Annotated in this window: 56 protein-coding genes and 1 riboswitch (1 of these 57 only partly in view); of the genes, 37 read left to right on the plus strand and 19 right to left on the minus strand. The window is 72.3% G+C overall.

Going from position 1 to position 55,713, the window contains the following annotated elements; genetic code table 11:
- Nucleotides 1-417: 417 nt before the first annotated feature.
- Nucleotides 418-888 carry a rhodanese-like domain-containing protein gene (locus QQX13_RS03540; RefSeq protein WP_301119380.1) on the plus strand — a complete coding sequence of 157 codons (471 nt, stop codon included), beginning with the start codon at nt 418-420 and terminating at the stop codon, nt 886-888.
- Between the two features lie 96 nt (nt 889-984).
- On the opposite strand, the gene QQX13_RS03545 is transcribed toward QQX13_RS03540, so the two are convergent.
- From QQX13_RS03545 to dcd, 5 genes are all read right to left on the minus strand, one after another.
- On the minus strand, nt 985-1,704 hold the full coding sequence (locus QQX13_RS03545) for a GNAT family N-acetyltransferase (RefSeq protein ID WP_301119382.1): 720 nt from the start codon (nt 1,702-1,704) through the stop codon (nt 985-987).
- On the minus strand, nt 1,701-2,375 hold the full coding sequence (locus QQX13_RS03550; RefSeq protein ID WP_367281273.1) for an ABC transporter ATP-binding protein: 675 nt from the start codon (nt 2,373-2,375) through the stop codon (nt 1,701-1,703). Before QQX13_RS03550 ends, QQX13_RS03545 begins: the two co-directional genes overlap by 4 nt.
- Nucleotides 2,372-4,021, minus strand: coding sequence for an ABC transporter permease (locus tag QQX13_RS03555; protein WP_301152555.1), 1,650 nt, complete (start codon nt 4,019-4,021; stop codon nt 2,372-2,374). Before QQX13_RS03555 ends, QQX13_RS03550 begins: the two co-directional genes overlap by 4 nt.
- Nucleotides 4,022-4,033: 12 nt before the next feature.
- Nucleotides 4,034-5,104, minus strand: a complete 1,071-nt coding sequence (locus QQX13_RS03560) for a thiamine ABC transporter substrate-binding protein (RefSeq protein WP_301152557.1) — start codon at nt 5,102-5,104, stop codon at nt 4,034-4,036.
- A 21-nt stretch (nt 5,105-5,125) separates the two neighbouring features.
- A riboswitch (TPP riboswitch) is annotated at nt 5,126-5,242 on the minus strand.
- Between the two features lie 27 nt (nt 5,243-5,269).
- Nucleotides 5,270-5,842, minus strand: a complete 573-nt coding sequence (gene dcd, locus QQX13_RS03565) for a dCTP deaminase (RefSeq protein ID WP_301119390.1) — start codon at nt 5,840-5,842, stop codon at nt 5,270-5,272.
- Nucleotides 5,843-6,101: 259 nt separating this feature from the next.
- Between dcd and QQX13_RS03570 the strand changes: the two genes are divergently transcribed.
- From QQX13_RS03570 to QQX13_RS03595, 6 genes are all read left to right on the plus strand, one after another.
- Nucleotides 6,102-8,525 (plus strand): glycoside hydrolase family 94 protein, encoded by a 2,424-nt coding sequence (locus QQX13_RS03570; protein WP_301152558.1) that lies wholly within the window; start codon nt 6,102-6,104, stop codon nt 8,523-8,525.
- Nucleotides 8,526-8,667: 142 nt separating this feature from the next.
- A complete protein-coding gene (locus QQX13_RS03575; protein WP_301119394.1) occupies nt 8,668-9,858 on the plus strand; it encodes an anti-sigma factor domain-containing protein in 1,191 nt (396 codons plus the stop codon).
- A 272-nt stretch (nt 9,859-10,130) separates the two neighbouring features.
- Nucleotides 10,131-10,943 (plus strand): DUF4397 domain-containing protein, encoded by an 813-nt coding sequence (locus tag QQX13_RS03580; RefSeq protein ID WP_301119396.1) that lies wholly within the window; start codon nt 10,131-10,133, stop codon nt 10,941-10,943.
- 74 nt (nt 10,944-11,017) lie between these two features.
- Nucleotides 11,018-11,674, plus strand: coding sequence for a class F sortase (locus QQX13_RS03585; protein ID WP_301119398.1), 657 nt, complete (start codon nt 11,018-11,020; stop codon nt 11,672-11,674).
- Nucleotides 11,671-12,264, plus strand: a complete 594-nt coding sequence (locus tag QQX13_RS03590; protein ID WP_301119400.1) for an RNA polymerase sigma factor — start codon at nt 11,671-11,673, stop codon at nt 12,262-12,264. The genes QQX13_RS03585 and QQX13_RS03590 overlap by 4 nt, the downstream gene beginning before the upstream one ends.
- On the plus strand, nt 12,251-12,976 hold the full coding sequence (locus QQX13_RS03595; protein ID WP_301119402.1) for an anti-sigma factor domain-containing protein: 726 nt from the start codon (nt 12,251-12,253) through the stop codon (nt 12,974-12,976). The genes QQX13_RS03590 and QQX13_RS03595 overlap by 14 nt, the downstream gene beginning before the upstream one ends.
- 150 nt (nt 12,977-13,126) lie before the next feature.
- On the opposite strand, the gene QQX13_RS03600 is transcribed toward QQX13_RS03595, so the two are convergent.
- Nucleotides 13,127-13,792, minus strand: coding sequence for a potassium channel family protein (locus tag QQX13_RS03600; protein ID WP_301119404.1), 666 nt, complete (start codon nt 13,790-13,792; stop codon nt 13,127-13,129).
- A complete protein-coding gene (locus tag QQX13_RS03605) occupies nt 13,785-15,194 on the minus strand; it encodes a TrkH family potassium uptake protein (protein ID WP_301119406.1) in 1,410 nt (469 codons plus the stop codon). The genes QQX13_RS03600 and QQX13_RS03605 overlap by 8 nt, the downstream gene beginning before the upstream one ends.
- Before the next feature lie 180 nt (nt 15,195-15,374).
- Between QQX13_RS03605 and QQX13_RS03610 the strand changes: the two genes are divergently transcribed.
- Nucleotides 15,375-15,611 (plus strand): helix-turn-helix domain-containing protein, encoded by a 237-nt coding sequence (locus QQX13_RS03610; protein ID WP_301119408.1) that lies wholly within the window; start codon nt 15,375-15,377, stop codon nt 15,609-15,611.
- 87 nt (nt 15,612-15,698) lie between these two features.
- A complete protein-coding gene (locus tag QQX13_RS03615; RefSeq protein ID WP_074789180.1) occupies nt 15,699-15,797 on the plus strand; it encodes a 30S ribosomal protein bS22 in 99 nt (32 codons plus the stop codon).
- A gap of 200 nt (nt 15,798-15,997) precedes the next feature.
- On the opposite strand, the gene QQX13_RS03620 is transcribed toward QQX13_RS03615, so the two are convergent.
- Both QQX13_RS03620 and QQX13_RS03625 read right to left on the minus strand, forming a co-directional pair.
- The gene (locus QQX13_RS03620; protein WP_301119411.1) at nt 15,998-16,231 is read right to left on the minus strand and encodes a hypothetical protein; all 234 of its coding nucleotides are present in this window, start codon (nt 16,229-16,231) and stop codon (nt 15,998-16,000) included.
- Nucleotides 16,232-16,478: 247 nt separating this feature from the next.
- Entirely contained in the window at nt 16,479-17,294 is an 816-nt protein-coding gene (locus tag QQX13_RS03625) for an HAD family hydrolase (RefSeq protein WP_301119413.1), read from the minus strand.
- Between the two features lie 61 nt (nt 17,295-17,355).
- Here QQX13_RS03625 and QQX13_RS03630 point away from each other — a divergent pair, with 61 nt between their 5' ends.
- From QQX13_RS03630 to QQX13_RS03660, 7 genes are read left to right on the plus strand one after another with little or no spacing between them, the layout of a single operon-like run.
- Nucleotides 17,356-17,592 carry a glutaredoxin family protein gene (locus QQX13_RS03630; protein WP_301119415.1) on the plus strand — a complete coding sequence of 79 codons (237 nt, stop codon included), beginning with the start codon at nt 17,356-17,358 and terminating at the stop codon, nt 17,590-17,592.
- A gap of 15 nt (nt 17,593-17,607) precedes the next feature.
- Nucleotides 17,608-18,225: a histidine phosphatase family protein gene (locus QQX13_RS03635; protein WP_301119417.1), complete on the plus strand. Its 618-nt coding sequence runs from the start codon at nt 17,608-17,610 to the stop codon at nt 18,223-18,225.
- Nucleotides 18,222-18,785 (plus strand): TlpA family protein disulfide reductase, encoded by a 564-nt coding sequence (locus QQX13_RS03640; RefSeq protein ID WP_301119419.1) that lies wholly within the window; start codon nt 18,222-18,224, stop codon nt 18,783-18,785. Before QQX13_RS03635 ends, QQX13_RS03640 begins: the two co-directional genes overlap by 4 nt.
- Entirely contained in the window at nt 18,785-19,534 is a 750-nt protein-coding gene (locus QQX13_RS03645; protein WP_301119421.1) for a cytochrome c biogenesis CcdA family protein, read from the plus strand. Before QQX13_RS03640 ends, QQX13_RS03645 begins: the two co-directional genes overlap by 1 nt.
- A gap of 8 nt (nt 19,535-19,542) precedes the next feature.
- Nucleotides 19,543-21,117 (plus strand): cytochrome c biogenesis protein ResB, encoded by a 1,575-nt coding sequence (gene resB / locus QQX13_RS03650; protein WP_301119423.1) that lies wholly within the window; start codon nt 19,543-19,545, stop codon nt 21,115-21,117.
- A complete protein-coding gene (ccsB, locus tag QQX13_RS03655; RefSeq protein WP_301119425.1) occupies nt 21,114-22,082 on the plus strand; it encodes a c-type cytochrome biogenesis protein CcsB in 969 nt (322 codons plus the stop codon). Before resB ends, ccsB begins: the two co-directional genes overlap by 4 nt.
- 4 nt (nt 22,083-22,086) lie before the next feature.
- Complete coding sequence (locus QQX13_RS03660; protein WP_301119427.1) at nt 22,087-23,208, plus strand: glycosyltransferase family 4 protein; 1,122 nt, start codon at nt 22,087-22,089, stop codon at nt 23,206-23,208.
- 20 nt (nt 23,209-23,228) lie between these two features.
- Here the strand turns inward: QQX13_RS03660 and QQX13_RS03665 are convergent, their stop codons facing one another.
- From QQX13_RS03665 to QQX13_RS03675, 3 genes are all read right to left on the minus strand, one after another.
- Complete coding sequence (locus QQX13_RS03665) at nt 23,229-24,224, minus strand: LacI family DNA-binding transcriptional regulator (RefSeq protein WP_301119429.1); 996 nt, start codon at nt 24,222-24,224, stop codon at nt 23,229-23,231.
- A 64-nt stretch (nt 24,225-24,288) separates the two neighbouring features.
- Nucleotides 24,289-24,762: a DUF4190 domain-containing protein gene (locus QQX13_RS03670; protein WP_301119431.1), complete on the minus strand. Its 474-nt coding sequence runs from the start codon at nt 24,760-24,762 to the stop codon at nt 24,289-24,291.
- A 66-nt stretch (nt 24,763-24,828) separates the two neighbouring features.
- Entirely contained in the window at nt 24,829-25,122 is a 294-nt protein-coding gene (locus tag QQX13_RS03675; protein WP_301119433.1) for a PLD nuclease N-terminal domain-containing protein, read from the minus strand.
- 32 nt (nt 25,123-25,154) lie between these two features.
- On the opposite strand from QQX13_RS03675, the gene QQX13_RS03680 reads away from it, so the two are divergent.
- Nucleotides 25,155-25,418, plus strand: coding sequence for a DUF4229 domain-containing protein (locus QQX13_RS03680; RefSeq protein ID WP_301119435.1), 264 nt, complete (start codon nt 25,155-25,157; stop codon nt 25,416-25,418).
- 7 nt (nt 25,419-25,425) lie between these two features.
- Here QQX13_RS03680 and QQX13_RS03685 read toward each other — a convergent pair whose 3' ends face one another.
- The gene (locus tag QQX13_RS03685; protein ID WP_301119437.1) at nt 25,426-26,295 is read right to left on the minus strand and encodes a 1,4-dihydroxy-2-naphthoate polyprenyltransferase; all 870 of its coding nucleotides are present in this window, start codon (nt 26,293-26,295) and stop codon (nt 25,426-25,428) included.
- The gene (locus QQX13_RS03690; RefSeq protein ID WP_301119439.1) at nt 26,292-27,308 is read right to left on the minus strand and encodes an AMP-binding protein; all 1,017 of its coding nucleotides are present in this window, start codon (nt 27,306-27,308) and stop codon (nt 26,292-26,294) included. Before QQX13_RS03690 ends, QQX13_RS03685 begins: the two co-directional genes overlap by 4 nt.
- A gap of 35 nt (nt 27,309-27,343) precedes the next feature.
- Here QQX13_RS03690 and QQX13_RS03695 point away from each other — a divergent pair, with 35 nt between their 5' ends.
- Both QQX13_RS03695 and QQX13_RS03700 read left to right on the plus strand, forming a co-directional pair.
- Nucleotides 27,344-28,432, plus strand: a complete 1,089-nt coding sequence (locus QQX13_RS03695) for a DUF3048 domain-containing protein (protein ID WP_301152561.1) — start codon at nt 27,344-27,346, stop codon at nt 28,430-28,432.
- A gap of 4 nt (nt 28,433-28,436) precedes the next feature.
- Nucleotides 28,437-29,144, plus strand: coding sequence for an SIR2 family NAD-dependent protein deacylase (locus QQX13_RS03700; RefSeq protein WP_301152563.1), 708 nt, complete (start codon nt 28,437-28,439; stop codon nt 29,142-29,144).
- A 13-nt stretch (nt 29,145-29,157) separates the two neighbouring features.
- Here the strand turns inward: QQX13_RS03700 and QQX13_RS03705 are convergent, their stop codons facing one another.
- Nucleotides 29,158-30,087 (minus strand): 1,4-dihydroxy-2-naphthoyl-CoA synthase, encoded by a 930-nt coding sequence (locus QQX13_RS03705; protein ID WP_301152564.1) that lies wholly within the window; start codon nt 30,085-30,087, stop codon nt 29,158-29,160.
- Between the two features lie 55 nt (nt 30,088-30,142).
- On the opposite strand from QQX13_RS03705, the gene QQX13_RS03710 reads away from it, so the two are divergent.
- The gene (locus QQX13_RS03710) at nt 30,143-31,030 is read left to right on the plus strand and encodes an o-succinylbenzoate synthase (RefSeq protein ID WP_301152566.1); all 888 of its coding nucleotides are present in this window, start codon (nt 30,143-30,145) and stop codon (nt 31,028-31,030) included.
- Nucleotides 31,027-32,658 (plus strand): 2-succinyl-5-enolpyruvyl-6-hydroxy-3-cyclohexene-1-carboxylic-acid synthase, encoded by a 1,632-nt coding sequence (gene menD / locus QQX13_RS03715; protein WP_301152567.1) that lies wholly within the window; start codon nt 31,027-31,029, stop codon nt 32,656-32,658. Before QQX13_RS03710 ends, menD begins: the two co-directional genes overlap by 4 nt.
- Nucleotides 32,659-32,669: 11 nt before the next feature.
- Here menD and QQX13_RS13820 read toward each other — a convergent pair whose 3' ends face one another.
- Together QQX13_RS13820 and QQX13_RS03730 are read right to left on the minus strand one after the other, a co-directional pair.
- A complete protein-coding gene (locus QQX13_RS13820; RefSeq protein ID WP_367305453.1) occupies nt 32,670-34,916 on the minus strand; it encodes an isochorismate synthase in 2,247 nt (748 codons plus the stop codon).
- Nucleotides 34,913-36,202, minus strand: coding sequence for a D-arabinono-1,4-lactone oxidase (locus tag QQX13_RS03730; RefSeq protein WP_301119456.1), 1,290 nt, complete (start codon nt 36,200-36,202; stop codon nt 34,913-34,915). The genes QQX13_RS13820 and QQX13_RS03730 overlap by 4 nt, the downstream gene beginning before the upstream one ends.
- A 103-nt stretch (nt 36,203-36,305) precedes the next feature.
- On the opposite strand from QQX13_RS03730, the gene QQX13_RS03735 reads away from it, so the two are divergent.
- The 16 genes from QQX13_RS03735 (at nt 36,306) to QQX13_RS03810 (ending at nt 54,116) form a co-directional block, all read left to right on the plus strand.
- Nucleotides 36,306-37,601, plus strand: coding sequence for a geranylgeranyl reductase family protein (locus tag QQX13_RS03735; protein ID WP_301119458.1), 1,296 nt, complete (start codon nt 36,306-36,308; stop codon nt 37,599-37,601).
- Nucleotides 37,602-37,644: 43 nt separating this feature from the next.
- Nucleotides 37,645-38,004: an NADH-quinone oxidoreductase subunit A gene (locus tag QQX13_RS03740; protein WP_301119459.1), complete on the plus strand. Its 360-nt coding sequence runs from the start codon at nt 37,645-37,647 to the stop codon at nt 38,002-38,004.
- 3 nt (nt 38,005-38,007) lie between these two features.
- The gene (locus QQX13_RS03745; RefSeq protein WP_301119461.1) at nt 38,008-38,559 is read left to right on the plus strand and encodes an NADH-quinone oxidoreductase subunit B; all 552 of its coding nucleotides are present in this window, start codon (nt 38,008-38,010) and stop codon (nt 38,557-38,559) included.
- A 68-nt stretch (nt 38,560-38,627) separates the two neighbouring features.
- Entirely contained in the window at nt 38,628-39,272 is a 645-nt protein-coding gene (locus tag QQX13_RS03750; protein WP_436968560.1) for an NADH-quinone oxidoreductase subunit C, read from the plus strand.
- On the plus strand, nt 39,269-40,618 hold the full coding sequence (locus tag QQX13_RS03755) for an NADH-quinone oxidoreductase subunit D (protein ID WP_301119465.1): 1,350 nt from the start codon (nt 39,269-39,271) through the stop codon (nt 40,616-40,618). Before QQX13_RS03750 ends, QQX13_RS03755 begins: the two co-directional genes overlap by 4 nt.
- Nucleotides 40,615-41,271 carry an NADH-quinone oxidoreductase subunit NuoE gene (nuoE, locus tag QQX13_RS03760; protein WP_301119467.1) on the plus strand — a complete coding sequence of 219 codons (657 nt, stop codon included), beginning with the start codon at nt 40,615-40,617 and terminating at the stop codon, nt 41,269-41,271. The genes QQX13_RS03755 and nuoE overlap by 4 nt, the downstream gene beginning before the upstream one ends.
- A complete protein-coding gene (nuoF, locus tag QQX13_RS03765) occupies nt 41,268-42,587 on the plus strand; it encodes an NADH-quinone oxidoreductase subunit NuoF (protein WP_301119469.1) in 1,320 nt (439 codons plus the stop codon). Before nuoE ends, nuoF begins: the two co-directional genes overlap by 4 nt.
- Nucleotides 42,584-45,070, plus strand: coding sequence for an NADH-quinone oxidoreductase subunit G (locus QQX13_RS03770; RefSeq protein ID WP_301119471.1), 2,487 nt, complete (start codon nt 42,584-42,586; stop codon nt 45,068-45,070). Before nuoF ends, QQX13_RS03770 begins: the two co-directional genes overlap by 4 nt.
- Nucleotides 45,070-46,440: an NADH-quinone oxidoreductase subunit NuoH gene (nuoH, locus tag QQX13_RS03775; RefSeq protein ID WP_301119472.1), complete on the plus strand. Its 1,371-nt coding sequence runs from the start codon at nt 45,070-45,072 to the stop codon at nt 46,438-46,440. Before QQX13_RS03770 ends, nuoH begins: the two co-directional genes overlap by 1 nt.
- A gap of 86 nt (nt 46,441-46,526) precedes the next feature.
- A complete protein-coding gene (gene nuoI, locus QQX13_RS03780; RefSeq protein ID WP_301119971.1) occupies nt 46,527-47,126 on the plus strand; it encodes an NADH-quinone oxidoreductase subunit NuoI in 600 nt (199 codons plus the stop codon).
- Complete coding sequence (locus QQX13_RS03785; RefSeq protein ID WP_301119473.1) at nt 47,119-47,856, plus strand: NADH-quinone oxidoreductase subunit J; 738 nt, start codon at nt 47,119-47,121, stop codon at nt 47,854-47,856. Before nuoI ends, QQX13_RS03785 begins: the two co-directional genes overlap by 8 nt.
- Nucleotides 47,856-48,155, plus strand: a complete 300-nt coding sequence (gene nuoK / locus QQX13_RS03790) for an NADH-quinone oxidoreductase subunit NuoK (protein ID WP_301119474.1) — start codon at nt 47,856-47,858, stop codon at nt 48,153-48,155. The genes QQX13_RS03785 and nuoK overlap by 1 nt, the downstream gene beginning before the upstream one ends.
- Before the next feature lie 4 nt (nt 48,156-48,159).
- Nucleotides 48,160-50,040 carry an NADH-quinone oxidoreductase subunit L gene (gene nuoL, locus QQX13_RS03795; protein WP_301119475.1) on the plus strand — a complete coding sequence of 627 codons (1,881 nt, stop codon included), beginning with the start codon at nt 48,160-48,162 and terminating at the stop codon, nt 50,038-50,040.
- A gap of 3 nt (nt 50,041-50,043) precedes the next feature.
- Nucleotides 50,044-51,537 (plus strand): NADH-quinone oxidoreductase subunit M, encoded by a 1,494-nt coding sequence (locus QQX13_RS03800; RefSeq protein ID WP_301119476.1) that lies wholly within the window; start codon nt 50,044-50,046, stop codon nt 51,535-51,537.
- Complete coding sequence (gene nuoN, locus QQX13_RS03805) at nt 51,534-53,114, plus strand: NADH-quinone oxidoreductase subunit NuoN (protein ID WP_301119478.1); 1,581 nt, start codon at nt 51,534-51,536, stop codon at nt 53,112-53,114. The genes QQX13_RS03800 and nuoN overlap by 4 nt, the downstream gene beginning before the upstream one ends.
- Nucleotides 53,115-53,117: 3 nt before the next feature.
- Complete coding sequence (locus tag QQX13_RS03810) at nt 53,118-54,116, plus strand: polyprenyl synthetase family protein (RefSeq protein WP_301119480.1); 999 nt, start codon at nt 53,118-53,120, stop codon at nt 54,114-54,116.
- Between the two features lie 90 nt (nt 54,117-54,206).
- Here the strand turns inward: QQX13_RS03810 and rarD are convergent, their stop codons facing one another.
- Together rarD and QQX13_RS03820 are read right to left on the minus strand one after the other, a co-directional pair.
- A complete protein-coding gene (rarD, locus tag QQX13_RS03815) occupies nt 54,207-55,151 on the minus strand; it encodes an EamA family transporter RarD (protein WP_301119482.1) in 945 nt (314 codons plus the stop codon).
- An 89-nt stretch (nt 55,152-55,240) separates the two neighbouring features.
- Nucleotides 55,241-55,713, minus strand: partial view of a phosphoadenylyl-sulfate reductase gene (locus QQX13_RS03820; RefSeq protein WP_301119484.1) — the 3' portion only. 262 nt of this gene lie beyond the right edge of the window; 473 of the gene's 735 nt are visible here — the last part of the coding sequence; the start codon falls outside the window, past its right edge — the gene reads right to left on this strand; its stop codon occupies nt 55,241-55,243.

The following is a 55,713-nucleotide window of genomic DNA, read 5'->3' on the forward strand; positions in this document are numbered from 1 at the left end:
GGGCCCCCCGGCGGCGGGCGCCCCCGCGGCGCGGGGGGGCGGGGGCCGGGGCGCGCGCCCCGGGGGGGGGGGGGGCGGGGGGGGGGGGTTGGGGTGGGGGCGCCCGCCGCGGCGGCTGGCGTGTACCCTCCCGGGGGGGGGGGTGTTTGCCTGGTGGGGGGGGGGGGGGGGTCGGCGCCCCCGCCCCCCCCGCCGCTGTGCTGTCCCCACCCACCTCATCCCGTCCCTGGACACTCCGCACGGACCTGATCCCGATGTGCCGCGTGTCGCAACCCGATGACGGCCGACACGCCGCAGAACCGGGACTGGCTCCGTGCGCACTGTCCACGAGGGCGGGGGCGGCCGGCGGGGGGTGCGGACGGTCGCGGTGCCACAGGGGTCTGGACCGGCACCGTCCGGGCCGCCTACGCTCGCCGCATGGACCTCGCCCCGGAGATCGCCGCCGCCCGTGACCACTTCGCCCGTCGTCTGGCGGTCGAGACCGACTGCTCTGACGTGCACGCGGCGCTCGAGTCGGGCGCGCCCGGGTTCGTGCTCATCGACACGCGCAACCAGGAGGCGTGGGACCAGGGCCACGTGCGCGGAGCGATCCACATGCCCAAGCCGGACATGCCAGCGCGCATCCCCGCGGAGTTCGCGCCGGGCACCGCGTTCGTCGTGTACTGCTGGGGCCCGGGCTGCAACGGCGCCACCCGCGCCGGCCTGATCATCTCCGAGCTCGGCTACGCCGTGAAGGAGATGATCGGCGGCTTCGAGTACTGGGCGCGCGAGGGCCTGCCGGTCGACGCCGTCGACGCCTCCGGCGCGCACGTCGACGCGACGCGCGATGTCGACCCGCTCACCGGGCCGCTCCCGAAGGCGGGCGTCCGCATCAGCTGCGCCTGCTGACCGACCCCGCCTCGCGGCCAGGCGCGCTGCGGGAGGCTCAGCGCCCCTCACGAGCGATCCTCGCCCCGTACGGGGAAGCCATGTGCCAGACCACGCTCAATGCAGCGACGCCACCGTGGCGTCCACGCCGGCGCGTCGCACCCGCTGCACCACGTTCGCGGTGTCGCGGATGGTGAACCCGAGGTGCTCGTACAGCCGGATCGCCCCGACGTTGGTGGCGCCCGTGTGCAGGAACGGCTCGCGCCCCGCCTCGCGGATCCCGTGCGCGACCACCTCCATGAGCCGCGTCGCGAGGCCGCGCCCTCGATGCGAGGCACGGGTGGCCACCGCGCTGATCTCGGTCCACGACGGCGTGGTCAGGCGTTCGCCCGCCATCGCGACCAGCCGTCCGTCCTCCTTGATGCCGTAGTAGGCGCCGCAGCGGTACGTCTCCACCGAGAACGGGCCGGGCTGCGCCTCGGCGACCAGCTCGAGCATCGCGGCGACGTCGGCCTCCGTCAGCCGCTCGATGTCCGGGTGCCGGCGCCCGAAGCCGGCCGGCGCGGTCATCTGGACCACGTCGAACTGCCCGAGCAGGTCCCACCCCGCCGGCACCTCGCGCGCGAGCCCGAAGAACGCCAGCTCGTCGTCGCCGGCGACGGCGGTCAGATCCTCCCAGTCCTGCGCCGAGGCGACGGGCGGCAGGGCGGCGAACGGTGCGACCGTCGGGCGGTACCGGGCCGCGCCGCCATGCGAGACGCCGAGCGCACGATGCGGTCCCGACAGCGCGTGCCACACCGGCTGGTCGAGCTCGTGGGTGCGGGCATGGGCGTTCACACCAGCCTCCCGTCGGCCATGCGGAGCACCCGGTCCGCGATCGCCGCGGCCTCCTCCGCGTCGTGGGTCACGAGCAGCCCGGTGGTGCCGGTCGCGCGGAGGATCTGCCTGACCTCCTCGCCGAGACGCGCCCGCAGGTCGGCGTCGAGGGAGGACAGCGGCTCGTCGAGCGCGAGCAGCCGCGGGGAGGGCGCGAGCGAGCGTGCGAGGGCGACCCGCTGGCGTTGTCCGCCCGACAGCTCGCTCACCGCGCGCTCGCCCAGGCCCGCCAGGCCGACCGTCTCGAGCAGCGCCGCGACCCGGGCCTCGCGCGCAGCCCGCGGCGCCCGCGCCATCTCGAGGCCGAAGGCGATGTTGCCGGCGACCGTGCGATGCGGGAACAGCTGTCCGTCCTGGAACACCATCCCGAAGCTTCGGCGGTGCACCGGCACCCGGGTGAGATCCTCGCCGTCCCACCAGATCTCCCCGGCGGACGGCGGCACCACGCCGACCACGGCGGACAGCAGCGACGACTTCCCGCACCCCGAGGGCCCCAGCAGCGCGACGATCTCCCCGCGGGCGATCTCGAGCGAGACGCCGCGCACGGCCTCGACCGGCGGGCGCCCGGGGTAGGTCACGGTCAGGTCCCGCACCTGCAGCCCGGACGATGCGCGGGTCGCCGCCGCGCTCACAGCTCCGCCCCCACGGTGGTGCGCAGGCGCTCGGACAGCAGCATCACGGCGGCGGTGAGGGCGGCCAGCAGGACCGCGGCGGCGAAGGCCATGCCTGCATTGTCCAGCCCCGGGCGGCTCAGGAGCCGGCTGATCGCGGTGGTGAGGGTCGGGCGATCGGGGCGCGCGACGAACACCGTCGCACCGAACTCGCCCATCGAGATCGCGAAGGCGAACGCGATCGAGGCGCCGGCCGGCGCCCTCAGCAAGCGGGCGTCGACCTGCCACCAGGTGCGCCACGGGGAGGCGCCCAGGGTCGCCGCCGCGGCGCGAAGCCGCGGATCGATCGCGCGGGCCGCGGGCACCAGCGCGCGCACCATGAGCGGGAGCGCGACGACCGCCTGCGCGATCGGCACGAGCCACCACGAGCCCCGGAGGTCGACGCCGAGCACCGCGCGGTTGAGCGTCAGCAGCAGACCCAGACCCACCACCACGGCCGAGACTCCGAGGGGGAGCATCACGAGCGACTCGAGCACGCCCGCCCGCCGCGACCGCGCCGCGAGCAGCTGGGCGGTCACCAGGCCGACCACGGTCGCCATCGCCGTCGCGATCAGTGCGGTGACCAGGGAGTTCACCGCCGCCTCCCAGACCGGGACCGGCAGCGCGGTCCGGGCCGGTGGGACGAGCAGCGCCCGATAGTGGTCCAGGCCGTAGCCGCCCACCACCCTCAGCGACCGCTCGACGAGCGCGGCGATCGGGAGGGCGAGCAGCGCCAGGGTCGGCAGCAGCGCCGCCGCCACCGCCCACCGCTCGCGGCCCCGCGGTCCTCGCCGCCGCGCGGTCGCCACGCCGGCGGCGGCCCGCGCATGCGACGCCCGCGAGCTGACCCAGAGCGCGAGGCCCACGAACGCCACCTGGACCAGCGCGAGCACGGCGGCGGCCCTCAGGTCGAGGAACTGGTTCACCTGGATCCAGATCTCCGTCTCGATGGTCCGCACCCGCGTGCCCCCGAGCGTCAGGACCAGGGCGAAGGATGTCGAGCAGAACAGGAACACGACCGCTGCGGAGGAGGCGATCGCCGGACGCAGCGCGGGCAGGGTCGTGTGGACGAAGGCGCGCCACCGCGAGGCCCCGAGGGTGCGGGCGGCGAGCGACCGCCCGGGGGGCAGCGCCTCCCAGGCGCCGCCGACGATCCGCACCACGACCGACACGTTGAAGAACACCAGCGCCAGCACGATCGCCACGGGGCTCTGGTCGAGGCCGAGCCCGCCGAGGATCCCGGAGGCGGCGAAGAGCGCCGAGAACGCGGCGGCGACCACGATGGTCGGCAGCACGAACGGGACCGTCACGAGCGCCCGCACGGTCCGCGACCCGCGCCACGAGAACCGCGACAGCGCCCACGCCGCCGGCAGCCCCAGCACGAGCGACCCGGCGGTGCCCGCGAGGGCCAGCCACGCGGTGGTCGCGATGGCCCGGAGGGTCCGTGAGGACGCGAGCACGGCCCACGCCTCGGCGAGCCCGGCGCCCGGGCCGACCCCCGCATCGTCCCCCACCAGACCGCGCCACAGCAAGGTGGCCGCCGGCCACAGGAAGAACGTGCCGAGGAACAGCAGCGGCACGCCCGCGAGCGCCCACCACAGGCGGGCGCTCGCGGGCGCGGGCGTCATGTCGGGACCCGATCAGTCGAGGACCGTGGCGGTCCAGGCGTCGATCCACTCGTCGCGCATGGCGTCGATGCGGGCCGGGTCCAGCGTGGTCGGGGTGTCCGCGAGCGGCGCGTACTCCGCCCAGTCGGCGGGCACCTCGACGGACGAGGACACCGGGTAGACGTACATGCTCTCGGGCAGGGCCGCCTGGAACTCGTCCGAGAGCATCCACTCGACCACGAGCTCGGCGGCCGCGGGGTTCTCGGCGCCCTCGAGCACGCCCGCGTACTCGACCTGGCGGAAGCAGGTGTCGAGCATCGCCGCGGTGGTGGGCTCGCCGTCGACCACCTCGAACGGCGGCGACGAGGCGTAGGACAGGACGATCGGGAAGTCGCCGCCGTAGTTGGGCGCGGAGAAGTCCGTGTAGTACGTGTCCGACCACGAGGCGGTGACGCGGACGTCGTTCTCGCGCATCGCCTCCCACCAGCTCAGCCAGCCGTCCTCGTCCGTCGCGGCGATCGTCGCGAGCATGAAGGCGAGGCCGGGCGAGGACGTCGCGGGGTTGGTGACCGAGACCATCCCGGCGTACTCCGGGAGGGTCAGGTCGGCGAAGGCAGGCGCACCGTCGGGGAACGCCGCGAGGTCGTAGTTCAGGCACACGTCGGAGAAGTCGATCGCCGTGAGCAGGTCCTCGGCGCCGGGCACCGCGTAGGACGCGGCGTCGGCGGCCGCCGGGGCGGCCGGCGAGTACGCGGCGAGCACGCCCGCCTCCGTCGCGCGGGTCGCGAACGTGTTGTCGATGCCGTAGACCACGTCGCCCAGCGGCGCGTCCTTCGTCAGCACCAGCTGGTTGACGAGCGCGCCCGCGTCGCCGGGCGCGACGAGCTCGACCGTCAGCCCCGTCTCCTCCTCGAACGAGGCGAGCAGCGCATCGTCCACGTAGAAGCTGTCGTGGGTGACCACCGTGACGGTGCCGGTGGGGGCGGCGCTCGCCGACGGCGCGGCGGACGATGCGTCGGGCGCCTCGGAGCCCGAGGAGCAGGCCGCGAGCGTCAGCGTGGAAAGGGCGGCGACGGCGAGCGTCGCGGTGCGCGAGATGCGCATGGATGGTTCCTCCCGGATAGGAGGGGACGAGACTCGACTCCCTACGCCGGTGCGAGCCGGATCAGGTTCGAGGGTCTGCGGCGGTCCGCACTCTCAGCGCTCTGCTCCCTGACGGGAAGCGCTCCCCTGTCGTGTGCCGCCAGGATAGCGCCGTTCTCGCGGTCCTCAGACGTCGATGCGGTGGAAGCTCTTCCAGCTCAGCGACGCCGTCGGGCCGCGCTGACCCTTGTAGCGCGAGCCGTAGCGCTCCGAGCCGTACGGATGCTCGGCGGGGGAGGACAGGCGGAAGAAGCACAGCTGGCCGATCTTCATGCCGGGCCACAGGTTGATCGGCAGCGTCGCGGTGTTCGACAGCTCGAGGGTGACGTTGCCCTCGAAGCCCGGGTCGATGAAGCCGGCCGTGGAGTGGGTCAGCAGGCCCAGCCGGCCCAGCGACGACTTGCCCTCGAGGCGTGCCGCGATGTCGTCGGGCAGGGTCACGGACTCGTAGGTCGCGCCCAGCACGAACTCGCCGGGATGCAGCACGAACGGCCCGTCGGCGATGTCCACCAGCCGCGTGAGCTCGGGCTGCTCGGCGGCCGGGTCGATCGCGGCGTACTTGTGGTTGTCGAACACCCGGAAGTAGCGGTCGAGGCGCACGTCGATCGAGGAGGGCTGGATCATCTCCGGGTCCCAGGGGTCGAGGGCGACCCTGCCCGAAGCGATCTCAGCGCGGATGTCCCTGTCCGAGAGAAGCATGCGCCCAACCTAGTGCGTGCGGCGGGACGATGCGAGGGCCGGGTCGCCGCCGGTTGATCCCGTGAGTGCAGGACGCGACGCCGGGCGCCCGTCTCGTCGCGCCGTGCACTCGCGGGGCGCAGGCGCCGAGGCGCCCGCCGCATCGTCCCGCCGGGACCGCCCGGGAGAGCGCTCTCGCGAAATGCGAAACGTTTCGATAAGGTGTACTCGACATGACGGTCCCGGCGCGGTGTCCGCGCCAGTAGAGAGGCGCTCACCCATGCAGTTCGGCCACTTCGACGACGAAGCGCGCGAGTACGTGATCACCACCCCCCACACGCCGTACCCGTGGATCAACTACCTGGGAAGCCAGGACTTCTTCGGGCTGGTCTCGAACACGGGCGGCGGGTACTGCTTCTACCGCGACGCGAAGCTGCGCCGCCTCACGCGCTACCGCTACAACAACGTGCCGGTCGACGACGGCGGCCGCTACTTCTCGATCAACGACGGCGGCGACGTGTGGAGCCCCGGCTACCGCCCCTACAAGAGCGAGCTCGACTTCTACGAGGCCCGCCACGGCATGGGATACACCCGCATCACCGGCGCGCGCGGCGGGCTCAAGGCCTCGGTGCTGCTGTTCGTGCCGGTCGACGTCAACGCCGAGATCCACCAGGTGACGCTGACCAACGAGTCGGATGCGGCCAAGTCGGTCAACCTGTTCTCCTTCCTCGAGTTCGCCCTGTGGAACGCCGAGGACGACCAGACCAACTACCAGCGCAACCTCTCGATCGGCGAGGTCGAGGTCGAGGACGGCGCGATCTACCACGTCACCGAGTACCGCGAGCGGCGCGACCACTACGCGGTCTACGGCGTCAACGCCCCGATCGCGGGCTTCGACACGGACCGCGACGCGTTCCTCGGCTTCGGCAACGGCTTCGACGAGGCCGCGGTGCCGCACGCGGGCCAGGCCACCGGCTCGATGGCGTCGGGCTGGTACCCGATCGCATCGCACCAGCTGGACGTCGACCTCGCGCCGGGCGAGTCGACGAGCTTCACCTTCACGCTCGGCTACCTGGAGAACCCCCGCGACGCCAAGTGGGAGGCGCCCGGCGTGGTGCGCAAGGACGGCGCCAAGGAGCTGCTGGCCCGCTTCGCGACCGAGGAGCAGACGGCCGCGGAGTTCGCGCGCCTCAACGACCACTGGTCCACCCTGCTCGGCTCCTACACGGTCGAGTCGGGCCACGAGAAGCTCGACCGGATGGTCAACATCTGGAACCAGTACCAGTGCATGGTGACGTACAACATGTCGCGCTCGGCGTCCTACTTCGAGACCGGCATGGGCCGCGGCATGGGCTTCCGCGACTCCTCGCAGGACCTCCTCGGCTTCGTCCACCTGGTGCCCGAGCGTGCCCGCGAGCGCATCATCGACATCGCGTCGACGCAGTTCGAGGACGGCAGCGCGTACCACCAGTACCAGCCGCTCACCAAGCGCGGGAACCACACCCTGGGCTCGGGCTTCAACGACGACCCGCTGTGGCTGATCCTGGGCGTCTCCGCCTACATCAAGGAGACCGGCGACTTCGGCATCCTCGATGAGATGGTGCCGTTCGACAACGACGAGTCGAAGGCCGCCACCCTGATGGAGCACCTCAAGCGCTCCTTCGACCACCCGCTCCTCAAGGCGGGGCCGCACGGCCTGCCGCTCATCGGACGCGCGGACTGGAACGACTGCCTCAACCTCAACTGCTTCTCCACCGAGCCGGGCGAGTCCTTCCAGACCACGGGGAACAAGACCGGCGGCGTGGCCGAGTCGGTGTTCATCGCCGGGATGTTCTGCGCGATCGGCCCCGACTACGCGGCGCTCGCGCGCCGTCGAGGGGACGATGCGGAGGCCGACCGGGCGGAGAAGGCGATCGCCGACATGCGGGACGCCGTCGTCGAGCACGGCTGGGACGGTGCCTGGTTCAAGCGCGCCTACGACTACTACGGCAACCCGGTCGGCTCCGACGCGAACGCGGAGGGCAAGATCTGGATCGAGCCCCAGGGCTTCTGCATCATGGGCGGGATCGGCGTCGAGGACGGCAAGGCCGTCCAGGCGCTCGACTCGGTGAGGGAGCGGCTCAACACGCCCCACGGCATCGTCCTGCTCAACCCTGCCTTCACCGAGTACAAGGTGGAGCTCGGGGAGGTCTCCACGTACCCGCCGGGCTACAAGGAGAACGCGGGCATCTTCTGCCACAACAACCCGTGGATCATCATCGCGGAGACCGTGGTGGGCCGCGCCGAGCTCGCGTGGGAGTACTGGAAGCAGATCGCCCCGGCCTACCGCGAGGAGCAGTCCGAGGTGCACCGCCTCGAGCCGTACGTCTACGCGCAGATGATCGCCGGCAAGGACGCGGTGCGTCACGGCGAGGCCAAGAACTCGTGGCTCACCGGCACGGCCTCGTGGAACTTCGTCACGGTGTCCCAGTACCTCCTGGGCGTGCGCGCCGACTACGACGGCCTGGTGGTCGACCCGTGCATCGGCGCGGAGGTGTCCGAGTACACCGTCCGCCGTCAGATCCGGGGTGCGACCTACGTGATCCACGTGACCAACACCGGCGGCAAGGGCGCGTCGCTCACCGTCGACGGCACGCCGATCGACGGCACGCTCGTGCCGTACGCGGCCCCGGGTGCGGTGGTCGAGGTCACCGCCACGGTCTAGCGGCTCGCCTGCCGCGCGCGAGGGCCGCCACCCGCCGGGGTGGCGGCCCTCGGCTCTGTGCAGGGACGATGCGGGGGTGACCGAGGTCTTGCGGGGCCGGGGACGGTGCGTGAGAGACTGCCGAGGAACGGGGGAGGGCTCGATGACGCAGGCCGCGTGGGAGGAGGCGTACCGGGAGACCGGTCCGCTGGTCCACACGCTCGCCCTGCGCGCGCTCGGCTCCGTCGAGGAGGCGGAGGACGTCGTGCGACGCGTGTTCGCGGCGGCGGCGGCCTCGGAGTCCCCGCTCGAGGCGCGGCTGCTGCTGCACGACGCGGCCGATCGCATCACGGGCGACCTGGAGCGTCGGGTGCGCGCCAAGCTTGCCGCGCTCGACGACGGTGATGTCGGAGCGGAGCCGGTGACCGACTCCCGCGCGGTGGTCGCCGAGGCCGATCGGATCCTCCTGCGGTGCTCGATGGAGACGCTGTCGGAGGACGACCGTGCGCTGCTCGAACGGGCCTTCGTGCACGGCGACCCGCGCTACGAGCTCGCGATGATGACCGGGATCTCCGAGCAGGAGCTGGACGAGCGGCTGCGCGACGCGGTGCTCGCCCTGTGGACCGGTCCCCGGCTGGAAGGCGAGCACGCGCCGGTGGAGACGCTTGCCATGCGGGCGGTGCGTGGGCGCGTCGCGGACGGCCACGGGGCGCACCTGGCGGGATGCAAGGAGTGCAAGGACGTCTGGCGGGGGCTCAACGACCTGGTCGGCGCGATCACCCGCATGCCGGCCTCGGCCCCTGTCCTCGCGCCGCGCGCGGGCCTGTGGGACGAGCTGGTCGCGGGGATCGAGGCGGGCGAGGGGGCGGAGCCGGAGCCCGACTGGCGCGAGGAGGCCCGCCTGGCGGCCGCGCGGGCCGCGCGACGCCGGACCATGCTCATGACCGTCGCGGTGGTGCTCTCCGGCCTGGTCGCCGGCCTCGCGGTGGTGGTCTCGCAGCTGCTGATCGAGCCCGACCGCGAGATGGGGGTGTCGGCGTCGCTCACCGATCCCCGTGAGCGCGGCGTGGACGCGGGACGGGCGTGGGTCGAGGTGCAGGACGACGGTGCGCAGGTGCTCGTGGTCGAGGGTCGGTACTCGGAGTATCCCGACGGTTACCTCGAGATCTGGGTCACGGTCGACGGTGTCGACGGCCCGGTCTCGCTGGGCACGCTGACGAGCGCGCACTACTCGGTGCTGGTGCCGGTCTCGCTCGGCGACCTCGACGGGGCGCTCGTGCAGATCTCGAAGGAGCCGTGGGACGGGGACGCCACCCGGACCGGGGAGATCGTCGCCCGCGGCGTGCTCGGCTGATCCCGCGCATCGTCCCCACCCACCGCTCCCCGCCCCCCCCGGACACTCCGCACCGACCTGGTCCCGGGTCTGCGGCGTGTCGCTGCCGTCCACCCGCTCTCGCCCGCGTGTCGCCACGGATTCGGTGCGGGTGTCCAGGGTGGGGAGGCGACGCGAGCCTTGTTCGCTGTGAGCATAATCTCGCGAGGGTGCATCCGAACCGGGCCCCCGGCCGGAAGTACGGGGTGAAGGCACGTCGCACCCCGGCGGCGGCCCGAGAGAGGAGCACCATCATGCGCACTTCGATCTTCGCCGGCGCCGCTGCCGGCACCCTGCTCGCGGCGGGCGTGGCCGCCCCCGCCTTCGCGGTGGAGGACGGGATGGCCGAGCTGTCGGTCCTCCACGGCGTCCCCGACCTGACCGTCGACGTCTACGTCGACGGCGCCCTCACGCTCGACGACTTCGCCCCGGGCGACCTGGCCGGCCCGCTCGAGCTCGCGCCCGGCACGTACTCCGTGGCGATCACCGCCTCGGACGCGGCCGACGACTCGTCGCCCGTGCTCGGCCCGATCGACCTCCCCCTCGAGGAGGGGATGAGCTACACCGCCGTGGCCCACCTCGACGCGGACGGCAACCCGACCGCGAACCTCTTCACCAACGACATCTCCGAGACCGCCTCCGGCGAGGGCCGCCTCACGGTCCGCCACGTGGCCGCCGCGCCGGCCGTCGACGTGTGGGCGAACGGCGAGGTCGCCTTCGAGAACCTCGCCAACCCCGACGAGGTCATGGCGGACCTGCCCGCCGCCACCTACGAGGCCGCGGTCTCGCTGACCGGCGAGACCGACCCGGTGCTCGGGCCCACGGACGTGCCCGTGACCGAGGCGACCAACACCATCGTCTACGCCTGGGGCTCCGCCGCGGACGGCAACCTCGCCGTCGCCGTCCAGACCGTCGCCACGCACGCCGCGATGCCCACCTCGGTGAGCGCCGGCACGCAGGGCCTCGCCGCCGACTCGTCGGGCGCACCGCTCGCGCTGATCGTCGTCGGCGCCGGCATGGTGGTCGCGGCCGGCCTCGCCACCCGCGCGGTGCTCGTCCGCCGCTGACCGTCACCGACAGGCGGGGCGCACCCATCCCCCGGGGTGCGCCCCGCACGGGCCGTCCCGAGAGGAGGAGGACGATGCGAACGCTCGCCGTGGTCCTCGCCGCGACGCTGGCGCTGTCCGCCTGTGCCGCCGCACCGTCGTCCGCTCCGCCGTCCCCGGCGGGCGCTCCCGACGCGCCCCTCCTCGCGGAGGTCCAGGCTCCGGTCAACGCACGCGTGGTCACGGGCGAGATCCCCGTCGCGTCGGCGGCCGCCGAGGACCTCGCGGTCGCGCCGACGCCGTCGGGCCTGCGGGTCCCCCGGCTCGAGATCGACATGGCGGTCCTCGGCGTGGGACTCGACGCCGACGGCGGCATGGAGCTCCGGGAGAGCGCCGCGGAGGCGGGCTGGTTCCGTGCCGGAGGAAACCCCGGCGGCGGCCTTCGTGAGGGCCAGAACGCGGTGATCGCCGCGCACGTCGACGACGGGGTGATCGGCCGTGGTCCCTTCGCCTCGCTGCGGGAGGCGCGGCCGGGCGATCGGGTCGAGGTCGAGCTCACGGACGGCTCGGTCGTGGTCTACCAGGTCGATCGTGTCCAGCAGACGTCCAAGCGCGAGGTCGACTTCTCGGTGGTGTTCGGGGCCGCCGAGGGGGCGCTCGTGCTGGTGACGTGTGGTGGACGTTGGGACGCCGATGTGCGACATTACGAGGACAACGTCCTGGTCTGGGCCTTCCCGGAGGACGGTCGATGACGATCGCGAGGGTGGAGATGGTGGCGGACACCGCAGTCGGGGCCGACCGCCCCGACGACCGTGCCCTCGACCACGAGTTCGCCGCCGGCGCCGAGGGCTCGCTCGAACGGCTCTACCGGTCCGTCTCGCCGCTCGTCCACACGCTGGCGCTCCGCGCGCTCGGCGACGCGACGGAGGCGGAGGATGTCACCCAGCAGACCTTCGTCTCCGCCTGGCGGACACGTGAGGGCTACGATCCGGACCGTGGCTCCGCGCGCGGGTGGGTGGTCGGCATCGCTCGCCGCCGCATCGCGGATGCGCTCGAGGCGCGGACGCGCGAGCGCCGTCGGCTCGAGGCGGTGCGGGACGAGTCGCCACCCGCGATCGCCGACCCGCTCGCGGCGGAGACCGAGCGGATACTGGTGCGGGGCGAGGTCGAGAGGCTCGGGCCGCCACGCGACCAGATCGTGTCCCTCGCGTTCTTCGAGGGACGCACCCACGAGCAGATCGCCGAACGGCTCCAGATGCCGCTCGGCACCGTGAAGAGCCACCTGCGCCGGTCGCTGCTGGCGCTCAGACGAGGATTGGAGGCCGCCGATGCGTCACTGTGACGACGAGACTCTCGCCGCGCTCGCGCTCGGCGAGCCGGTCGATGCGGCGGACGCGACGCACGTCGAGTCCTGCGACACGTGCGCGCGCGAGCTGTCGGCGCTGCGCGCGACCGCGGCGAGCCTGGTCGACGCCGGGACGTCCGGCCCGCTGGTCGCGCCGCCGACGTCGGTGTGGGCCGGGATCGCGGCCGAGGTGGCGTCGGAGGCGGAGCCGCGTCCGGCCCCCGTGGTGCCGCTGACCGCCGCTCGCGGCGCGCGTCGACGCCGCGAGCCTGGCCACATGTTCCGCCCGTGGGTGGTCGGGGCGGCCGCAGCCGCCGGGGTCGTGATCGGCGCCTTCGGGATCTCCCTGCTCACCCGCGACACGGTGCCCGAGCAGACGCTCGTCGCCCAGGCGGCGCTGTCCGATCTCGCGAGCGAGGCGGACGCCGGCACCGCGCGCGTCGAGCAGCGCTCCGACGGCACGGAGGTGCTCGTGGTCGACACGACCGTGCCGAGCGACCCCGACGGCGCCCTCGAGGTGTGGCTGATCGATCCGGACGTGGTCGGGATGGTGTCGCTCGGGTTCCTGACCGGCGACCACGGCGAGTTCGAGATCCCCGCCGGCTACGACGTGGTGAGCTTCCCGATCGTCGACATCTCCGTCGAGCCCGCGGACGGCGATCCGACCCACTCCGGCGACTCGATCACGCGAGGCATCCTGGAGAGCTGAACCCGAGCATCGTCCCGGACCGCTCCCACACGGACAGTCCGCACGGACCTGGTCCTGGGTCTGCGGCGTGTCGGCCCTGAACGGTCGCCGCGCTCCGGCGTGTCGCCGGTCGATCGGTGCGCAGTGTCCGAGGCAGGGGGAGCGTGAGGCTCAGGGACGCTTCGCGAACCTCTCGAGCAGCTCGCCCTCGCCCGCGACCACCAGGATGTCGTCCGGACCGAGCAGGGTGTCGGGCGTCGCGTACTCGAAGGCGCGTCCCGGACCCTTGATGCCGACCACGTGCACGCCGTACTTCTCCTGCAGTCCCAGCTTGTCCAGCGTGAAGTGGTGGGTCTCCTTGGGGGTGCGCATCTTGACGATCGTGAAGCCGTCCTCGATGTCGATGTAGTCGAGCATGGTGCCGCCCACCGAGTGGGCGACGCGCGCGCCGGCGTCGGACTCCGGGAGCACCACGTGGTGCGCGCCGATCCGCTCGAGGATGCGCTTGTGCTCGACGGACGTCGCCTTGGCCCAGATCTCCGGGATGCCGATGTCCACCAGGTTGCCGGTGATCAGCACCGACGCCTCCAGCGAGGTGCCGACCCCGACGACCGCGGCCGCGAAGTCGGCGGCACCGATCTGATCGAGGGCGCGCGGGTCCGCGCCGTCCGCCTCGACGCACGGCAGGCGCTTCGACCAGCGCTCGACCACGTCGGGGTCGCGCTCGACCGCGAGCACCTCGATGTCCATGGAGTCGAGCGTGTCCGCGAGCGCGGAGCCGAAGCGTCCGAGCCCGAACACCAGCACTCCCTGGCGGTCCTTGTCGTTGCTAGCCAATGAGGGGCCTTTCTGACGGGTAGCGGATCACGCGCCGCTGGCGGTTGAGGGCGAGCGCCGCGGCGATGGTCACCGATCCGAGACGTCCCACGAACATCAGTATGGTCAAGGTCAGCTTGGCATCGGCGGGCAGATGCCCCGTGATCCCGGTCGACAGGCCGCAGGTCGCGTAGGCGGAGACGACCTCGAACAGCACCTCGTCCAGCCTCAACCCGACCGTGTCGGGCCGGTACGGCAGCACCGTCCCGGTGGTCTGGGCGAGCACCACGCCCGCTCCGATGATCACGAAGGCGAGGGAGATGATCGTCACCGCGACCGCGAGCCGGAGCACCTCGGTGCCGATGCGCTTGCCGTAGGCCTCGATGTCGCGACGGCCGCGCGCCTCCGCCCAGATCGCGAGGATCAGCACGGCCACCGTGGTCACGCGGATGCCGCCCGCGGTGCCGCCCGACCCGCCGCCGATGAACATCAGCACGTCCTCGAGCAGCCACGTGTGCTCGTGCATCTGTCCGTGGTCGATCGCGGAGAAGCCGCCGGATCTCTGGTTGACGGAGATGAACAGCGTCTGCCAGAAGCGCGTGGACTGGTGGTACTGGCCGAGGGTGTTCGGGTTGTTCCACTCGAACAGCGCCAGGAGCCCCGCGGAGATCACGGAGAGCAGCATCACCATCACGATGGTGAGCTTGGTGTGCAGCGACCACTCGGCGGGTCGCCGCCACGCGCGGATGAGGTTGAGGAACACGGGGAAGCCGAGCCCGCCGACGAAGACGCCCAGCGCGATCGGCATGCGGAACCACGGGTCCCCGGCGAACGGCACGATGCCGTTGGGGTCCGGCGTGAAGCCGGCGTTGTTGAACGCGGAGATGCCGTAGAAGATCGCGTGCCAGATGGCGGTCGGAAGGTGCTCGTGGTGGGCGAGCAGCCGCCAGAACAGCACGAACGCGATGCTCAGCTCCGTCACGGTGGACACGATCACGATCGTGCGCAGCAGGTGCTTGACGTCGCCCAGCCCCGTCGCGCGCGCCTCGCCGGCGGCGAGGATGCGCTGGGTGAGGCCGATGCGTCGCGAGACCGCGAGGCCGAGCAGCGAGGCCAGCGTCATGATCCCGAGGCCGCCGACCTTGATCGCGATGAGGATGACGCCCTGGCCGAAGCCGGACCAGTAGCTGCCCGTGTCGACCGTGACCAGGCCCGTGACGCAGACCGCCGAGGTCGCGGTGAAGAGCGCGTCGACGAACGGCGCGCGCTGCCCCGACTGGGTCGCGGCGGGCAGCGACAGCAGGCCGGTGAACAGCAGGATCACCATGCCGAAGGCGGCCAGAGCGAGCCGGGCGGGGGCCTCGAGGCCGACCCGGTCGATCCAGTCGCCGACGGCGTCGCGCACCGTCCGCAGCAGCGGCATGCCTCTCCTCACGTGGCCCGTCGGGCCGTGGCCTCCTCGCGCGGGCGTCGCCCGTGCGTCACCCCTTATCTTCGGCATGTTTCACACACTTCACAACTGTCACTCCAGCCCCTACAGTTGGGAGTGCATCCAGCCGATAGCACCGCCGAGGATGCTTTCGAGAGGGACTGGACGACAACGATGGCTGAGAACCCGCAACGCACCAAGTTTCTGACCGTCGCCGAGGTGGCGGACATGGTGCGGGTGTCGCGCATGACGGTGTACCGGTGGGTGCACGCCGGCGAGCTGCCGGCCGTGCGCTTCGGCCGGTCGTTCCGCGTGCCGCAGGAGGCCGTCGAGCAGTTCATGGAGCAGGCGGCGCTCGCGGGAGGGTACTACTCCGAGGATGACGAGCAGGGGACCGGCACGGTAGGCTAGTCCCTTGTCTGTCGCGTCCAGCGCGGCCTGGACGTCGGCGTGCCGCGCACGCACCGCAGTTTCTGTCATCGAATGAGGTAGGTACCGATGGGTTCCATCATCAAGAAGCGCCGCAAGCGCATGTCGAAGAAGAAGCACCGCAAGCTGCTTCGCAAGACGCGTCACCAGCGCCGCAACAAGAAGTAAGCGCGCTGCGCTCACGACGCCCGTCTCGCCACCCGGTGAGGCGGGCGTTCTGCTGTCCGGCGCGCATAGCCCCGGCTCCCGGCGGACGCTGGGCACCTACCGGCGACCCCGACGTGGCGTGTCGCGCGGCGTGTCTCGCATCAAGAGCCGAGTCATGCCCGACCGGTAGGTGCGGATGGTCCGCGGACCGTGCCTGCGGGCTACGCGGCGGGCTCCGCGGCGGGGTAGCGGACCCGCTCGTGGGCCGTGAGCTCGCCCACGTCGACCCCGGCGACGAGCCCGCCTTCGGGCCTGACCTCGATCGCGTCGTCGGCCAGCGTCACCCGACGCGGGTTGGCGATCCGCGACCACGCGCCGGACGGCGCCGTCGCCCCCGCCGCGTCGCCCCCGGGCCCGCGCCCTGCCCCCGCCTGCGCTCCAAGCTCTGCATTCATGTCCGGCTCCCCCCGTCGCCGCTGCGGTCGATCCGCAGTCCCTCAGGGACCATTCCGCCGCGTGCTGTCCGATTTGTCAAGATTGTGACGTTTCGATCGGCGCGGCCCCCGTCCCGCCGCCCGGACAGCCCGCACGGATCCTGGCGGGACGATGCGGCGTGTCGGCCCCGGCGCGGCCCTGACGGCGGCGTGTCGTGGCGGATTCCGTGCGGAGCGTCCGCCGTGGGGTGACGAGGGCCCGGGGGCGTCAGCCTCGGCTGAACAGGCGCCGCCAGACGCCGCGCGCCGCCGCCTTGAGCCCGCGCGAGACCTGGATGGTGACCCACGCGGCGCCCGTGACCGAGCTCTTCACCACGCCGCGGCGGCCGCTCTTGCGACGCTTGCGGAACTCCCGGATCGGCCAGCCCTTGGCGAGGGCCTGCTTGCGCATCTTGGGGTCCGGGTTGATCGCGCACGGGTGGCCGACGGTCTCGAGCATCGAGGTGTCGTTGAGCGAGTCGCCGTACGCGTAGCAGTCCGGGAGCGACAGGCCGCGCCGCTCCGCGAGCGCCGTGACCTCGACGGCCTTCCGCGGCCCGTGCAGGAAGTCGCCCTCGAGCCGCCCGGTGTAGTGGCCGTCCTTGTGCTCGGCGACCGTCCCGAGCGCGCCGGTCGCGCCGATGCGGCGCGCGATCATCCGGCCGATCTCGATGGGGGACGCGGTCACGAGCCACACCTCGTGCCCCTGCGCCAGGTGCTCATCGATGATCTCCTTGGTCCCGGGGTACACCCGCGACTCGAGAAGCTCGTCGTAGACCTCCTCGCCGACGGCCGTCATCTCCGCCACCGACCAGCCCTTGATGATCCCCAGGCCGTGTTCGCGCAGGCGCGTCATCTGCTCCTGCGACTCCCCGAACAGCACGTACTGCGCCTGCTCCACGCCGAACTTCAGGATGTCGCGCGCGGAGAAGTAGTCGCGCTGCCACAGGCCCCTCGCGATGTGGAACGCCGAGGCGCCGCGGATCACGGTGTTGTCGACATCGAAGAACGCGGCGATGCGGGGCGCGCTCTCCTTGGTGGTCACCCGTCAACTCTACCCATCCGGCCGCATCGACCCTCCTGCCGCCCGGCTTATGCTTGTGCGCATGCCCCCCCGCGTGACCCTGTACACCCGTGTCGGGTGCCACCTGTGCGAGGAGGCCCGCGACACCGTCCGCGCGATCTGCGACGCCCTCGGTCAGGAATGGGTCGAGATCGACGTCGACACCGATCCCGACCTCAAGGCGCGCCACGGCGACGAGGTCCCGGTCGCGGTGGTCGACGGCGAGACCGTCGGCTTCTGGCGGATCGACCCCGACCGGCTGCGCGCGGCGCTCGCGTAGGACGAGGGAGACACGATGCCCCGGGTCCACGTGCTACGGCACGGCCACGTCCACAACCCCGACAAGGTCCTCTACGGCCGCCTCCCCGAGTTCCGCCTGTCGGACACGGGCGAGGCGATGGCGCGCGCCGCCGCCGACCACCTGGTCGCGACCGGCACCCCCGTCACCCGCATCGTCGCCTCGCCGCTGCTGCGCGCGCAGCAGACCGCGGCGCCGGTGGCGGCAGCCTTCGGCCTCGAGATCGTCACCGACGAGCGCGTGATCGAGGCGGGCAACCAGTACCAGGGCGAGCCCATCCCGCGCCCGATCGACTTCCTCCACCCCAAGCACTGGTGGCGGCTGCGGAACCCGTGGCGGCCGTCCTGGGGCGAGCCCTACGTCGAGCAGGCCGCACGGATGCGCGCCGCGATCGCCGACGCGGCCGCCGACAACCCCGACGGCGACACCGTGATCGTCAGCCACCAGCTCCCGATCTGGGTGGCCCGCTGCGACGCCGAGGGCCGCTCGTTCCTGCACGACCCGCGCTCCCGCGAGTGCGCGCTGTGCTCGCTCACCTCCTTCGAGGTGGAGGACGGACGCCCCCGCTTCGTCGGCTACGCCACGCCCGCGGCTCACATCGAGGTCCCGCGGTGAGGCCGGCCGCGCGCATCGCGATCCTCATCGCGGTGGTGGTCGCGCTCGTCATCACTCTCGCCAGCTGCGCCGGCCCCGACGCCGCCCAGTCGCCCGGCTACGTCTCGGGCGACGGCACCGTCACCGTGCTCGCCGACCAGGGCGACGCGCTCGATCTCGCGGGCACGTCGTTCGCGGGCGAGGCCGTCGACGTCGCGGACTTCCGCGGGCAGGTCGTCCTGGTCAACACCTGGTACGCCTCCTGCCCGCCGTGCCGTGCGGAGGCCCCCGACCTCGTCGCGCTCGACGCGCGCGACGACGTCCAGATCGTCGGCGTCAACGGCCGGGACGATGCGCCGACGGTGGAGGCGTTCGACCGCACCTTCGGCGTCGAGTTCCCGAGCATCGACGACGCGGACGGCGCCGCCACCGCGGCCCTCCAGGGCGTGGTCGCCATGAACGCCGTCCCCACCACGCTCGTGCTGGACCCCGACGGCCGCCTCTACGCCCGGATCGTGGGCCGCGCCGACCCGTCGACGCTGAGCGCGCTCATCGAGGACGCCCTGGCCGAGGGCGCCTGATGGGGTCGGAGCTCGCGGGCGTCGCCCTCAGCGGCTCGATGCTGCTCGCGATCCCGGTCGCGATCCTCGCCGGGCTGGTGAGCTTCGCGTCGCCGTGCGTGGTGCCGCTGGTGCCCGGCTACCTCGGCTACGTGTCCGGCATGGCCGGCACCGGCGGCACCGGCAGGGCGTCCCGACCCAGGCTCGTGATCGGCGCCGCGCTCTTCGTGCTCGGCTTCTCCGCCGTCTTCATCGCCTTCGGCTTCCTCGCGTCCTCGCTCGGGGTCGCCCTCGCGCCGTACATGACCGTCATCACGCGGGTGCTCGGCGTGGTGATCATCCTGCTCGGCTTCGCCTTCATGGGAGCCGTGCCGTTCCTCCAGAACGAGCGCCGCCTCCACGTCAGCCCGCGGGCGGGTCTCGCCGGCGCCCCCGTGCTGGGCATCGCGTTCGGCCTGGGCTGGACGCCGTGCCTGGGGCCCACGCTCGCAGCCGTGTACGCGCTCGGCCTGTCGGAGGCGACCCAGGGGCGCGGCGCGGTGCTCGCGATCGCCTACTGCGTCGGCCTGGGTCTGCCGTTCATCCTGCTCGCCGCGCTGTTCGAGCGCTCGGGCAAGGTGCTGGGCTGGCTGCGCCGCCACCGGCTCGCGCTGATGCGCATCGGCGGCGCGATGCTGATCGTGCTGGGCGTGCTGCTGGTGACGGGCCTGTGGGACCGCCTCACCGCGATGCTGCAGGGCTGGATCGACGGATTCTGGGTGGCCATCTGATGGCGCGCATGAAGCTCGACAACTACGTGGTCCCCGAGGCTCCTCGGCTCGGTTTCCGGGGCTGGCTGCGCTGGATCTGGCGTCAGGTCACCAGCATGCGCGTCGCGCTGATCCTGCTCCTGGTGCTCGCGCTCGCCTCCATCCCCGGCTCGGTGCTGCCGCAATGGCCGCAGGACGCCGCCGCGACGGCGCAGTTCGTCGCCGACCATGCGTTCTGGGGCCCGCTGCTCGACGCCACCGGCTTCCTCGACGTGTTCGGCTCGGCGTGGTTCACGGCCATCTACGTGCTGCTGTTCGCGTCGCTCATCGGGTGCATCACTCCGCGCGCGATCCTGCACTACCGGGAGCTCCGGCGCCCCGTGGCGCCCGCGCCGTCGCGCCTGAGCCGGTACGAGCCCGTGGACGCATCGTCCCCCCTGACGGCGGATGATGCGGTCGAGGCCGCCCGCGCGGCCCTTCGCCCGCGCGCGGGCCGGCTCGGGGCGCTGACGGGCTCCCGGGTCCGCGTCGATCGCCGCGACGACGGCACCGTCGCGCTCGCGGCCGAGACGGGCCACATCCGCGAGCTGGGCAACCTGGTCTTCCACGCCTCGCTGGTGCTGCTGCTCGTCGCGATGGCGTACGGCACCCTCTTCACGTACCGCGGCCAGGCGATCGTGGTCGAGGGGCGGTCCTTCACCAACGCGGTGGTCGCGTACGACACGTTCGACTCGGGACGGCTCTTCGACCCGGCGTCCCTCGACCCCTTCACCATCCGCCTCGACTCGTTCGACGCCGAGTTCTCGGACACCGCTCGCCCGCTGCACTTCCAGGCGAACGTCACCTTCACGGAGCCCGGCGGGGAGCCGGTGGAGGAGACCATCAGCGTCAACCACCCGCTCGAGGTCGACGGCGCGAAGGTCTACCTCCAGGGCAACGGCTACGCGCCTGTCATCACCGTCCGGGACGCCGCGGGCGAGATCGCGTTCTCCGGCCCGGTGCCCTTCCTGCCGCAGGACGCGGTCTACACGTCGACCGGCGTCATCAAGGCCCCCGACGTGTCGACGGGCGAGCAGCTCGGCTTTACCGCCACCCTGTACCCCACCTTCCTCGAGGGTCCGTTCGCGGTGGCGTCGATCCACCCCGATCCGACCAACCCGGTGATCGACCTGCTCGCGTACGTCGGCGACCTGGGCCTCGACACGGGGATCCCGCAGAACGTCTACCGGCTGGACCAGTCCCAGCTCAGCCCCGTGCGGGGCGACGACGGCCAGCCCGCGCTGCTGCGCGTCAACCTGGGCGAGACGGTCGACATCCCCGGCGGGCTCGGCACCGTCACCTTCGAGTCGCTGCCGCGGTTCGTCGCGCTGGACCTGCGGGCCGACCCGTCGCTGCCGTACCTGCTGACCGCCGCGATCCTCACGCTGCTGGGCCTGTCCGTGTCGCTGTTCGCGCCCCGTCGCAAGGTCTGGGTGGTGGCGCGCGAGGAGGACGGAACTACAGTGGTCACCGTCGCCGCCCTCGCGCCCGCGCACGATGCGGGGGTGCAGGCGGTGCGGGAGCGGGCGTCACGTGCCGCGACCGGGGAGAGGGAGCCAGAATGAACGTCACCGAGCTCAGCATCATGACGCTGTGGGGCGCGACGACGCTGTACGCGATCGCGATGGTCGCGCACGCGATCCGCCTCGCGCGCGTGGCCGACGACAAGGTCGCGGCCCGCGCCGCGGACCGCGAGGCCGTCGCCGTCGGCGGGGCCTCGCCCGCCGAGCCGTCCGCCGCGACCGAGGCCGCCGCATCGTCCCGTCCGTCCCGCGCGTCCAAGGCGGCGGGCATCGCCCGCTCGACGACGATGGTCGGCGCGCTGCTCCACGCCGTGGGCCTCGTGGCCCGCGGCATCGACGCCGGACACGTGCCGTGGTCGAACATGTACGAGTACACGATCTCCGGGTCGTTCTTCGCGGTCGCCGCGTTCCTGGTGATCCAGCGCCGGCGCGATGTCGCGTTCCTCGGCGCGGGCGTCACCGGCATCGCCACCGTCGCGCTCGGGCTCGCGATGACCGTGCTGTACAAGGACGCGGACACCCTGCCGCCGGCGCTGCAGAGCTACTGGCTGGTGATCCACGTCTCCATCGCGGTGCTGGTGACCGGCCTCCTGACCGTGAGCTTCATCGCCTCCGTCCTCCAGCTGATGCGCGACTCCCGCGACAGCGGCACCCGCTGGACGGGCCGCCGGCTCCGCTTCCTCGAGGCGGTGCCGAGCGCCGCGAGCCTCGAGGCGCTGTCCTTCCGGCTCAACGCCGTCGGATTCGTGCTCTGGACGTTCACGGTCATGGCCGGCGCGATCTGGGCCGAGCACGCCTGGGGCCGATACTGGGGCTGGGACCCCAAGGAGGTCTGGTCCTTCGTGATCTGGGTCCTCTACGCCGCGTACCTGCACGCGCGCACCACGCAGGGCTGGGCGGGGCGCCGCAGCGCCTGGCTCGCGATCGCGGGCTATGCCGCCCTCATCGCGAACTTCACCGTGGTGAACCTGTTCTTCCAGGGCCTTCACACGTACGCGGGATCCTGAGCCTGTGAAGATCGCGCTGGTCCTCGACGACTCGATCGACCGTCCCGACGGGGTCCAGCAGTACGTGCTCACGCTGGGCGCGTTCCTCGCCCGGGCGGGCCACACCGTGCACTACCTGAGCTCGTCGTCGTCGCGGACGGATGTCACCGTGCACTCGCTCGCGCGCAACGTCGGGGTGACCTTCAACGGCAACGGCCTGCGCATCCCGCTCCCGACGTCCCGCGCGCGGATCCGCGCGCTGCTCGACGCCGAGCGCTACGACGTCATCCACGTGCAGACCCCGCACTCGCCCCTGTTCGCCGCCCGCGTGGTCGACGAGGCGCGACGGCTCCAGGCCCGCTCGGTGCGGATCGTCGGCACCTTCCACATCCTCCCGGACTCGAAGATCTCCGAGTGGGGCACCCATGCCCTCGGGCGCGCGCTGCGGGCCAACCTGCGCAAGTTCGACGCGTTCTGCGCGGTGTCGGCGCCGGCGGCGGACTTCGCGCGCCGGACCTTCGGCATCGACGCACGGGTGATCCCGTGCCCGGTGGACGTGACGGGGTTCGCGGCCGCGGCCGCGGCATCGTCCCGGCGTCCCGGCGCCGATGGGCGTCTGGTGATCGCGTTCCTGGGGCGGCTGGTCGAGCGCAAGGGCGTGCTCGAGCTGATCCACGCGCTCGACGCCCTCACCGAGGAGGAGCGACAGGGGATCGAGGTGCGGATCGGCGGCAAGGGCCCGCTGTTCGGGGATCTCGAGGCCGCGATCCATGCCGCCGGGATCGACCGGGTCGCGATGCTCGGCTTCGTCGCCGAGGAGGACAAGGCGGCGTTCTACGCCGACGCGGACATCGCGGTGTTCCCGGCGACGGGAGGCGAGAGCTTCGGGATCGTGCTGGTCGAGGCCATGGCGGCCGGGGCCGGCGTGGTCCTCGCTGGGGCGAACCCCGGCTACCTCTCCGTGATCGGCGACCGCCCCGAGGTGAGCGTGGACGCGCGCGACACCCCGGCGTTCGCCGATGCGCTGCGACGGCTCATCGCCGACGCGTCGCTGCGAAGCGAGATCCACGCGGAGCAGGCGGCGCACGTGCGCCAGTTCGATGTCGAGCGCGTCGGCGCGCAGGTGCTGGAGCTGTACGCGGTCTGAGCGGCGCGCCGGCTCACGCCTCAGCGAGGCGGAGCGGTCGAGGCGCGCTCCTCGAGCTCGACGGGCATGATCACGTGCGGCTCGGCCGGCTCCCGTCCCGCGAGCCGCTCGAGCAGCATCCGCACCACCTCGACACCCATCTCGTGCAGCGGCTGGCGCACGGTGGTGAGGGGGACCGGGGCCGTGCAGGCCTCGGGCACGCCGCCGTAGCCGATGATCGACAGGTCGTCCGGAACGGCCAGCCCCGCGTCGAGCGCGGTCTCCATGAACGCGACCGCCATCCCGTCGGAGGCCGACACCACCGCGGTCGGCGGCTGCTCGAACGCGAGCATCGCCTCGGCCGCGTGGGCGGCACGCTCGGGCAGACCCTCCGCCTCCGCGATGAGGTCCTGATCGCAGGAGATCCCGGCGGCCTCGAGGGTCTCGCGGAACGCCTCCTCCGCCCGCCGCGACGAGTCGAGATCATGGCGTCCCGCGAGGAAGCCGATGCGCCGGTGACCCAGGTCGATGAGGTGGCGCGTCGCGAGCCGGATCCCGGCGTCCGCGTCCGCGGCCACGGTCGGACGCGGCGTGAAGCGGTAGTGCGGGTCGAGCGCGACGGTCGGGATGCGCGTGCTCGCGTTGACCACGGTCGGGCCGATGATCACGGCGCCGTCGGCGAGCACCCCTGCGAGGGTCGACAACGACTTGCGCTCCCAGCCGTGGTCGGGGCCCCCGACGTGGAGGTGCAGGCCGTAGCCGGCATCCGCGAGGGCGGCGGCGACCCCCTTGAGCAGCTCCGCGACGTACGCGTCGAACTGCGGCGCGAGCACGGCGACCGCGCGGGTGCGTGGCCCTCGTGCACGCACCGTCGCGAGCCCGGCGTCGTAGCCCAGCTCCTCGATGGCCCCGTGCACGCGCGCGACGGTCGCCCGCGAGACCCCGTAGCGCCCGTTCACCACCTTCGACACGGTGGCGACCGAGACGCCCGCACGGTGCGCGACGTCGGCGAGCGTGACCCTGGGTGACGTGTCCATCACCGCAGGATACGTCCGCTCAGCAGGGACGATGCGGGCCGCAGGGCCCGGGTGCCGCGGCGCGTCAGGCGTCGATCGAGCCCGAGAAGCCGCCCTCCTGCACCGCGAAGGCGAACAGCGCGATGTACGCGATGACGACGATCACCGTGATGCCGATCCCGACGTAGCCGAGGATGGTCCCCCACAGGGCCAGGCCGCGATTGCGCGCCTCGCCCCGCCGGACCGCGCCGAGCCCCAGATGGCCGAACACGACCGCCGCGACGGAGCCGACGAACGGGGCGACGAAGAACGCCGCGATGCTCGCGACCAGGGAGACGATCCCCATCCAGTTCTTCTCGTCCCCGCGCGGGCCGAACGTGGGGAATGCGGGGGCGCCGTACTGCGGTGCCGGGTAGGAGGGCTGGCCGTACGCGGGCGCGGGAGACGGCTGCGCGTAGCCGCGGGTGTCCTGGTGGGCCGGCGGGACGTACGGAGGGGGCGTCGGCTGCCCCTGGGGCTCGGCGGCGAACGGGTCGGGCGGCGTCTGGCCGTAGGTCATGATCGGTCCCCTCAGGTGCGCTGGTGCGGCGAGACTATCAGCGCCGATCGCACGTCCCGGGGGCGGTCAGGCGCCGCTGCTGCCGCGCTTGCGCTTGGACTGCTCGCGGAGCCAGGCCAGGTACTCCGGGTCGTCGTCGGGCGCCACGGGCTCGCGCCGGGTCGCCGGAGGGGTGGAGGGGCCCGTGCGCGCCGCGAGGATCCAGAGGATCGCGCCCAGGTAGGGGAGGAGCACGATCGCGAGCGTCCACGCCCACTTGGCGAAGCCGTACGGCCGCTTCTCCTGGCGCTGGAGCATGTCCGACAGCGCGTAGACCACGAGGCCGAGGTACAGCAGGGGGAGGACCACGCGCACGAACATCCCCCAAGCCTACGCCGGGTACCGTGGTGGGCATGAGAGTTCTCGCCTACTGGGCCGCGCGCACCGGCATCTTCCTCGCGGTGCTGGGGATCCTGTGGCTGGTCGGCTGGCGCGACCTTCTCGTCTTCGTGGCCGCCTTCGTGGTCGCGTGGCTGGTCTCCTACCTCGCGCTGCCCGGGCTCAAGGCCGGAGCCGCCGCCCAGATGGACGGCTGGATCACCCGCTCCGAGCGCGGCATCAGGGCCGCCGCCGCGGAGGAGGACGCGGAGATCGAGAACGGACCGACGCGCCCCTGACCGGGGCTCAGATCGCGATGCCCACGGCGAGCAGCAGGCCGTAGGCGAGGCCGACGCCGGAGATCCCCGCGAACATCACCCTGAAGTTCGCGCCCTCGGCGCCCATCCGCATCCCGAGCGCGATGAACAGCGCGGGCAGGGCGATGAAGGTCGCGCCGAGCGCGAACGGGTGCACGAAGGCGACGAGCACGGCGCACACGATCGGGAGCGTCACCACGGCCGCGAACAGGCGGCGTGCCCGGAACTCGCCCAGCTTGACCGCCAGCGTGCGCTTGCCCGCGAGGGCGTCGGTGGCGAGGTCACGGATGTTGTTCACGAGCAGCAGGGCGACGGAGAACATGCCGACGCCGGCGGAGGCCGCGACGGCCCACCACGTGACGGTGCCGGCCTGCGTGTACATCGTGCCCAGCACGGCGACCGGCCCGAAGAAGATGAACACGCTCACCTCTCCCCACCCGGCGTAGCCGTAGGGGCGGGACGATCCCGTGTAGGTCCACGCCGCGATCACCGCGACGGCGCCCACCGCCAGCAGCCACCACTGACCCGACAGCCACACCAGCAGCAGTCCGAGCACGGCCCCGAGCGCGAGCGATGCGTACGCGGCGTTCTTCACCGAGCGTGGCAGCGCCTTGCCCGAGGCCACGAGCCGCTCGGGGCCGATCCGGTCCACGTCGGTGCCGCGGATGCCGTCCGCGTAGTCGTTGGCGTAGTTCGACCCGATCTGGAGCGCAAGCGCGACGCCGAGCGCGATGAGCGCGAGCAGCGGTCGGAAACCGCCGATGGCGGACGCGGACGCGCTGCCGACCAGCACGGGCACGGCTCCGGTCCACAGGGTGCGGGGGCGTGCGCCGGCGATCCAGTCGGCGGTGGTGGTCATCGAATCTCCTCCTGTGGGGCGGCGAGGGAACGCGCGGCCGCCCGGTCAATCTTCCCACCGGCGGTGCGCGGCACCTCCCCGACGCGGACGATGCGTCGCGGGCGTGACGGCCCGGGCAGCGCCGAGATCGCGGACGCCAGGGCCGCATCGTCCACCGCGCCGGCGAGCACCGCGACCACCCTCTCGCCCCACTGGGCGTCCGGGACCCCGACCACCGCGCAGGCCTCGACCCCGGGCACCGCCTCGAGGGCGCGCTCGACCGGCAGCGGATGGACCTTGACGCCGCCTGTGTTGATCACGTGGTCGGCGCGGCCGAGCACGGTGAGCGCCCCGTCCCGCAGCTCGCCCAGGTCCGAGGTGACGAACCATCGCCGCCCCTCGACCGTCTCGAACGCCGCATCGTCCCCGTCGGCGTAGCCCGCGGCGAGCGTGGGGCCGGCGATGCGGATGCGGCCGTCCGGCCCGATCGCGACCTCCACGCCGTCGAGCGGGCGGCCGTCGTACACGCAGCCGCCCGACGTCTCCGACATCCCGTAGGTCGAGACCACGCCGGGCGGCAGGTCCGCGTCGGGCAGCGCGGCGCCGCCGACGAGCACCGCCTCGAACCGTGCGAGCGCCTCGCGCCCGGCGGGCTCGGCGAGCAGCCGGCGCAGCTGGGTGGGCACCAGGGAGACGTGGTGGGGCCCGTCGGGGAGGGACAATGCGGCGGCGGCGAAGGCGTCCGCCGTGAAGCGGCCGGGAGGGAGGGTCGACAGCGGGGCGTCCGCGAGCCGGGCGCGGGCCACGACCATCGCGCCGCCGATCCGGTCCGCGGGGATCGCGAGCAGCCATCCGGCCTCCCCGAGGCGCGCGGCGGTCGCCGCCGCCGACGCGCGCATCGCCGCGGCCGGCACCTGCACCACGCGTGGGGCGCCGGTCGATCCCGAGGTCCGGACCGCGATCCCGTCGGCGGCGCCCGCGAGGGCGGCGTCGACCGCGGCGAGGGGATCGGGCGACAGGTGGGCGAAGATCACCGGATCACCCTACGGCGACGCCTACACTTCACCGCATGAGACCCACCCGCGTGACCTCCGCGGTCGCGGCCGCGCTGGCCCTGGTGGGCCTCGCCGCCTGCGCCCCCGCCACCACGGACTCCTCGCCCCAGGCGACCGTCTCGGTCGCTCCGGCCTCCGCGACCCCCACGCTTCCGGCGGCGCCCGAGGACCCGCGCCCCGAGGTGATCTGGCCGCTCACCGGCCTCGACGCGTCGGACGCGTCCGCCGCGGAGCTGGCGAGGCCCGCGCTGTCGATCAAGATCGAGAACAGCGCCGCCGCGCGCCCGCAGGAGAACCTCGACCAGGCCGACGTGGTGTTCGAGGAGTACGTCGAGGCCGGCATCTCGCGGCTCATCGCCGTCTACCACTCGCAGATGCCGGACTCCGTCGGGCCGGTGCGGTCGATGCGGCCGATGGACCGCAACATCATGGGATCGTTCGCGGGGCCGCTCGTGTTCTCGGGCGCGCAGAACCGGTTCGTCACCGCGACCGTGAACTCGGGGCAGCAGGTCATCACCCAGGACATCGGGTCCTACGGCTTCTATCGCACCAGCGGCCGACGGGCGCCGCACAACCTCCACGCCTACCTGGACAAGATCCTCGAGCAGGCGGATGACGACATGACGACGCCGCCCGAGCAGTGGGCCATCGCGTACCCGGAGGAGACCGCCACCGCGCAGGTCGAGGGCAGCGACGCGAGCAGCATCCAGATCCACATGTCGAGCTACTCGAACCCGTCCTGGCGGTGGGATGCCTCGGAGGAGCTGTGGTTGCGCTCCGAGGGGTCGTCGCCGCACGTCACCATGGCGGGGGTGCAGCTCTCGGCGACCAACGTCGTCATGCTGTGGGTGAGCGTGGAGTACACGTCGGGGAACGCGAAGACCTCGGTGCCGGAGACGCTCGTCGCCGGTCGGAGCGGTGCAGGGTACGTCGTGTCGGGCGACCGCATGATCCCGATCGAGTGGAGCAAGGCGGGGCAGTACGAGCCGTTCGTGCTGACCACGGAGGCCGGCGACCCGGTCGCGCTGATGCCGGGACAGACCTGGTTCGAGCTGATCCCGAACAAGGGCGTCGGCCACCCGACGTCGATCGACATCTCCTGAGGCCATGACGCCCTCCGTCGCCGTCCTCACCGGCGCCGGGATCTCCACCTCGACCGGGATCCCGGACTTCCGCGGTCCCGGCGGCCTGTGGACCCGGTCGCCGGAGAAGGTCCGGCTGCTCGACATCGACGTGTTCGTGGCCGACCGGGACGCGCGCGTCGAGGGCTGGCGGGACTGGGCCGCGCACCCCGCGTGGACAGCCGCACCGTCGGCGGCGCACCGGGCGCTCGCGTCCGTACCGGGGCTGGCCGTCCTGACCCAGAACTTCGACGGCCTGCACCAGGCGGCGGGGACGGCCGCGTCGGACGTCGTCGAGCTGCATGGCACGCTGGTGACCACGTCCTGCCTGACGTGCGGGGAGACGTACGTCACCGCGACGGTGGTCGCGCGCCTCGCCTCGGAGCCCGACCCCCGGTGCGACGGCTGCGGCGGGATCCTCAAGCCCGACATCGTGTACTTCGGGGAGGCGCTGTCCGAGGCCGACCTCGAGCGGGCGGACCGTGCCGCCCGGACCTGCGACCTGTTCGTGGCGGTCGGCACCACGCTGCAGGTCTACCCGGTGGCGGCGCTGGCCGGCACGGCGGTGCGGGCGGGCGCGGAGCTCGTGATCGTCAACGCCTCGCCGACCGCGTACGACGCCCAGGCCGCGCGGGTGATCCGGGAGCCGATCGACCAGGCGGTGCCGGCGCTCGTCGAGGAGCTCGGCGGCTGAGCGCCGCCCGCTCTCAGAACGCGTACGGGAAGCGGGTCCAGTCCGGGTCCCGGCGCTCGAGGAAGGCGTCGCGGCCCTCCTGCGCCTCGTCGGTCATGTAGGCCATGCGGGTCGCCTCCCCGGCGAACACCTGCTGGCCCGCGAGGCCGTCGTCGGCGAGGTTGAACGCGAACTTCAGCATCCGGATCGCCTGGGGCGACTTGGTCGCGATGATCCGGGCGTAGTCGAGCGCGCGCGTCTCGAGCTCCCCGTGCGGAACCGACTCGTTCACGGCGCCCCACCGCTCCGCGTCGTCGGCCGAGTACTCACGGGCCAGGAAGAAGATCTCCCGAGCGCGCTTGTCGCCCACCTGGCGGGCCAGCAGGGCCGAGCCGTAGCCCGCGTCGAAGCTCCCGACGTTGGCGTCGGTCTGCTTGAACCGTGCGTGCTCGCGCGACGCGATCGACAGGTCGCTCACCACGTGGAGCGAGTGCCCGCCTCCCGCGGCCCAGCCGTTCACCGCGGCGATGGTCACCTTCGGCGACGTGCGCATCAGGCGCTGCACCTCGAGGATGTGGAGCCGGCCGCCGTAGGCCGGGGCGTCCTGGGCGCTGCCCTCGTAGAGGTAGCCGTCCTTGCCGCGGATGCGCTGGTCTCCGCCCGAGCAGAACGCGTGCACCCCGTCCGCCGCGGGACCGTTGCCCGTGAGGATGATCGCCGCCACGTCCACCGTCTGGCGGGCGTGGTCGACGGCTCGATAGAGCTCGTCGACGGTCTGCGGGCGGAACGCGTTGCGCACCTCGGGGCGGTTGAAGCCGATGCGCACGGCCGGCAGGTCACGCTCGCCCTCGGGGCCGCGCGCGACCCACCGGTGATACGTGATGTCCGCGTCGGGGAAGCCGTCGATCGCGCGCCACCGCGCGGGGTCCATCAGGTCGGAGACCTGCGCCGGGATGTCGCTCATGTGCTCGAGCGTAGCCGCGGGGACCGGGGGGACCGGGCCGCCCTAGGCTGGCCCCATGGAGTTCCGGCCCTTCCGCGTCCAGCTCGCGACGCGCTTCCGCGGCGTCACCGAGCGCCACGGCGTCCTGATCAGGGGCCGCGGGCCCGACGGCAGGGACGCCTGGGGCGAGTACTCCCCGTTCCCCGACTACACCCCGGAGCGCGCGTCGCGCTGGTGGGCCGCCGCCACGGAGGCGGCACGCGGCGAGTGGCCGGAGCCGGTGCGCGACACGGTGCCGGTCAACAGCATCGTCCCGGAGCTCCCGTCCGGTCGGGCCGCCCAGCTGGCGAAGGCCGGCGGCTGCACCACCGCGAAGGTCAAGGTCGCCGGCACGATGCGGATCATCGACGACGCGCGACGCGTCGAGGCCGTCGCGATCGCCCTGGGCCCCGAGGGCCGGGTGCGGGTGGACGCCAACGGTGCGTGGGACGTCGACACGGCGGTGAAGGCGCTCCGGGAGCTCGACGCCGCGGCCCGGGCGGGCGGCGGCCCCGGCCTCGAGTACGTCGAGCAGCCCTGCATGCGCGTCGAGGATCTCGCGGAGGTGCGCCGGCGCACGCATGTGCCGGTCGCTGCAGACGAGTCCGTGCGGATCCCGGGCGACGCCGATGCGGTGATGCGGCTGGGCGCGGCCGACATCCTGGTGCTCAAGGTCGCCCCGATGGGCGGCGTCCAGGCCTGCCTCGACGTGGTCGACCGGTACGACGTCCCCGTGGTGGTCTCGTCGGCGATGGAGTCCTCGGTGGGTCTGCTCGCGGGCGTCGCGCTCGCCCGCGCGCTGCCCGAGCTCCCCTACGCCTGCGGGCTGGGCACGTCGGAGCTGCTCGCGACCGACACCGTCCGGAAGCCGATCGTGCCCCACGACGGTGTGATCGGCCCGGTCACGCTGGACGTGATCGTGTGACCGAGCACCCGTCGGCGGCGTTCGCCCGCGCGCTCGTCGCCGCGCTCACGGAGCACGGCGTCGAGGACTACGTCCTGAGCCCGGGGTCGCGCTCGGGTCCCCTCGCGCACGCGCTCGCGGAGGCTGGTTCGGGCAACCCCCCGCTCGGCGCACCGCGGGTGCGGCTGCACGTCCGCATCGACGAGCGCACCGCGGGCTTCCTGGCGCTCGGCGTCGCACGCGGACGGGCGACGACCGGGACGGCGCGCCCGGTCGCCCTGGTGACCACCTCCGGCACCGCGGTCGGGAACCTGCTCCCGGCGGTCATGGAGGCGCATCACGCCGGGGTGCCGCTGCTCCTGCTCACGGCGGACCGGCCCGAGGAGCTGCGCGGGGTGGGAGCCAACCAGACGACGACGCAGCCGGGCATCTTCGGCGGCTTCGTGCAGTGGTCGACGGACGAGCCCGCCCCGGCCGACGGCGACCAGGTCCCCCGCGCGGCGCGTCTCGCCGCGACGGCGGTCGCCCGCGCCCTCGGCGATCCCTCACGGGACGACATGTCGGGAGCGCCCGGCCCCGTCCACCTCAACCTCTCCTTCCGCGACCCGCTCGGCCCCGATGGGGGCGTGTGGCCCGGGGTGCCCGCCGCACCCGCCCGCCCCGAGCCCCGTCCCGACGGGGGAGAGCCGCTGCCCGCCGTCGCGCGCGGCGTCGTGGTGGCGGGGGACGGCGCGGGCGATGTCGCGCGCCGGGTCGCCGAGGCGCACGGCTGGCCCCTGCTCGCCGAGCCGACGTCGGGCGCCCGCGCCGGCCGCGCCGCCATCCCCGACTACGTGCGGCTGCTGACCTCCCCGCGGGGCGAGGAGCTCGTGCGTCGGACGCACCTGGTGGTGGTCGTCGGGCGGCCGACCCTCTCGCGCCCCGTGCAGGCGCTGATCGCGAGGGCACCCTCCCTGCACGTCGCGGGCTTCGGGGCGCGCTGGCGCGAGGCCCCGCATCACGCTGACCGCGTGCTCGCGCGGGTGCCCGCCGCGTGGTGGGGCAGGTCCGACGCCGCCGATCCGGACTGGCTCGCCTCGTGGCGTGCGGCCGCCGGCGACACGCCGTCGCCCGAGGGGTGGGGTCCCCGGGTGGTCGCCGCCGAGGTCGCCGCCGCGTGGCGGGGCGGGATGCTCGGCGTGGTCGGCTCCTCGGGACCGGTGCGCGCGCTGGACCGCGTGATGCCGGCGGCGCGCGCGGGCGGAGCGCCCACGGTGCTCGCGAACCGCGGCCTGGCGGGCATCGACGGGACCGTGTCCACCGCCGCGGGCGTCGCGCTCGGGTCGGGGCGGCCGGTGCTCGCGCTCATGGGCGACGTGACCTTCCTTCACGATGCCGGCGGGCTGCTCGTCGGGCCTCTCGAGGAACGTCCGGAGCTACGGATCGTCGTCGTGAACGACGGCGGCGGCACGTTGTTCTCGACCCTCGAGCACGCCGGCGGCGACCCGGATGCGGTCGAACGCGTCTTCCTCACGCCCCACGGCGCCGATCTCGGGGCGCTGTGCGCGGGCTACCGCGTTCCGCACCGCCGGGTCGGTGCGCGCGACGAGCTCGCGGCCGCGCTCGCGGCGCCCCTGACCGGGCTCGAGGTGATCGAGGCCCGCCTGTAGGCGCCGCCAGGTCAGTCGATCCGACGAGCCCTCAGCACCGCGTCGAGGCGCGTCGTCTCGTGCCCGTCGAGCGTGGCTGCACGCTCGCGGACCTCGGCGACCTCGATCTCCCACATCGCGGGGTCGAGACCCAGCGCCGCATCCTCCGCCCGGAAGGCGGTGTGGCTGAGACGGGGGTGCTCCTGAACGTGGGCGTCGCGCGGGTCGTGGCCCACGACCAGCAGCAGGCCGCCCGGCGCGACCAGCCGGCCCAGGGTCCGGACCAGCGAGGCGATACCCGCCTGCGGGTGCGCGAAGTGCGCCGTCACCAGGTCGTAGGCGCGCGCCTCCATCGAGGGTCCGGTCGCGTCACCGACGCGCCAGTCGACCTTGCCGGCGATCGCCTCGCTGATGGCGTGCTGGCGGCCCCGGCTGATCGCGGTCTCGGAGATGTCGACCGCGGTCACGGTCCACCCCTGCGAGGCGAGCCACACGGCGTCCGCGCCCTCGCCGCAGCCGGCGTCGAGCGCGCGGCCCGGCTCGAGCATGGCCGCCTCCGTCATGAGCTGGACGTTGGGCTGCGCGCTCCACACGGCCGAACGGGACGCGTAGCGCTCCTCCCAGTCGGCCGCGTCCCAGCTCGCGCTCGCCGCCTTGACCGGAGTCTCGGCCGTGCGGGTCGAGGCGAAGGTGGGGATCTCCCCCACCTCGGCCGGGTCGACCTGCAGCTCCGGGAAGTCGACCTCGCCCGTGTAGTCGAAGCGTGCGACAGGGGCGGCGGACGATGCGGGTGCCTGCTCCGGCTCGGGGGTCGGCTCGGCCTCGGCCTCGGCCTCGGGCTCGGGCTCGGGTTGCGGCTGAGGCTCGGGCTCGGGCTCCGGTGCCTTGGCCTTGGCTCGCGACCGACGCTTCGGCTTCGGGGCGGGCTCCGGCTCGGGCTCGGGCTCCGGCTCCGGCTCGGGCTCGGGCTCGGGCTCCGGCTCGGGTTCAGCCTCGGGCTCCGGCTCGGGCTCCGGCTCCGGCTCGATCCCCAGCGCCTTGCGCATCGGCTCGAGCTTCGCCTCGGACTCGGCCCATTCCGACTCGGGCTCGCTGGCCGCGACGATCCCGCAGCCGGCGTAGAGGCGCACGTCGCGAGGGTCCTCCGCGGACAGCTGCGCCGACCTCAGGCCGATGCACCACTCGCCGTCGCCGGCGGCGTCGATCCATCCGACCGGGCCCGCGTACCTGCCGCGGTCGAGCGGTTCCAGCTCGTCGATCACGGCGGCGGCCGCGACGGTCGGGGTGCCGCACACGGCGGCGCTGGGGTGCAGCTCCGCCACCAGCTCGAGCGCCGCCACGTTGTGCGACAGCACGCCGGTGACATCGGTCGCGAGGTGCATGACGTTGGGCAGGTGCAGCACGAACGGCTCGTCGGGCACGTTCACCGACGCGCAATGGGCCCCCAGCACCTGGGTGACGGAGCGCGCGGCGTACTCGTGCTCCTCACGGTCCTTCGAGGAGCGGGCGAGCGCACCGGCGCGGGCCAGGTCGGCCGCGTCATCGCCGGTCATCCGGATGGTGCCGGCGAGCACGCGTGACGTCACCAGGCCGTGGTCGACCCGGGCGAGCAGCTCGGGCGTCGCCCCGATGAGCCCGTCGACGTGGAAGGCCCAGCACATCGGATACTCGTCCGCGAGCCTGCTCAGCACGGTGCGGACGTCGATCGGGCGCTCGGCGCGAGCGTCGACGGCACGGGCGAGCACCACCTTCTCGAGCGCGCCCTCGCGGATGCGGGCGACGGCGGCCTCGACCGCATCGTCCCAGCCCTGACGGTCGGCGGGCTGCGCGGCCACGGCGCCGTGCTCGCTCGGTGCCGTCCTTCCCGCGGTCGCCGCCTCGAGCAGGACGGCTGCCTCCGGGTCGTGGGCGATGACGGTGAACCAGGCGCGACCGTCGCGCCGACCCATGAGGTAGCGGGGGACGATCAGCGTGCCGCCCGCCCCGGAGTCGTCGGCGAAGGAGAAGGAGCCGAAGGCGACCAGGCCGGTGCCGCGCGTCCGGACGTCGTCCTGGACGGTCGCGTGCCGGGTGAGCAGGCGCCACCATGCCTGGGCGGCGTTCATGCGGTCCGCGCCGCCGGCCTCGAACCGCGCGGCCTCGCCCCAGGCGACCATGCCCTCGCCGCGACGCACCCACGACAGGCCGGCCTCGGGCAGCGCCGCGATCAGATCGCCCGGGTCCTCGATCTCGACGGTGCGGACGGTCAGGGGGCCGGGGGCGGCTGCGGCGATGCTCACCCGTCCAGCCTAGGGGCACGGGGCTCGCGGATCCCCAGTCGTGTGAGGTAGTCGTTGACGAACCGTCCGGCGGGGTCGAGCGTCTCGAACACCGCCTTCGCGTCGGCGAGCCGTGGCGTCACCCGGGCGATCGCCGCGCCGTCGAACGCGTGCCACTTGCCCCAGTGCGGGCGGGCGTCGAACGGGGCCAGCGCCCGCTCGATCTCCGGGAGCAGCGCACGCACGGGCTCGGGGTGAGGCGCCCATGTGAAGTGGATCGCGAGGGTCTCGCGTCCGTAGGCGCCGGACAGCCATAGGTCGTCCGCGGCGACCGCGCGCAGCTCGGACACGAGCAGGTGCGGGACGATGCGGTCGCCCAGCGCGCGCACTGCGGCGAGCGCGTCTCCCGCGGCCTCCATGGGCACGAAGTACTCGGTCTGGATCTCCTCGCCGTTGGACGGCGTGTGCGTGAGCCGGAAGTGGGGGAGCCGGTCGATCCACGGTCCGGGGATCCCGTGGGGCGTCAGCGCGCCGGGGTCGCCGTCGACCAGGCGGGTGTCGCCCACCGCCTGCCGCGTCGCGCCCCACCACTCGTCGGGCGGCTCGGCTCCGGCGCGCACGCCGCTCTTGCGCCAGATCTGCTGCACCGTGTCCTCGGTCCAGGTGGTGAAGATCGACACGGAGTACGCGTCGGCGAGCACGTCGCGCGCATGCTCGAGCAGCACCTCCCACGGCAGGCCGACGTAGACGTCCTGACGCACGTCGTAGGTGGGCTGGACGGTCAGCGACAGCTCGGTGATGATCCCGAAGGCACCGACCCCGACCGCCACCGCGGGGAACTCGGGATGCATGTGCCGGATCGTGCACAGGTCGCCCGCGGCGTCGACGAACTCGATCCGGCTCAGCGCCGTCGACTGGCAGCCGTTGAGCACGCCCGAGCCGTGGGTGCCGGTCGCGGTGGCGCCGGCGAGGGAGATGTGGGGGAGCGAGCCCGTGTTGTGCAACGCCCAGCCGCGCTCCTGGAGCCATCTGCCCAGGACCCCGTACCGGATCCCCGCGGGCGTCGTGACCGTCGGGTGCGACGGGTCGGTGACGTCGATGAAGGGGGTGCCGCCGATCCCGGTCACCGTGACGAGCGTGCCGTCGGTGTCCGCGATGTCGTTGAAGCTGTGGCGGGTGCCGAGCGCCTTGACACGCCCCGGTGCCGCGCGCACCGCCTCCTGCACCTGGGCGACCGTGGACGCCTCCACGACGCCGAGCGCGCCGAACCGGTGCGTGCCTGCCCACGTCGTCCCAGCGTCCCTCATGATTGCAACGTAGCAACCGACGCCCGCCGCCAGGAAGAGGACGCCCGCGAGTCCCGCATCGTCCATGCCACGGGCACCCTCGAAGGCTGACTACAGTTGTCGGGTGCGTACTGAGGCAGACGTCATCGTGATCGGAGCGGGTCCGGGTGGGGCCGCGGCGGCGCGCTACCTCGCGGCCGAGGGCTTCGACGTCATCGCGCTGGAGAAGTCCCACTACCCCCGCGAGAAGGTCTGCGGCGACGGGCTCACGCCCCGCGCGGTCCGCGAGCTGCAGCTGATCGGGCTGCCGACCCCGCGCGAGGAGGGGTGGATCCCCAACCACGGCCTGCGCATGGTGGGCGGCGGCCACCGGCTGGAGTTCCCGTGGCACGACCTGGAGGAGTTCCCGAACTACGGGCTGTCCCTCCCGCGCGCGCAGTTCGACCAGCGCCTCGCGGAGCACGCGCGTGCCGCGGGCGCGGACGTGCGCGAGGGCTGGTACGTGGAGTCCGCGCTGCGCGACGAGCGTCAGGCGGGTCACGCCGGCGGCGGTCGTGTGGTCGGGGTGGTCGCGCGGCAGACCGATGCGCGCGGCCGCAAGATCGGCGATCCGGTCGAGTTCCGGGCCCCGCTGGTGATCGCCGCGGACGGCGTGAGCGCCCGCATCGCGCTCGGCATGGGGCTCGAGCGCAAGGAGAACCGCCCGATGGGTGTCGCCGTGCGCACCTACTTCACCACGCCGCGTCACGACGAGGAGTGGATGGAGGGCCACCTCGAGATCTGGGACGGCGAGCGCGGGCGGTCGAACCTCCTGCCCGGCTACGGGTGGATCTTCCCCCTCGGCGACGGCACCGCCAACGTGGGCCTCGGCACCCTCAGCGCGAAGGGCACGCCCTCCAAGCTCGACCACCGCGCGCTGCTGCGCGACTGGCTCGACCACGCGGCGCAGGACTGGGAGCTCGGCGAGCAGGTCGGGCAGATCAAGGGCGCCGCGATCCCGATGGCCTTCAACCGCCAGCCGCACTACGTGCCCGGCATGATGCTCGTGGGCGACTCCGGCGGCATGGTCAACCCGTTCAACGGCGAGGGCATCGCCTACGCGATGCAGGCCGCGCGGCGCGCGACCGAGGCCGCCGTGGCCTGGCGGGACGCCCCGGGCGCCCGCGAGGAGGAGAAGGCGCTCGCGAGCTACGCGCGCATGATGAAGGACGACCTGGGCGGCTACTACAACCTGGGTCGCATCTTCGCCGCGCTGGTCGAGCGCCCCGAGGTGATGAAGGTATGCACGCGGTACGGACTTCCTAGTCCGTTGGTCATGGAGTTCACGTCTAGACTGCTCGCAGATGTCTACGAGCCGCGCGGTGGGAACTGGGCGGACAAGCTGCTGGCGGCGATCGTGAAGGCGGCTCCGGCCGCATGACGACGCCGGCAGATCGACGACGACGACGGAAGGACCTCCCCCAGTGAATCCGTACGTGCCGATCATCGTGATGATGGTGATCGCCGGCCTGCTGGCCGTGGCCGGCCTCGTGGTGAGCTCCATCCTCGGCCCCAAGCGCGCCAACGCGGCGAAGCTCGACAAGTACGAGTCGGGCCTCCAGCCGACCGCGGGCGCCGCCGGGGGCGGTCGCATCCCGATCAAGTACTACCTGGTCGCGATGACGTTCATCGTGTTCGACATCGAGGTGGTCTTCCTGTACCCCTGGGCGGTCGCGCACGGCGCGCTCGGGTGGTTCGGGCTGATCGCCATCATGACCTTCCTCGCCCTCATCACGATCCCGTTCGTGTACGAGTGGCGCCGCGGCGGATTCGAGTGGGACTGACTTATGGGTATTGAAGAGAGCGCACCTCCGTTCCTCCTCGGCACCGTCGAGGACTTCGTCGGCTTCATGCGTGCCGGCTCGCTGTGGCCGGCGACGTTCGGCCTCGCGTGCTGCGCGATCGAGATGATGGCGACGGGCACGCCCCGCTTCGACATCTCGCGCATGGGCTCCGAGGTCTTCCGCGGCTCGCCGCGCCAGGCCGACATGATGATCGTCGCGGGCCGCGTGTCCAACAAGATGGCGCCGATCGTCCGCCAGGTCTACGACCAGATGGCCGAGCCCAAGTGGGTGATCTCGATGGGCGTGTGCGCCTCCTCGGGCGGCATGTTCAACAACTACGCGATCGTGCCCGGCGTGGACCACTTGGTGCCGGTGGACATCTACCTCCCCGGCTGCCCGCCCCGTCCCGAGATGCTGCTCTATGCGCTGCTCGAGCTGCAGGAGCAGGTCCGCAACACGCCGATGGGCCGCAACCGTCGTGAGATCGCCGCCGCCGCCGAGGCCGCCGCGCTCGCCGCGACGCCGACCTCCGACATGAAGGGGCTGCTGCGTTGAGCGACTCCCAGGACCTCACGGGCACGGGCGCGCCGCAGGGCGGCCCCCAGCCCGGCGACCGGAAGCCGATGACCCTGATCAACGTCCGCGAGGGTATGTTCGGCGCCCAGGGTGACACGACCGGCTACGACCTGCTGGTCAAGCCGATCCAGATGCCCGGCGTGTCCGAGCGCCCCTACGGGGAGTGGTTCGACGGCGTCGTCGACGTGCTCGAGGAGCTGCTCGGGGACGATGCGGGGGCCGCCATCGAGGGCGTCGTGGTCGATCGCGGCGAGCTGACGCTGCACATCGCGCGCGAGCACCTGGTCGAGGTGTGCCAGCACCTGCGCGACGACCAGGACCTCCGCTTCGAGCTGTGCCTCGGCGTCTCCGGCGTCCACTATCCGGCGGACGCGGGCCGCGAGCTCCACGCGGTGTACCCGATCCAGTCGATCACCCACAACCGCCGCCTGCGCCTCGAGGTCTCCGTCCCGGACGCCGACCCCCACATCCCGTCGGTGACCTCCGTCTACCCGATGAACAACTGGCACGAGCGGGAGACCTGGGACTTCTTCGGGATCGTCTTCGACGGCCACCCCTCGCTCGCGCGCATCGAGATGCCGGACGACTGGGTGGGACACCCGCAGCGGAAGGACTACCCGCTGGGCGGCATCGACGTCGAGTTCAAGGGCGCCGAGATCCCCTCGCCCGACACCCGGAGGCAGTACCGATGAGCGAATCGACGACCGCACCGCACGCCACCGGGCCCTTCACCGAGGACCCGGAGGCCCCCGAGTACAGCGCCTACGGTGGCGACTGGAGCGAGATCGCCGACGAGGCCGCCCGCCTGGGCCAGCAGCGCATCGTCGTCAACATGGGTCCTCAGCACCCGTCGACCCACGGCGTGCTCCGCGTGATGCTCGAGATCGAGGGCGAGACCATCACGGAGACCCGCGCCGGCATCGGCTACCTCCACACGGGCATCGAGAAGAACATGGAGTTCCGCACCTGGACCCAGGGCGTGACCTTCTGCACCCGCATGGACTACGTCGCGTCCATGGCCCAGGAGCTCGCCTACTGCCTCGGCGTGGAGAAGCTGCTCGGCATCACCGACGACGTGCCCGAGCGCGCGAGCGTCCTGCGCGTCCTGATGGCCGAGCTCACCCGCATCGGCTCGCACCTGGTCGCGGTCGGCACCGGCGGCAACGAGATGGGCGCGACCACGGTGATGACCACCGCGTTCGTCGCGCGTGAGGAGACCTTCAAGGTCATCGAGCTCATCTCGGGGCTCCGCACCAACAACGCCTACATCCGTCCCGGCGGCGTCGCGCAGGACGCGCCCGAGGGGGCGACCGACGCGATCCGCGCGATGATCCCCAAGGTCAAGCAGAAGCTCGACGAGCTCGTGGACCTGCAGCTCGCGAACCCGATCTTCAAGGGCCGGCTGCAGGACGTCGCCGTGCTCGACCTCGCCGGCTGCATGGCGCTGGGCATCACCGGACCGATCCTGCGGTCCGCGGGTCTGCCGTACGACGTGCGCAAGGCCGAGCCGTACTGCGGGTACGAGACCTACGACTTCCAGGTGCCGACGAGCACGGATGCGGACGCGTACTCCCGCGTGGTGCTGCGCCTGGAGGAGTGCTACGAGTCCCTCAAGATCGTCGAGCAGTGCGTCGAGCGCCTCGAGGCGAGCGAGGGCCAGCCCGTGATGGTCGCGGACAAGAAGGTGGCGTGGCCCGCCCAGCTCTCCGTCGGCTCCGACGGCCAGGGCAACTCGCTGGAGCACATCCGGCACATCATGGGCGAGTCGATGGAGTCGCTCATCCACCACTTCAAGCTGGTCACCGAGGGATTCAAGGTCCCCGCCGGCCAGGTCTACGTCGCGACGGAGGGCCCCAAGGGCCTGCTGGGCGTCCACCTGGTCTCCGACGGCGGCACCAAGCCGTGGCGCGCGCACTTCCGTGACCCCGGCTTCAACAACCTGCAGGCGCTGTCGATCCTGACGGAGGGCGGCCAGGTCGCCGACGTCGTGGTCGCCATCGCCACCATCGACATGGTCCTGGGAGGCGTCGACCGATGACCTACGACGAGTCCACCCTGACGCAGCTGGCCGAGGACGCCGCCGCGATCGTCGGCCGCTACCCGGTCAAGCGCTCCGCGCTGCTGCCGATGCTGCACCTGGTGCAGTCGGTCGACGGGTACGTCAGCCCCGACGGCATCCAGTTCTGCGCGGACCAGCTCGACCTGACGGCCGCCGAGGTCTCCGCGGTCGCGACGTTCTACACCCAGTACAAGCGTCGTCCCAACGGCGAGTACCAGGTGGGCGTCTGCACCAACACGCTGTGCGCCGTCATGGGGGGCGACCGCATCTGGGACGAGCTGTCCGAGCACGTGGGCGTCGGGCACGACGAGACCACCGAGGACGGCCAGATCACCCTCGAGCGGCTCGAGTGCAACGCGGCCTGCGACTATGCGCCCGTCATGATGGTCAACTGGGAGTTCTTCGACAACCAGACGCCCGAGTCCGCCAAGCAGATCGTCGACGACCTCCGTGCTGGCAAGGACGTCGCGCCGACGCGCGGACCGGGCAAGGTGGCGTGCTTCAAGGACGTCTCGCGTGTGCTCGCCGGATTCGAGGACGGGCGTGCCGACGAGGACCAGGGCGCGGGTGCTCCCACCCTCGCGGGCCTCAAGGCCGCCAAGGAGCAGGGCTGGAAGGGGGCGTCCAAGTGACCGAGCTGGTTCCCGTCCTGAGCGCGACCTGGGCCGACGAGAAGTCCTGGAGCCTGGACACCTACACCGCCGCCGGCGGCTACGCGCCGCTGAAGAAGGCCCTGGGCATGGCGCCCGGCGACCTCATCCAGGCCGTCAAGGACTCGGGTCTGCGCGGCCGTGGCGGCGCGGGCTTCCCCACCGGCATGAAGTGGGGCTTCCTGCCCCCGGACGACGGCGGCCCCCGCTACCTGGTGGTCAACGCCGACGAGTCCGAGCCGGGCACGTGCAAGGACATCCCGACCATGATGTCCGCGCCGCACGCGCTGGTCGAGGGCGTGATCATCACGTCCTTCGCCATCGGCTGCAACCACGCCTTCATCTACCTGCGCGGCGAGGTGGTGCACGTGTACCGCCGCCTGCTGCAGGCCGTGCGCGAGGCCTACGAGGCCGGGCACCTGGGCAAGAACATCCACGGCAGCGGCTTCGACCTCGACGTGACCGTCCACGCCGGCGCCGGCGCCTACATCTGCGGCGAGGAGACCGCGCTGCTCGACTCGCTCGAGGGGCGCCGCGGCCAGCCGCGGCTCAAGCCCCCGTTCCCGGCGGTCGCGGGCCTCTACGCGCGCCCGACCGTGGTCAACAACGTCGAGTCGGTGGCCTCCGTGCCGTCGATCGTCGACAAGGGCGTCGAGTGGTTCACGGCGATGGGCACCGAGCGCTCGAAGGGCATGGGCCTGTTCTCGCTCTCCGGGCACGTCACCCGTCCGGGTCAGTACGAGGCGCCGCTCGGCATCACGCTGCGCGAGCTCCTCGAGCTCGCCGGCGGCATCCGCGAGGGCCACGAGCTGAAGTTCTGGACGCCGGGCGGCTCCTCCACCCCGATCTTCACCCAGGACCACCTGGACACGCCGCTCGACTACGAGTCGGTGGGCGCGGCGGGCTCGATGCTCGGCACGCGCGCGCTCCAGCTCTTCGACGACACGACCTGCGTGGTGCGGGCCGTGACCCGCTGGACCGAGTTCTACAAGCACGAGTCCTGCGGCAAGTGCACCCCCTGCCGCGAGGGCACCTACTGGCTCACCCAGATCCTCAAGCGGATCGAGAAGGGCCAGGGCACGCAGGCCGACATCCAGCAGCTGCTCGACACCTGCGACTCGATCGCGGGCCGCTCGTTCTGCGCGCTGGGCGACGGCGCGACCTCGTCGATCATCAGCTCCGTGAAGCTCTTCCGCGAGGAGTACGAGGCCCACGTCGAGCAGGGCGGCTGCCCGTTCGACCACGCCGCCTCGGCGCTCTTCGAGTACGCCGATGCACCTGAGGAGGCGCACGCATGACCGCGACCGCGGACAAGCCCGCAGCCGAGGCCGTCGAGACCGTCACGCTCACCATCGACGGCACCGAGGTGACCGTGCCCAAGGGCACGCTCATCATCCGCGCCGCGGAGCAGATCGGCATCGAGATCCCGCGCTTCTGCGACCACCCCGCGCTCAAGCCCGCCGGCGCCTGCCGCCAGTGCCTGGTCGACGTCGCCAGCCCGGGCCCCGACGGCAACCTGCGCGCGTTCCCCAAGCCCCAGGCATCGTGCACCATGACGGTGACGAACGGCATGGTGGTGAACACGCAGCACACCTCCGAGGAGGCCGACCGCGCCCAGAAGGGCGTGATGGAGCTGCTGCTCATCAACCACCCGCTGGACTGCCCCGTCTGCGACAAGGGCGGCGAGTGCCCCCTGCAGAACCAGGCGATGAGCCACGGCCGCCCCGAGAGCCGCTTCGTCGACGTCAAGCGCGTCTTCGAGAAGCCGCTGGCGCTGAGCTCGGAGATCCTGCTCGACCGCGAGCGCTGCGTGCTGTGCCAGCGCTGCACCCGGTTCTCGAAGGAGATCGCGGGCGACGCGTTCATCGACCTCCAGAACCGCGGCGCGCAGCAGCAGATCGGCACGTTCGACGAGGACGTGCTCGACTTCGACGGCTACCGTCCCGTCGGTGCCGCCGCCGAGGACGAGGCCGGCAAGGCGTTCTCCTCCTACTACTCCGGCAACACGGTGCAGATCTGCCCGGTGGGCGCGCTCACCTCGGCCGCGTACCGGTTCCGCTCCCGCCCGTTCGACCTCGTGTCCTCGCCGGCGATCTCCGAGCACGACTCGTCGGGCTCCGCGATCCGCATCGACCACCGGCGCGGCAAGATCCTGCGCCGCCTCGCGGACAACGACCCGGTGGTGAACGAGGACTGGATCACCGACAAGGACCGCTTCGCCTTCGCGTGGCAGAACCTCGACGACCGCCTCGCCCGCCCGCTGGTCCGCAAGGACGGCGAGCTGGTCGAGGTCTCGTGGCCCGAGGCTCTCGCCGCCGCGGCGGCGGGCATCCGCGCCGCGACCGCCGAGCCCGAGGAGGGCGACGCGCGGACCGCGGGCGTGCTGGTCGGCGGCCGCGTCACCCTCGAGGACGCCTACGCCTACGCCAAGCTCGCGCGCACGGTGCTCGGCACCAACGACGTGGACTCCCGCGCCCGCGCGGCGAGCGACGAGGAGCAGGCGTTCCTCGGCTCCGCCGTCGCCGGCACCGGCATGGGCGTGACCTTCGGAGACCTCGAGAAGGCGCCGACCGTCCTGATGGTCGGGTTCGAGCCCGAGGACGAGGGCGGCGTGGTGTTCCTGCGCCTGCGCAAGTCGCTGGGTCGTCAGCAGGTCCTGACCGTCGCCCCGTTCCTGTCCCGTGGCGCCGAGAAGCTCGCCGCCACGCTCGTCCCGACGGCGCCCGGCCAGGAGGCCGCCGCGCTGAGCGGACTGGCGGACGATGCGCGCGAGGCCCTGTCGCAGCCGGGCGCCGTGATCGTGCTGGGCGAGCGCGTGGCCGAGTCCGCCGGCGGCTTCACCGCCGCACAGGAGCTTGCCGCGGCGACCGGAGCACGGCTCGCGTGGATCCCGCGCCGTGCGGGTGAGCGCGGCGCCGTCGAGGCGGGCGCGCTTCCCGGCCTGCTCCCCGGCGGCCGCGCCGCATCGTCGAAGGCCGCCCGCGCGGCCGTCGCCGAGGCGTGGGGCGTCGACTCGCTCCCGGAGAAGCCGGGCCGTGACACGGCCGGCATCCTGGCCGCCGCGGCGGCAGGCGAGATCGGTGCCCTGGTGGTCGGTGGCGTCAGCGCCTCCGACCTCGCCGCGGACGTCCCCGCCGCGCTCGACGCGGTGGACTTCGTCGTCTCCCTCGAGGTGCGCCGCAGCGACATCGCGTCCCGCGCGGACGTGGTGCTGCCGGTCGCGCCGCCGTCGGAGAAGTCCGGCACCTTCGTGAACTGGGAGGGTCGCCTGCGCTCGTTCGCGACCGCCATCCGCACGGACGCCATGTCCGATCACCGGGTGCTCGACCTGCTGGCCAGGGAGCTCGGTGCCGCCCTCGGCACCGGCACCGTCGAGGCCGTCAACTCGGAGTTGGCCGCGCTGGGCGCCGCCGGAACCGGGGAGCGTGCGGCCGCGCCGAAGGCGAAGGCGGCCAAGCCCGCGAAGCCGGCGAAGGGCCAGGCCGCGCTGGCGACCTGGCACCAGCTGGTCGACGAGGGTGCGCTCCAGGCGGGCGAGCCCTACCTGGCCGGCACCGGCCGCGTCGCCGTGGCCCGCCTGTCGCAGGCGACCGCCGACGCGCTCGGCGTCGCCCGCACCGTGACGGTGGCGAGCGAGCGCGGCGCGATCGAGCTGCCCGCCGTGGTCACCGACATGGTCGACGGCGTGATCTGGCTGCCGCTGAAGTCTCCCGGCTCCTGGGTCGCCCGCGACCTGGGCGCGTCCGCCGGGGCCACCGTGTCCGTGAAGGGGGCAGAGTGATGGCGCTCTCCGCATTCGCCGCGGGTCTCGCGACCGCCGTCCAGCCGGTGTCCGAGGACGCCGACGTGTCGAGCACGCTCGCCGGCGACTCGATCTGGATCGTCATCATCAAGGCGGTGCTGATCGTCGCGTTCCTCCTCACCAGCGTGCTCTTCGCGGTGTGGTTCGAGCGCCGCGTGATCGGCCGCCTCCAGGAGCGCCCCGGACCGAACCGCCTGGGACCGTTCGGACTGCTGCAGTCCGTGGCCGACGCGATGAAGCTCCTGTTCAAGGAGGACATCACCGTCCGCAAGTCCGAGAAGGCGCTGTACATCGTCGCGCCGATGATCTCGGTGTTCTGCGCGATCCTGATCTTCTCCGTGATCCCGTTCGGTCCCGCGACCCGGATCATCGGCACCGAGGAGGTCACACCGCTGCAGCTGACCGACTTCCCGGTGGCGGTGCTCTTCATCCTCGCGTGCGCCGCCCTGGGCGTGTACGGCATCGTCCTCGGCGGATGGGCCTCGGGCTCGACGTATCCGCTCATGGGCTCGATCCGCTCGACCGCGCAGGTCATCTCCTACGAGCTGGCCATGGGCCTGTCGCTCGTGACGGTGTTCATGCTGTCGGGCACGATGAGCACGCAGGGGATCGTCGACGCGCAGACCGACCGCTGGTGGATCTGGCCGCTGCTGCCCGCCTTCGTGCTCTACGTCATCTCCATGGTCGGCGAGACCAACCGTCTGCCCTTCGACCTCCCCGAGGCCGAGGGCGAGCTGGTCGCCGGCTTCATGACCGAGTACTCCTCGATGAAGTTCGCGTGGTTCTTCCTCGCCGAGTACATGAACATGATCAACGTCTCGGCCGTCGCGACCACGCTGTTCCTCGGCGGCTGGCGCGCTCCGTGGCCCGCGTCCTGGCCGGGAGCCGAGTTCCTCAACACCGGGTTCTTCCCGCCCATCTGGCTGATCGTGAAGATCTGGCTGCTGATGTTCGTGTTCGTGTGGATCCGCGGGTCGGTCCTGCGTTTCCGCTACGACCAGTTCATGAAGTTCGGCTGGAAGGTGCTCATCCCCGTCGGCCTCGGCTGGCTGGTGTTCTTCGCCGTCGGCCGCGAGCTGTTCGACCACTTCGACCGCGACCTCAACGTCTACGACGCGGTCGCGGCCGTCATCGGCATCCTGCTGCTGATCGCGGTGTGGAGCTTCGTCACCGACTCGAAGAAGTCCGAGGAGGAGGCCCCCGCCGAGGACCGCGAGCCCGAGGTTCTCGACGCGTTCGCGGGCGGCTACCCCGTACCCCCGATGCCTCACCAGGTGCTCCCGCCGTCCCCGCGGTCGGGCCGCACGGTCGAGGCGCATGCCGGCAAGCGAGAGGAGGACTCCGAGTGAGCGAGTCCGACGAGGTCTGGAAGGTCAACCGCGAGCGCGACGGCAAGCGCGAGACCTTCGAGTCGAACTTCAAGAAGAAGGGCCCGATCGGCGAGGCCTTCGCCCCGGTCGCCGGCTTCGGCGTCTCGCTGCGCAACTTCTTCCGGCCCACCGTGACCGAGCAGTACCCGAAGGTCAAGAACCCGACGGCGCCGCGCTACCACGGCCGCCACCAGCTCAACCGCTACGCGGACGGGCTCGAGAAGTGCATCGGCTGCGAGCTGTGCGCCTGGGCGTGCCCCGCGGACGCGATCTATGTCGAGGCGGACTCGAACACGCCCGACCACCAGGTGAGCCCCGGCGAGCGCTACGGCCGGGTCTACCAGATCAACTACCTGCGTTGCATCTTCTGCGGTCTGTGCATCGAGGCGTGCCCGACGCGCGCGCTCACGATGACCAACGACTACGAGCTCGCCGGGCCCACCCGCGAGGGCCTGATCTACGAGAAGCAGGACCTGCTGGCCCCGATGGGCGAGGACATGCTCGCGGCGCCGCACCCGATGGTGCCCGGCACCACCGACGGCGACTACTACCGCGGCGACGTGACCCAGGTGGTCGACGCCCAGATCGAGTGGGTGCGCGAGAACCGTCCCGAGGAGCCGACGCTGCCGGAGAACCGGGACGCCAAGGAGGCCAGCCGTGGTTAGCCCGATCCTGTTCTGGATCATCGCGGCGATCACCGTGATCCCCGCGCTGTCGCTGCTGTTCGCCCGCAAGGCCGTGCACATCGCGATGTCGATCGTGCTGGTGATGGTGGGTCTCGCGGCCGCGTACGTCGCCCTCGACGCGCCGTTCCTGGGCGTCGTGCAGATCGTGGTCTACACGGGCGCGGTCATGATGCTGTTCCTCTTCGTGCTCATGCTGGTCGGAGTCGATCAGCGCGAGGACCTCAAGGAGACCATCACCGCGCAGCGCTGGATCGCGTTCTTCGCCGCCGGCGGCCTGGGCGCGTTCCTGGTGTCGCTGATCACCCGGGTGAGCATCCCCGTGGCCGAGGAGGGCGCCGTGGGCGATCCGGAGCCGATCGCGATCCTCCTGTTCGAGAAGTACGTGCTCGTGATCGAGGTGCTGGGCTTCGTGCTGATCACCGCCGCGGTCGGGGCGCTCGTGCTCACCCACGTGCCGCGGCTCAAGCCGCGCCGGACCCAGGTCGAGGTGCAGCGTGACCGCGTCCGCACCGGCTCCGACCCGGTCAACAAGGTCTTCCCCGGCGTGTACGCCCGCCACAACGCGCTCGACATCCCTGCCCTCGACCCGGAGGGCAAGCCCATCGAGGCGTCGGTGTCGCGCGTGCTCAAGATCCGCAACCAGGTGCAGGACGGCGCCGAGTTCCGCGCCCAGCTGGAGGACCCGAGCCGGAAGGAGGACGACCGCTGATGGACCCCGTCAACTTCGTGATCCTCGCGAGCATCCTGTTCGCGATCGGCTCCGCCGCGGTGCTGCTGCGCCGCAACGCGATCGTCGCGTTCATGGGAGTCGAGCTCATGCTGAACGCCGCCAACCTCGCGCTCGTCGCCTTCGCCCGCATCCACGGGGAGATCGACGGCCAGGTCATGGCGTTCTTCGTCATGGTGGTCGCGGCCGCCGAGGTCGTGGTCGGTCTCGCGATCATCATCGCGGTCTTCCGTGCACGCCAGACCATCTCGCTCGACGAGCCCGCCGAGCTGAAGGGCTGACCCCATGCTTGATCTCACCTGGCTTCTCATCGCGGTGCCCCTGGCCAGCAGCGCCGTGCTGCTGCTCGCGGGCAGGCGCGCCGACTCGTGGGGCCACTGGCTCGGCGTCGCCGCGTCCGGCTCCGCCTTCGTGGTCGGCCTGCTCGCGCTCATCCAGATGCTCGGCCTCGACGCGGAGGAGCGCTCGCACGCGGTCCACCTGTTCAGCTGGATCCCGGGCGCCGAGCTCAACCTCGACGCCGGCCTGCTGGTGGACCCGCTGTCGCTGACCTTCGTGATGCTCGTGACCTTCGTGGGCACGCTCATCCACGTCTACTCCGTGGCGTACATGGAGCACGACCCGAACCGGCGCATCTTCTTCGCGTACCTCAACCTCTTCGTGGCCGCGATGCTCCTGCTGGTGCTCGCCGACAGCTATCTGCTGCTGTTCGTCGGCTGGGAGGGCGTGGGTCTCGCGTCGTACCTGCTCATCGGCTTCTGGAACTTCAAGCCGGAGTACGCGACGGCCGCCAAGAAGGCCTTCGTGGTGAACCGCATCGGCGACATCGGGCTCATCCTCGCGATGGGCCTCATGTTCGCCTACCTCGGCGGCGTCGACTTCGAGACCGTCTTCGCGAACGTCGACGGCGTCTCCACCGCGACGCTCACCGCGATCGGCCTCACGCTGCTGCTCGCGGCCTGCGGAAAGTCGGCGCAGTTCCCGCTGCAGTCCTGGCTGGGCGACGCCATGGCGGGCCCCACGCCGGTCTCCGCGCTCATCCATGCGGCGACCATGGTGACCGCCGGCGTCTACCTGCTGGTGCGCTCCGCGCCGATCCTCGAGGGCGCCCCGAGCGCCCAGACCGCGATCGCCGCGGTGGGTGCGTTCACCCTCATCCTGGGCGCGCTCATCGGTATGGCGAAGGACGACATCAAGAAGGCGCTCGCCGCCTCGACCATGTCGCAGATCGGCTACATGATGCTCGCCGCGGGCCTCGGACCCATCGGCTACGCCTTCGCGATCTTCCACCTGGTCACGCACGGCTTCTTCAAGGCCGGCATGTTCCTCGGCGCCGGCTCCGTGATGCACGGGATGGGCGACCAGGTCGACATGCGCCGCTTCGGCGCGCTCCGCACCGCGATGGTCACCACCTGGGTCACCTTCGGTCTGGGCTGGCTCGCGATCCTGGGCATCCCGCCGTTCTCGGGCTTCTGGTCGAAGGACAAGATCATCGAGGCCGCGTTCGTCGGCGAGGGCGCCCAGCCGTGGATCCTCGGCGGCGCCGCGCTGATCGGCGCAGGCCTCACCGCGTTCTACATGTCGCGCCTGTTCTTCATGACCTTCCATGGCAAGGCGCGCTGGACCGACGGCCAGCACCCCCACGAGTCGCCCGCGCTCATGACCGTGCCGATGATCATCCTCGCGGTGGGCTCGGCGTTCCTGGGCCTGTTCCTCGCGGTCGGCGACCGCTTCTCGCACTGGCTCGAGCCCGTCACAGGGCACGCCGAGCACCACGAGCCGGTGCTGCCCGTGCCCGTGCTGATGGCGGCGACCCTCATCCTGGTCGCGCTGGGCGTGTGGGTCGCGTGGCGCAAGTACGGAGCGGCGGACGTGCCCGAGGAGGCCCCCGCCGCCTCGCTGGCCACCATCGCCGCCCGCAACGACATGTTCCAGGACAGCGTCAACCGCGCGGTCTTCGAGCGGCCGGGCACGCACCTCACGCGGACGCTCGTCTACGCGGATGCCGCCGTGGTGGACGGCGCCGTCAACGGCGGCGGCGAGGCGTGGTCCAAGACCGGTGAGGTGGCGCGTCGCCTCCAGACCGGCCAGGTCCGCTCGTACGCCGCGACCATGCTGGTCGGCCTTGTCATCGTCATCCTCGTCGTGGTCCAGGGGGGTCTCTAAGCCATGTTCCCGATCCTGACCGTCATGGTGGCCGTCCCCGCGGTGGGCGCGGCGCTGCTGTGGGCCCTGCCCGCCGGCGCCCGCGCGCGCGTCCGCGAGATCGCGCTCGCCGTCACGGCCGTGGAGCTCGTGCTCGCCATCGTGCTGTTCGCGCAGTTCGACACGGCGGCCGCCGCCACCTTCCAGTTCTCCGAGACGTACGCGTGGATCCCGCAGATCGGCGCGAGCTGGGCGCTCGGCGTCAACGGCATCGGCCTGCTGATGATCGTGCTCGCCGCGATCCTCACCCCGCTCGCGATCCTCGCGGCCTGGAAGGAGGACGAGGCGGAGGACCGGCGCACGCACTACCTCGCGCTGATCCTGCTGAGCCAGGCGTTCATGGTCGGCATCTTCGCCGCCCGCGACGTCTTCCTCTTCTACGTGCTGTTCGAGGCGATGCTGATCCCGCTGTACTTCCTCATCGGCTCGTTCGGCGGCGTCCAGCGCCGCTACGCCGCGGTGAAGTTCCTGCTGTACTCGCTGGCCGGCGGCCTGATCATGCTGGTCGGGGTCGTGGCGCTGTACTTCCAGGGGCCCGGCGGCGACCAGGCGTTCCTCACGGACAACCTCACTGGGCTGACCATGTCGACCACGGCGGAGCGCCTGATCTTCCTCGCGTTCTTCCTGGCGTTCGCGATCAAGGCGCCCATGGTCCCGGTCCACACGTGGCTGCCGACGGTCGCCGAGAACGCGCGCCCGGGCACCACCGCCCTGCTGGTCGCGGTGCTCGACAAGATCGGCACCTTCGGCATGCTGACGCTCGGTATCGCGCTGTTCCCCGACGCCGCCCGCTGGGCGGCCCCGGCGATCATCATCTTCGCGGTGATCTCCGTCATCTACGGCGCCCTCCTCGCGATCGGCCAGACCAACATGCTGCGGCTCGTCTCGTTCACGTCCGTCAGCCACTTCGGCATCATGGTGCTCGGCATCTTCGCCTTCACCCAGACGTCCATCGAGGGCGCCGCGCTGTACATGTTCAACCACGGCCTCTCGACGGGCGCGCTGTTCTTCGCGGTCGGGTTCCTCATCGAGCGCTACGGCAGCGCGAACGTGTCCGACTACGGCGGCCTCCAGAAGGTGGTCCCGGTGTTCGCCGGCACGTTCCTGATCATCGGTCTGAGCGCCCTCGCGCTGCCCGGCCTGTCGCCGTTCGTGTCCGAGATCATGGTGCTGATCGGCGCGTTCTCCGTCGCGAAGACGGCGGTCATCGTCTCGTCGATCGGTGTCGTGCTCGCCGCGCTCTACATCCTGCTGACCTATCAGAAGGTGTTCACCGGACCCACGCGCGAGGGGCTCGAGGCCACCCGCGAGCTGTCCGTCCGGGAGCGCGTGGTGCTGTGGCCCCTCGTGATCCTGATGCTGATCCTCGGCTTCCTGCCCGGGATCGCGCTCGACACGGTGCGGGAGCCGTCCGCCGACTATGTGTCCGCCGTCGTCGCTGAGGAGGCAGGCGAGTGAGCTTCGTGACCCCTGAGATCGCCTGGGCGCCGCTCGCGCCCATCATCGTGGTGCTCGGCGCGGCCGCCATCGGGATCCTCGTCGAGTCCTTCGTCCGCACGCCCGCGACCCGTCGCGCGGCGCAGCTGGGGCTCTCGCTCGTCGCGCTGATCGGCGCGGCCGGCGTGGCCGTCGTGCAGTGGGCCGGGCTCGAGGGCGCCGGCACCGAGGTGCTCGCCGGCATGCTCACCGTCGACCGCCAGGCGCTCGCCTGGCAGATCGTGATCCTCGTGTTCGGCGCGCTCGGCGCGCTGCTGTTCGCCGCGCGCACCCGCGCCGGCGAGGAGGCGTTCACGTCGCTCGGCTCGGTCGCCCCGGGGTCCACCGAGGAGACCCTCGCCCGCCGCAAGGGCATGCAGGTGACGGAGGTGTTCCCGCTCGCGCTGTTCGCGGTGGGCGGCATGATGCTGTTCACGTCGGTGACGGACCTGGTGTTCCTCTTCGTCGCGCTCGAGCTCTTCTCGCTGCCGCTGTACATCCTGGTGGCGCTCGCGCGCCGTCGTCGGATGCTCTCGCACGAGGGCGCGCTGAAGTACTTCCTGCTCGGAGCCTTCTCGTCGGCGCTGTTCCTGTTCGGTGCGGCACTGCTCTACGGCGCGACCGGGTCGGCCTCCCTCACGGGCATCGCCGACGGCATCGCGACGGTCTCGGGCCTGGACCCGCTGATCCTCGGCGGCGCCGTGCTCGTCGTGGTCGGCCTGCTGTTCAAGCTCGGCGCCGTCCCGTTCCACTCGTGGACGCCGGACGCCTATCAGGGCGCCCCGACCCCGGTGACCGCGTTCATGGGCGCCGCCACCAAGGCCGCCGCCACAGCCGCGCTGATCCGCGTGTCCTACGAGGCGTTCTACGGCCTGACGTGGGAGCTGTCCTGGCTGTTCTGGGCCGTCGCGATCGCCTCCATGCTGCTCGGCACCGTGGTCGCGCTGGTGCAGACCGACCTCAAGCGCATGCTGGCCTACTCGTCGGTGGCGCACGCGGGCTTCATCCTGGTCGCCTTCGCGGGCTTCCCCGAGGCGACCCTCGCGGCGCTGCCGTTCTACCTGCTCGCCTACGGCCTCGCCACGCTCGGCGCGTTCGCGGTGATCACCCAGGTGCGCGAGAGGTCCGACGACGGCACGGTCCTGGGCGAGGCCACGCGCCTCGGACAGTGGGCGGGCCTCGGCAAGCGCTCGCCGCTGCTGGCAGGAGCGATGGCGCTGTTCCTGCTCTCCTTCGCGGGCATCCCGCTGACCGCGGGCTTCGTCGGCAAGTTCGTCGCCTTCGCCGCGGCGATCTCGGAGGGCGCCTGGCCGCTCGTGCTGGTCGCCGTGATCGCCTCCGCGGCGGCCGCGTTCTTCTACGTCCGCCTGATCGTGCTGATGTTCTTCACCGACGTGCCCGACGGTCAGGAGGAGGCCATCGAGGTCGACTACTCGCCGCTCGCTCGCGTCGTGGTCGTGATCACCGCCGCCGCGGTGGTGCTGCTCGGAGTCGTGCCGGGCCCGGTGCTCTCGGCCTTCGAGAACGCCGCCGTGCTGCTCATCGGCTCCGCCGGCTGACGCATGGCCACGCTGACGATCGGCAACGCCGCCCTCGACTCGGAGCTCCAGCCCCGGCTGGACCTGGTCGAGGAGCGGCTGCGCGACGCGGTCGCCCAGTCCGACAAGCTCGCCGACGCATCGTCCCGTCACCTGGTCGACGCGGGAGGCAAGCGTCTGCGCCCCATGCTGGTCCTGCTGTGCGCCCAGCTCGGCGACGGCTCGCGTCCTGAGGTGCTCGACGCCGCGGTGGTGGTGGAGCTCACCCACCTCGCGACGCTGTACCACGACGACGTCATGGACTCCGCGCCCACCCGGCGCGGCGCCCCCTCGGCGCACGAGGTGTGGGGCAACTCCGTCGCGATCCTCACCGGCGATCTGCTGTTCGCGCGCGCCTCGACGGTGGTCGCGGGACTGGGCCCCGCGGCCGTCCGCATCCAGGCGGAGACCTTCGAGCGGCTGTGCATCGGCCAGCTCCACGAGACCGTGGGGCCGGACGATGCGGACGACCCGGTGGCCTTCTACCTCCAGGTCCTCGCGGACAAGACGGCGTCGCTGATCGCGACGTCGGCGCGGTTCGGAGCGATGTTCGGAGGCGCGCCGCGCTCCATGGTCGAGCAGGTCACGCGCTACGGCGAGTTCGCCGGGGTGGCGTTCCAGCTGGCCGACGACGTGATCGACATCCGCTCGGACGCCGCCACGACCGGCAAGACCCCCGGCACGGACCTCCGCGAGGGCGTGCCCACCATGCCGGTGCTCCTGCTGCGCCGGCGGGTCGCGTCGCCGGAGGCGACCGACGAGGACCGCGCCCTGCTCGCGGCGATCGACGGGGACCTGAGCGACGACGCGGCGCTCGCCGACGTGGTCGCACGCCTCGCCGTGCACCCGGTGCTCGACGAGACCGCGGAGCTGGCGCGCCGCTGGGCCTATCAGGCGGTCGGCGCCATCGCGAGCCTCCCCGAGGGCGACGTGAAGGACGCGCTCGGCGCCTTCGCCGAGGCCCTGGTCGCCCGCGCGGCCTGACCACACCCCCGCTCCCTCCCGCTGCGGGGAACTCACCGCCCCTACCGCGCGATCGTCGTCTCCCGCGGGGAGCTCAAGGCCCTTCGACGGTTACACCGGCTCGGTGACCCGCCCCGGCGGGGTGACCGCCGCGGATGCGCGGGCACGCCACGAGTCGACGGTGATGAGCACCAGCGCCACCCAGACGAGGGCGAAGCCGGCCCACCGTGCGGACGGCATCGGCTCGTGGAAGTACCAGACCGCCAGCGCGAACGTCATGGTGGGGGCGATGTACTGCAGCAGGCCCGAGATGTTGAGCGGCAGGCGGCGGGCGGCGGCCGCGAAGATCAGCAGCGCGCCCGCGGTCCAGGTGCCGGTGGTGAGCAGGAGCGTGTCATGGACCCAGCCCAGCCCCTCCGCGCCGCGGACCAGCAGCGTCTGCGTCCCGGACGCGTGCACCCAGATCAGCACCCCGATCGCGAGCGGCAGCTGGATCGCGGTCTCCACCGTGAGCCCGGTGAGCGCGTCGACCTTGGCGCCCACGTCCTTCTTGATGAAGGAGTACAGCCCGAAGCTCGTGGCGAGCACCAGAGAGATCCACGGCAGCCCGCCCATGTCGACCGCCACCACCGTCACGGCCACGGCGGCGACCCCGATCGCGACCAGCTGCATCGGCCGCAGGCGCTCGCGCAGGAAGAACACGCCGAGCGCGACCGTCAGGAGCGGGTTGATGTAGTAGCCGAGCGACGTCGAGGCGACCCGATCGGTCACCACCGCGTAGACCATCACCCCCCAGTTGACGGCGATGAGCAGCGACGCCGCGGTGAGCCGCAGCATCGTCCGCCCGTCCCGGGCCACGGCGACGATGCGCGGCCAGGCGCCCGCCATGAACGGCACGATCATCAGGCACACCGCGAGCGACGAGACCGACCTCCAGGCGACGATCTCGAGGGCTCCTGCCGGCTCGAGCCACGCCATGAGGATGGGGAACAGCCCCCAGATGAAGTAGGCGGCGAAGCCGTACGTCAGTCCGCGGCGGTCGAGCGAGGGGGTCACCGCTCGATTCTCGCACCGCGCGGACCTCGCCCGTGAGGGCCAGTCGCGCGCGACTGGCCCCTGGGATCAGAGGCCTGGACGGCGCACGCTCACCCGACGTGGATGCCGCACTCCGTCTTGTCGAGGCCGGCCCAGCGCCCCGAGCGCGGGTCGGCGCCGGGAGCCACCCGCTGGGTGCAGGGGAGGCAGCCGATGCTGGGGTAGCCCTGCGCGACCAACGGGTTGCGCGGCAGCCCGTGCGTGTCCTGGTACGACTCGACCGCCGCATCGTCCCAGAGCGCGAGCGGGTTGATCTTCACCAGGCCGTGCTTGGCGTCCCAGCTGACCACCGGCAGCTCCGAGCGTGTGACGGCGTCGACGCGGCGGGCGCCCGTCACCCACGCGTCGTATCCGGCGAGCGCGTCGCGCAGCGGGTCCATCTTGCGCAGCTGGCAGCACAGCCCGGGGTCGCGGGCGAAGAGGTCCTTGCCGTAGGCGGCGTCCTGCTCGGCGACGGTCTGCTTCGGGGTGACGTCGACGACGGTGATGTCGAGGGCGGCCGCGGCCGCGTCCCGGGTCGCCA

The organism is Demequina lignilytica, assembly GCF_030418375.1.
GTDB lineage: Bacteria > Actinomycetota > Actinomycetes > Actinomycetales > Demequinaceae > Demequina > Demequina lignilytica.

Excerpts from the sequence above, each read along its gene's own strand:
- QQX13_RS03540 (WP_301119380.1), top strand. The coding sequence starts at position 418 with ATGGACCTCGCCCCGGAGATCGCCGCCGCCCGTGACCACTTCGCCCGT.
- QQX13_RS03555 (WP_301152555.1), bottom strand. The coding sequence starts at position 4,021 with ATGACGCCCGCGCCCGCGAGCGCCCGCCTGTGGTGGGCGCTCGCGGGC.
- QQX13_RS03560 (WP_301152557.1), bottom strand. The coding sequence starts at position 5,104 with ATGCGCATCTCGCGCACCGCGACGCTCGCCGTCGCCGCCCTTTCCACG.
- dcd (WP_301119390.1), bottom strand. The coding sequence starts at position 5,842 with ATGCTTCTCTCGGACAGGGACATCCGCGCTGAGATCGCTTCGGGCAGG.
- QQX13_RS03570 (WP_301152558.1), top strand. The coding sequence starts at position 6,102 with ATGCAGTTCGGCCACTTCGACGACGAAGCGCGCGAGTACGTGATCACC.
- QQX13_RS03575 (WP_301119394.1), top strand. The coding sequence starts at position 8,668 with ATGACGCAGGCCGCGTGGGAGGAGGCGTACCGGGAGACCGGTCCGCTG.
- QQX13_RS03580 (WP_301119396.1), top strand. The coding sequence starts at position 10,131 with ATGCGCACTTCGATCTTCGCCGGCGCCGCTGCCGGCACCCTGCTCGCG.
- QQX13_RS03585 (WP_301119398.1), top strand. The coding sequence starts at position 11,018 with ATGCGAACGCTCGCCGTGGTCCTCGCCGCGACGCTGGCGCTGTCCGCC.
- QQX13_RS03590 (WP_301119400.1), top strand. The coding sequence starts at position 11,671 with ATGACGATCGCGAGGGTGGAGATGGTGGCGGACACCGCAGTCGGGGCC.
- QQX13_RS03595 (WP_301119402.1), top strand. The coding sequence starts at position 12,251 with ATGCGTCACTGTGACGACGAGACTCTCGCCGCGCTCGCGCTCGGCGAG.
- QQX13_RS03605 (WP_301119406.1), bottom strand. The coding sequence starts at position 15,194 with ATGCCGCTGCTGCGGACGGTGCGCGACGCCGTCGGCGACTGGATCGAC.
- QQX13_RS03610 (WP_301119408.1), top strand. The coding sequence starts at position 15,375 with ATGGCTGAGAACCCGCAACGCACCAAGTTTCTGACCGTCGCCGAGGTG.
- QQX13_RS03615 (WP_074789180.1), top strand. The coding sequence starts at position 15,699 with ATGGGTTCCATCATCAAGAAGCGCCGCAAGCGCATGTCGAAGAAGAAG.
- QQX13_RS03620 (WP_301119411.1), bottom strand. The coding sequence starts at position 16,231 with ATGAATGCAGAGCTTGGAGCGCAGGCGGGGGCAGGGCGCGGGCCCGGG.
- QQX13_RS03630 (WP_301119415.1), top strand. The coding sequence starts at position 17,356 with ATGCCCCCCCGCGTGACCCTGTACACCCGTGTCGGGTGCCACCTGTGC.
- QQX13_RS03635 (WP_301119417.1), top strand. The coding sequence starts at position 17,608 with ATGCCCCGGGTCCACGTGCTACGGCACGGCCACGTCCACAACCCCGAC.
- QQX13_RS03645 (WP_301119421.1), top strand. The coding sequence starts at position 18,785 with ATGGGGTCGGAGCTCGCGGGCGTCGCCCTCAGCGGCTCGATGCTGCTC.
- resB (WP_301119423.1), top strand. The coding sequence starts at position 19,543 with ATGAAGCTCGACAACTACGTGGTCCCCGAGGCTCCTCGGCTCGGTTTC.
- ccsB (WP_301119425.1), top strand. The coding sequence starts at position 21,114 with ATGAACGTCACCGAGCTCAGCATCATGACGCTGTGGGGCGCGACGACG.
- QQX13_RS03665 (WP_301119429.1), bottom strand. The coding sequence starts at position 24,224 with ATGGACACGTCACCCAGGGTCACGCTCGCCGACGTCGCGCACCGTGCG.
- QQX13_RS03670 (WP_301119431.1), bottom strand. The coding sequence starts at position 24,762 with ATGACCTACGGCCAGACGCCGCCCGACCCGTTCGCCGCCGAGCCCCAG.
- QQX13_RS03675 (WP_301119433.1), bottom strand. The coding sequence starts at position 25,122 with ATGTTCGTGCGCGTGGTCCTCCCCCTGCTGTACCTCGGCCTCGTGGTC.
- QQX13_RS03680 (WP_301119435.1), top strand. The coding sequence starts at position 25,155 with ATGAGAGTTCTCGCCTACTGGGCCGCGCGCACCGGCATCTTCCTCGCG.
- QQX13_RS03685 (WP_301119437.1), bottom strand. The coding sequence starts at position 26,295 with ATGACCACCACCGCCGACTGGATCGCCGGCGCACGCCCCCGCACCCTG.
- QQX13_RS03695 (WP_301152561.1), top strand. The coding sequence starts at position 27,344 with ATGAGACCCACCCGCGTGACCTCCGCGGTCGCGGCCGCGCTGGCCCTG.
- QQX13_RS03700 (WP_301152563.1), top strand. The coding sequence starts at position 28,437 with ATGACGCCCTCCGTCGCCGTCCTCACCGGCGCCGGGATCTCCACCTCG.
- QQX13_RS03705 (WP_301152564.1), bottom strand. The coding sequence starts at position 30,087 with ATGAGCGACATCCCGGCGCAGGTCTCCGACCTGATGGACCCCGCGCGG.
- QQX13_RS03710 (WP_301152566.1), top strand. The coding sequence starts at position 30,143 with ATGGAGTTCCGGCCCTTCCGCGTCCAGCTCGCGACGCGCTTCCGCGGC.
- QQX13_RS03730 (WP_301119456.1), bottom strand. The coding sequence starts at position 36,202 with ATGAGGGACGCTGGGACGACGTGGGCAGGCACGCACCGGTTCGGCGCG.
- QQX13_RS03745 (WP_301119461.1), top strand. The coding sequence starts at position 38,008 with ATGGGTATTGAAGAGAGCGCACCTCCGTTCCTCCTCGGCACCGTCGAG.
- QQX13_RS03750 (WP_436968560.1), top strand. The coding sequence starts at position 38,628 with ATGACCCTGATCAACGTCCGCGAGGGTATGTTCGGCGCCCAGGGTGAC.
- QQX13_RS03755 (WP_301119465.1), top strand. The coding sequence starts at position 39,269 with ATGAGCGAATCGACGACCGCACCGCACGCCACCGGGCCCTTCACCGAG.
- nuoE (WP_301119467.1), top strand. The coding sequence starts at position 40,615 with ATGACCTACGACGAGTCCACCCTGACGCAGCTGGCCGAGGACGCCGCC.
- QQX13_RS03770 (WP_301119471.1), top strand. The coding sequence starts at position 42,584 with ATGACCGCGACCGCGGACAAGCCCGCAGCCGAGGCCGTCGAGACCGTC.
- nuoH (WP_301119472.1), top strand. The coding sequence starts at position 45,070 with ATGGCGCTCTCCGCATTCGCCGCGGGTCTCGCGACCGCCGTCCAGCCG.
- nuoK (WP_301119474.1), top strand. The coding sequence starts at position 47,856 with ATGGACCCCGTCAACTTCGTGATCCTCGCGAGCATCCTGTTCGCGATC.
- nuoL (WP_301119475.1), top strand. The coding sequence starts at position 48,160 with ATGCTTGATCTCACCTGGCTTCTCATCGCGGTGCCCCTGGCCAGCAGC.
- QQX13_RS03800 (WP_301119476.1), top strand. The coding sequence starts at position 50,044 with ATGTTCCCGATCCTGACCGTCATGGTGGCCGTCCCCGCGGTGGGCGCG.
- QQX13_RS03810 (WP_301119480.1), top strand. The coding sequence starts at position 53,118 with ATGGCCACGCTGACGATCGGCAACGCCGCCCTCGACTCGGAGCTCCAG.